The sequence below is a fragment of the Serratia sp. CC22-02 genome, from assembly GCF_900182895.1.
Lineage (GTDB): Bacteria > Pseudomonadota > Gammaproteobacteria > Enterobacterales > Enterobacteriaceae > Serratia > Serratia nevei.
In genome coordinates, this window is record NZ_FXUD01000002.1 from 507402 (window position 1) to 562676 (window position 55275).

Here is a 55275-nt window from a genome sequence, read left to right on the forward strand (position 1 = left end):
GCCACCGTGCCTTGCTGTTTCACTTTGGCGATGGCGGCATCCAGTTTTTTCTTCAGCGCCTCATCCCCTTTACGCAGGCCGAAGGCGATACCTTCACCGAGGATTTTGTCGTCGCGCACCGCCTCGCCGACGAAGGCGAAGCCTTTGCCGTCCGGCTGCGACAGGAAGCCGCTTTGCCCCGACGGCGCCATCACCAGCGTGGCGTCGAGCCGACCGGCCGCCAGATCGAGGTAAACCTGATTCTGATCCTGATAAGACACCACGTCCACGCCCGCCGGCGCCCAATGGGTTTTGGCGTAAATCTCCTGAATCGATCCTTGCAGCACGCCCACGTGTTTGCCCGCCAGCGATTTGGCGTCCGGCAGCAGGCCGCTGTCGGCCTTGGCGATCAGGCGGTTCGGCACCTGATAGATGGCGTCGGTAAAGGCGATCGCCTGACGCCGCTGTTCGGTCACGTTCATCGCCGAGTTGATGGCGTCGAACTTGCGCGCCTGCAATGCCGGGATCAGGCTGTCGAACGAGGTTTCCACCCAGCTGCATTTCAACTGCGCGGCGGCGCATACCGCGTCGCCCAGTTCGATGTCGAACCCTTCCAGTTTGCCGCTGGCGGATTTGGATTCGAACGGCGGATACAGCGCTTCCAGGCCGAAGCGCAGGCTGTTTTCCGCCGCCAGCGAAGTGCCGGCGGCCAGCAGGCATCCGGCGGCGAACAGCGTTTTCAGTGCTTTCATAGGCAGTGCCCCTTTCCCATGGTCGGACAAAAAATTACGCCTGGCTCAGGCGGCGCGCGCCTTCCAGCAGGGTCTCGTTATCTTTGGAAAAACTCAGCCGGATTAGGCCGGTATTGGTGCCGTCGCTGTAGAACGCCGACAGCGGGATCGTCGCCACCTTCGCTTCGCGGATCAAGCGTACGGCGAAATCATTGTCGCTTTCGTGACTGAAGCCGCTAAAACGGGCCAGCATGAAGAAGCTGCCGTGGCTGGGCAGCAGCTCAAAGCGAGAATCCTGCAAGGCGCTGGCCAGCAGATCGCGCTTTTGTTGGTAAAACGCCGCCAGCCCCAGGTAGCTCTGCGGGTTGGCGAGCGCGGCGGCGAAGGCGTGTTGCATCGGCGTATCGGCGGAGAACACCATAAACTGGTGCACCTTGCGGATCTCGTCCATCAGCGCCGCCGGCGCCAGGCAGTAGCCGACGCGCCAGCCGGTGACGTGGTAGGTTTTACCGAACGACGACACGATCACGCTGCGTTCCGCCAGCTGCGGATAGCGCGCCATGCTGTGGTGAATTTCGCCGTCGAACACCACGTGTTCGTAGACCTCGTCGGACAGGATCACGATGTCGGTGTCGCGGGTCAGGGCGGTCAGGCGTTCGATGTCGTGCTCGTCAAACACCGCGCCGGTCGGGTTGTGCGGCGTGTTGATGATGATCATGCGCGTTTTGCCGTTGATGGCGGCGGCCACTTCGTCCCAGTCGACGCGAAAATCCTGCAGCGACAGTTTGATCGCCACCGGCGTGGCGCCCTGCAGGCGCACGATCGGCGCATAGCTGTCGAACGCCGGTTCGAAATAGATCACCTCGTCGCCGGGATGCACCAGCGCGCTGATCGCCGAGTACAGCCCTTCGCTGGCGCTGGCGATCACCGTGATTTCTTCGTCGGCGTCATAGCGTGCGCCATACAATCGTTCAGCTTTTTCCGCCAGAGCAGCACGTAACGCCGCCACGCCGCTCATCGGCGCGTATTGGTTATGACCTGTGCGCATGGCTTGCGCCGTAGCCTCGATCAGCTGCGGGTCGCCGGCGAAGTTGGGCGCGCCCTGCGACAGATTGAGGGCCTGATGTTCTGCGCTGAGTTGGCCAATGACGGTGAAAATGGTGGTGCCGACGTCCGGCAGCTTCGAGCGGGATGAACAGGCGCTCTGCATGATGGGCTCCAGGCAAACAGGGAAGTGTTGAGCGATTAAGCATTAGCCGGCGTAGGCGGACAAGGGAAAGTTTGTCATACTTGCCATGCACTACGATCATACCTAATCGAGGCCCGCTATGCCGATATCCCTGCCGTCGCTCGACGTGTTGAAAACCTTCGTGGTGGTGGCGCAACGCCTCAACTTTACCCATGCCGCCCGGGAGCTGCACCTGACGCAGGGGGCGGTCAGCCGGCAAATTCTCGGGCTGGAGCAGCGCCTGGGTTATCCGCTGTTCAGCCGCCAGGCGCGCGGTTTGGCGCTGACGCCGCAGGGCGCGCAGCTGCTGGCGCCGGTGCAGCAGGCGCTGGGGCAGCTGGACGAGGCGCTGACGCGGGCCGCCGCCCCGCCGGGGGCGCTGCGCATCAAATGCCCGACCTGCGCGATGCGCTGGGTGCTGCCGCGCGTGATTCGCCTGCAGAATGAACGGCCGGACATGCATATCGAGCTGACCGCCTCGGTGTCGCACGGCCTGGATTTCAGCACCGAGCAGTTTGACGCCGCGGTGGTATTCGGCCGGCCGCCGGGTAAAAAGCTGGCCGCGCACCTGCTGTTCGACGAAATCCTCACGCCGGTCTGCACGCCGACGTTTCTGCCGCCGGCGCCCCGGCTGGCGGATTTGACGGACAAAACCCTGCTGCACCCGACGCGCGATCGGCGCGACTGGCTGCGCTGGCTGAAGGCGGCGGGGGCCGATGCGCTGCCGTCCGGCAAGGCTCAGCATTTCGATACTCTCGATCTGGCGATGAGCGCCGCGCTGCAGGGGTTCGGCATCGCCATCGGCGATCTGTGTCTGCTGGAGGAGGATATTCAGGCGCGGCGCGTCGTCACGCCTTTCCCGCTCTGCGTCAGCAGCGGCGCGGCCTATTATCTGGTCTATCCTGAACGCGGGGCGCCGCCGCCGGCGTTGGCGCCGCTGATCGATTTTCTGACGGCGGAGGCCGCCGACAGCCGCGCCCGGCTGCAGAATTACCTGCCGATAACCTGTAATGCTTTGTAAACATTACCGATGCGAATTCCCTTGGCGATGAAACAGAGTGTGGCAAACTGTTTCTTCACTCCGATTAAACCTCGCGGCTTTGGCTGCGGAAACACGCCTGAGATAAAACAAGATGAAATGGCTTTGTGTGGTGAGTATGTTGTCCGGTCTGGCCCTCAGCCCGGCTTTTGCGCAGGAAACGCCGATAACGCAGGGCATTCACACCCAGCAGCGCGACGCCTTCGTGTCCCATTTGATGAAACAGATGACGCTGGAAGAGAAGATCGGCCAGCTGCGGCTGATCAGCGTCGGGCCGGATAACCCGAAAGAAGCGATCCGCGAGGGCATCCGCAAAGGGCAGATCGGCGCCATCTTCAATACCGTCACCCGCCCGGACATTCGGGTGATGCAGGATCAGGCGATGCAGCTCAGTCGCCTCAAAATTCCGTTGTTCTTCGCCTATGACGTGGTGCACGGCCAGCGCACCGTGTTCCCGATCAGCCTGGGGCTGGCGGCCAGCTTCGATCTGGAAGCCATTGCGCTCAGCGCCCGCGTGGCGGCGCAGGAGGCCAGCGATGACGGTCTGAACATGACCTTCGCGCCGATGGTCGATATCACCCGCGATCCGCGCTGGGGCCGGGTCTCCGAAGGCTTCGGCGAAGACACCTGGCTGGTGTCGAAAATCGCCAAAGTGATGGTCGACGGTTATCAAAACGGCGACCCGGCCAAGCCCGGTTCGGTGATGGCCAGCGTTAAGCACTTTGCGTTGTACGGCGCCGTCGAAGGCGGCCGCGATTACAACACCGTCGACATGAGCCCGCTGCGCATGTATCAGGACTATCTGCCGCCTTACAAAGCGGCGGTGGATGCCGGCAGCGGCGGGGTGATGGTGTCGCTTAACTCGGTGAACGGCGTGCCGGCCACCGCCAACCCGTGGCTGCTGAAAGACCTGCTGCGCGACCAGTGGGGCTTTAAAGGCATCACAATCAGCGACCATGGCGCAATTAAAGAGCTGATTAAACACGGCGTGGCCGCTGACGCGCGCGACGCGGTACGCCTGGCAATCACCTCCGGCGTCGACATGAGCATGAGCGACGAGTTTTACGACAAATACCTGCCGGGTCTGGTGAAAGACGGGCTGGTGCCTGAAAGCGATATCGATCGCGCCTGCCGCGACGTGCTGAACACCAAGTACGACATGGGGCTGTTCACCGATCCGTATGTGCATCTGGGCCCGGCGGGTTCCGACCCGCAGGACACCAACGCCGAAAGCCGTCTGCACCGCGCCGAGGCGCGGGTGGTGGCACGCAAAACGATGGTGTTGCTGAAGAACGATAAGCAGACGCTGCCGCTGAGCAAGCAGGCGACCATCGCGCTGGTCGGGCCGATGGCCGACAGCCAGCGCGACGTGATGGGCAGCTGGTCGGCCGCCGGAGTGGTCAAGCAGTCGGTGACCCTGCGTGAAGGGCTGGAGCAGGCGGTGGGCGACAAGGCGCGCATTCTTTACGCCAAGGGCGCCAACGTCACGCAGGATAAGGGCATCATCGACTACCTGAACGAGTATGAGCCGGCGGTGGCGTTCGATACCCGTTCGCCGCAGCAGATGATCGACGAAGCGGTACAGGCGGCGAACAAGGCCGACGTGGTCGTGGCGGTGGTGGGGGAATCGCAGGGTATGGCGCACGAGGCCTCCAGCCGCGCCGATATCACGATCCCGCAGAGCCAGCGCGATCTGATCGCCGCGCTGAAAGCCACCGGCAAGCCGCTGGTGCTGGTGCTGATGAACGGCCGGCCGCTGGCGCTGAGCTGGGAGAGCGAGCAGGCGGACGCGATGCTGGAAACCTGGTACAGCGGCACCGAGGGCGGCAACGCGGTGGCGGACGTGCTGTTCGGCGACTACAACCCGTCGGGCAAGCTGCCGATGACCTTCCCGCGCTCGGTCGGCCAGATCCCGATGTACTACAACCACCTGAACACCGGCCGCCCGTTCGGCAAGGAGAATCCGGGCAAGTACACCTCGCGCTACTTCGATTCGCCGAACGGCCCGCTGTATCCGTTCGGTTACGGCCTGAGCTACACCACCTTCAGCCTGTCGGATCTGAAACTGTCCAGCCCGACGATGGCGCGCAACGGCAAGCTAACCGCCAGCGTCACGCTGAAAAATACCGGCAAGTACGACGGTGCCACGGTGGTGCAGCTGTATCTGCAGGACGTGACCGCCTCGGTCAGCCGGCCGGTAAAAGAGCTGCGCAACTTCAAGAAAGTGACGCTGAAGGCCGGCCAGTCGCAGCAGGTTGAGCTGCCGATTAGCGAAGACGATCTGAAGTTCTACAACGCCAGCTTGAAATGGGGGGCGGAGCCGGGCAAATTCAACGTGTTCGTCGGCCTGGACTCCGACAACGTGCAGGCGCAAAGTTTTACGCTGAAGTAACCCTGTCCCCCTCGTTCGCCGCGCTGAGCGAGGGGGCATCCATTCCCGCTAACGTCATCGGAGCTTGCCTCATGAAACGCTATCTGGACTGCAGCGCCAGCGATCTGGCCGATATCGGCAAAGCCGACCTGCTCTATGCCATCCGCGCCAGCGAAGGGCGCATTTTGGTCAGCGAAACCATCGCGGTCACTCAGCCGCTGCTCAATAACGTCACCAACGCCGAGCTGGCGGCCAGCCAGGGCGCCGACCTGCTGCTGCTGAACCTGTTCGACGTCGACCAGCCGCACATCGCGGGCCTGCCCGCCGACGTGCCGCCGCAGGAGGCGCTGCGCACGCTGCAGCGCCTGACCGGGCGGGTGATCGGCGTGAACCTGGAGGCCGTCGATCCGGCCTTCGCCACCGAACATAACGATTTCTGGCAGATGACGGCGGGGCGCGCCGCCACCGCCGAGAATGCCCGCAAGCTGTATCAGCTCGGCGCGCGCATGCTGGTGCTGACCGGCAACCCGAACAACGGCGTCAGCAATCAGGCGATCGCCGCCGCGCTGAAAGCGATTCGCGATGAAGTGGGCGACGAGATGGTGCTGGTGACCGGCAAGATGCACGGGGCCGGTATCGTGCGCGAAAGCGGCAGCCAGCTGATCGGTGAGCAGGATATCGCGCTGTTCGTGGAGAACGGTGCGGACATCGTGCTGTTGCCGGCGCCGGGCACCATTCCCGGCATGTCGCAGGAGAAAGTGGCGGCGCTGATCGCCTTTGCTCAGCGGCAGGGCGCGCTGGCGATGACGGCGATCGGCACCTCGCAAGAGGGCGCCGACGTGCAGACCGTGCGGCAGATTGCGCTGATGAGCAAAATGGCCGGGGCGGACCTGCACCATATCGGCGATACCGGCTATCTGGGGCTGGCGCTGCCGGAAAACATCTTCGCTTACAGCGTGGCGATTCGCGGCGTGCGCCACACCTACAGCCGCATGGCGCGCTCGGTGAACCGCTAAGCCTGGAGCTTTTGCGCCGTCACGATGCTGAAATAGCCGAGCGACGGCAGCACCTGAGCAGGCCCGAAGCCGACGTCGCGCAGCAGGTCGCCGATTTCCCTGCCGGAGTATTGGCGGCCCTGCGTCCATCCCATCATCATCAGGCTGTACCCCGCGGCGGCAGGCGGCCCGTCGCCGTCATCGTTGTACAGCACTTCGTGGATCACGATCCTCCCCCCGGGCGGGAGGGCCGCATAGCTCTTTTGCGCCAGGAAGCGGTTCTTGTCCATCGGCCAGTCGTGGAAAATATTGGAGTACAGGTGCAGATCCGCCGCCGGGTAGGGATCGCGCCACATATCGCCGCTGTGGGTGCCGATGCGCTGGCTGAGACCGTAATGGCGCGCGTAGTCGGCGGCGAGCGGGCACACCTCCGGCAGATCGAACACGGTGCAGGTCAACGTCGGCCAGTGGGCCGCCAGGCTGATGGCATGGGCGCCGGAGGCGCCGCCGATATCCAGCGCCGCGCGGCAGGCACCGAGGGGCAACAGCGCCGGCCAAACGCTGGCCGAGCCCATGCTCAGGCTGTGCATGGCGTGGGTAAACCGCCGCATTCTGTCGGCGTCGAGCGTATGGGTTTCAAACAGCTCCTGCTCGCCGTACACCTGCGAGGTATTTTTTCTGATGGCGCTTTCCAGGTTTTTCAGCGAGAAAATTTCGCTATTTTCAACCATCAAATCCCAGAAGTAGCCGAAATAAAGCGGGTTGTTTTTTAACAAAAAGGTTTCCGCTTCCGGCGTGAGAGAGAATGTTTCACCGTCTCTGTCTATCAATTTCAATGCCAATAACGCCATGACCAACGTTTCCGCCGGGCGTCTTTCCACATTGGCCTGAGCGCATATATCGGTCAGGTTGCGGGGGTGCAAAGCAATAAATTCAAAGATGCCCAGGCGATGCGCGATAAGTACCGCCGGATAGAGATATAAATTCATCGTGATATCGAGAATGGTTTTGTCGTCGCATTGCGGCGGCCGGACGGAATAGTTCATGTGAATCCCCTCCCACTAGGCATGGCGCGTCTTAACAGGCTATGTCACGCCTATGATTTTAGCAAAGGGCGGGAGCACGATTGACCACAGGCCAACACTTCCGTTGCAAATAATTCCTGGGTGAGATTATTTTTAATATGAATTGAGCGCGGCCAATATCGAGCATGAAAAAATGATACCGGGCGAGGGTCATTACCCTATCGTGCGTTTTTATTTTATTGGGGGTTAACTTAATCACAGTTATTAACGCGTTAGGGTTGTGCTAATCTAGGCCGCCGTTATACCGTAGCGGTGTTCGCATTCTTTTTGTGAATAATTAAAACTTAACTATTTCATTATTAAAACGAGTTAACAATGAAAAAAAGCATTCTGACCGGCATGATTGCCGCGACTCTGGGCCTGTTCAACACCGCTAACGCTGAAGGGATGGATCCTGCCGCATTGAAAAACGTTTATGACATCACGCGCAATACCGCCGGGCTGATGTCTTACTGCGTCGATAAAGGCTTCCTGAAAGCCGACAGCATCGACAACGCCAAGAAAATGGTGGCCTACGTGGCGGCTATTCCCGGCGGCGTCGACACCCGCGATGGCGACAAGCGCGAAGCGATGGGCCGTGAAGGCAATGTGCTGAACGACGACGGCAAAGTGGTTGCGTTGGAAAAAGAAGCGCCGCAGGGGCTGCAGACATGGTGCCAGCAGGCTGACGAAGGGATCCGCCAGGGTCTGACGTCTATCGGTCAATAAGTCTTCTTCACGCGCCCTTACAGGGCCGATGGGATCCGTCGCCGCACCGGCGGATCCGCTTCCAGGATCGCATTCACGCCTCGTTTTACCTCCCGAGTACCCGCATCCGGTTTGATCCCGCTGATTGTTTCGCCATGCTCATCGCTATATTATTTGCTATACAACGATAATCAACCGGTCACTGCCATGTTTAACTTTCTCCCGCGCCTGCTGTTGGCGCTTGTTTTGTTTTCCACCGCCGCCCAGGCGGATCGCCAGGTCACCGATCAACTCAACCGCCAGGTGACGTTGCCCGATCGCATCACCCGCGCGGTGGTGCTGCAACACCAGACGCTGAACCTGTTGGTGCAGCTTGATGCGATGCCGCAGGTGGTCGGCGTGCTCAGCAGTTGGAAAAAGCAGCTGGGGCCAAACTACCTGCGGCTGGCGCCGACGTTGGCAACCCTGCCGATGCCGGGCGATCTGACTTCGGTGAACATCGAGAGCCTGCTCGGCCTGCATCCGCAGGTGGTATTCGTGGCCAACTACGCGCCGCCGGAGATGATTGCGCAGATCGAACGGGCGGGCATTCCGGTGGTGGCGGTCTCGCTGCGCCGCGAGGCAGCCGATCAGGCGGGCAAAATGAACCCCCAGCTGAGCGATGAAGATCGGGCCTATACGCTGGGGATGCAGGACGGCATTCGCCTGATCGGCGAAGTGATGTCGCGTCAGCCTCAGGCCGAAGCCCTGATTAAGGACGTCATTCAGCAGCGCACGCTGGTCGCCGAACGGCTGCGCGATCTGCCGGAAGATCGGCGGGTGCGGGTGTATATGGCCAACCCCGATCTCACCACCTACGGCGCCGGCAAGTATACCGGGTTGATGATGCGGCACGCCGGGGCGCTCAACGTGGCGGCGAAGGAAATTCAGGGGTTTAAACAGGTTTCTATCGAGGATGTCCTGAAGTGGGATCCGGCGGTGATTTTCGTGCAGGAGCGCTACCCGGACGTGGTGAAACAGATCCTGACGTCACCGCAGTGGCAGCCGATCGACGCGGTGAAGAATAAGCGGGTCTACCTGATGCCGGAGTACGCCAAGGCCTGGGGATATCCGATGCCGGAGGCGATGGCGCTGGGTGAGTTGTGGATGGCGAAAAAACTTTACCCGCAGCGCTTTGCCGATATCAATCTGCAGCAGCGGGTCGACGCTTACTATCAACGTTATTACCGCGCCACCTGCTGCCAGAGCGGGCAATGAGGCTGGGCTGGCTGGCGTTGTTGACGCTGTGCTGCGCGCTGTTTTCGCTCGGCGTTGGCCGCTTTCAGGTGCCGATGACGCACAGCCTGATGATTTTGCTGGAGCCGTTCACCGGGCAACATTATGCAGGCATCGATGCTATCCAACGCCAGGTGATCCTGGGTGTGCGCGTGCCGCGAGTGCTGTTGGCGATGGGCGCCGGCGCGGCGCTGGCCCTGTGTGGCGCGGCTTTGCAAGGCGTCTTTCGCAACCCGCTGGTCGATCCGCATATTATCGGCGTGTCTTCCGGCGCGGCGTTTGGCGGCACGCTGGCTATCCTGCTCAGCCTGCCGTTGGCGGCGCTGCTGCTGTCGGCTTTTGTTTTCGGCATGGCGGCGCTGCTGCTGATTTTCACTCTCACCAGCGCCATTGCGCGGCGCAATATTCTCTCTTTGGTACTGGCGGGGGTGATCCTCAGCGGCTTTTTCTCCGCCTGCGTCAGCCTGATGCAATATCTGGCGGATACCGAAGAGAAACTGCCGAGCATCGTGTTTTGGCTGCTCGGCAGCTTTGCCACCGCCGATCGGCAAAAGCTGCTGATGCTGTTTGTGCCTTTGCTGTTGGCCGGCGGCTTGCTGTTGGCGCTGCGCTGGCGCATCAATCTGCTGTCGTTGGGCGATGAGGATGCCGGTGCATTGGGCATCAACGTTGAGCGCACCCGCTGGCTGATTTTGACGCTGTGCGCCGCCATCGTGGCCGCCCAGGTGGCGGTCAGCGGCAGCATCGGCTGGGTCGGCTTGGTGATCCCGCACGTGGCGAGGCGGCTGGTGGGGCCGGATCACCGGCGCCTGCTGCCGGCTTCGCTTTGCCTGGGGGCCCTGTACATGCTGTTGATTGACGATTTGGCGCGCACGCTGAGCAGCAGCGAAATCCCGCTGGGCATTCTGACCGCGCTGATTGGCGCGCCGCTGTTCGCGCTGCTGTTGCGCCGCGCGCAAGTGAGAGGCTGGCATGACTGACACCTTATTGGCCGCCAGGGGCGTGAGTTTCGCCTGGCCGGGCGGGGCACCGCTGTTCCAGCATCTGGACATTCAGCTGCGGCGCGGCGAAGTGCTGGCGGTATTGGGCCCGAATGGGCGTGGCAAGAGCACGCTGCTGCAGCTGTTGTTAGGCAGCCTGACGCCGCAATCCGGCGAGATTGAGCGCCACGGTGAGATGGGCTTTGTCCCGCAGCACTTTGCGCCGCCGTTCGCCTATCGGGTGCTGGATATCGTATTGATGGGGCGGGCGCGCCATGTCGGCCTGTTCCGTTCACCGTCAGCCGAGGACCATCGGCTGGCGAGAGAAGCGTTGCAGTCGTTGGATTTGCAGCACCTGGCAGAGCGTGAGTTTGGCAGCCTATCCGGCGGCCAACGTCAATTAGTGATGATCGCTCGCGCGTTGGCGATGCGCTGCGAGGTGTTGATTCTGGATGAACCGACTTCGGCGCTGGATCTGCATTACCAGGATCGGGTATTGAGCCTGATGGCCCGCCTGGCGCGGGAGCAGCGGTTGGCGGTGGTGTTCTCCACGCATCAGCCCAACCATGCTCACGCGGTGGCCGATCGAGCTTTGCTGCTGGGCAAGGAAGGGCGCAGCCGGCTCGGGGCCTGCCGCGAGGTGTTAACGGCGCAATCCCTGTCGCCCCTGTTCGAGCTGGCGATCGAACGGGTGCCGCTGACGGTGGCGGGCCGCCGTTACGCGACGCTGGTGCCGCTGTATCGCAGCCAACTGGAGCGACATGATGAGTGATATCCTGCTGTTTGCCGCCGGCAGCCTGCGGCTGGCGTTTGCGCCGCTGCTGTCGGCATTTCAGCGGCACGCCGGGCAAAAAGTCACGGCGGAATTCGGCCCGGCGGGGTTGTTGCGCCAACGGATAGAGAATGGTGAGCGGCCACAGCTGTTCGCTTCGGCCAACCTGGCGCACCCGCAAAGGCTGGCGGATCTCAGTATCGCGGGGGCGGTGCAGATTTTTGCGCGCAATCGGCTCTGCGTGACGGTTCGCAACGTGCCGGCATTAACCGAACGTCCGCTGCCGGAGGTGCTGTTCGATCCGCACTGGCGCCTTGCCACCTCGACACCGGGGGCAGATCCTTCCGGCGATTATGCGCAGCAGCTTTTCGAACGCTGTGAGCAATGCTGGCCGGGGCAAGGGGAAGCGTTGCGCCGCCGGGCGCTGCCGTTGGTTGGCGGTATGGATTCCGCCCCGGTACCGGCGGGCCGGCTGGCGGCGGAATATCTGATAGGCGGCGGGCAGGCGGATATTTTTCTCGGCTACGCCAGCTATGCTCCGGCTTTAGCCGCCTACCCGACGTTGGCGGTGCGGCCGTTGGCGCCGCCGCTGGACATTGAGGCGGATTACGGTTTATGCCTGTTGGATGACGGCGCACAGCGGTTGGCCGCATTTATCTTGAGCGAACAGGGGCAGGAAATCCTGAGCCGACACGGGTTTATGCGGCGCGCGGAATGACTCGCCGGGCCAGGCGGCCCGGGGAATCTTACCAGAACAGCGGGGTAGTGTTTTCAGCCAGAAACGCCAGCAGGGTTTCGTTGACCGCCGCCGGGTTTTCCTTGTTGCTGATATGCCCGGCGTTGGGGATCAGCACGTGCCGACAGCCGAGAAGATCGGCCATGCGCTGGCCTTCCGCCGGCGGGCGCGGTTTATCCTGCGCGCCGGTGATGACGATGCTGGCGGCGGTGATGTTTTTCAGCAGCGGCAGCTTGTCGGGGCGACCGAAGATCATCCGGCCCAGCGGGACGATGCTCTCGCGCAGGCGATCGGCGGGCAGGCTCTGCAGATGGGCCAGCAATGGCTGCGACAACGCATCGGGTACTTCGTCGGAATAAAACTGCGCGGCGATGTATTCCAGCAGCGGCGAAGTGATGGCGCCGGCCTGTTCAACGGCTGCCAGCATGCCCATATAGCGCTGCCGCGCCTCCGGCGTTTCGTCGCCCAGATAGCTGTCCATCAGCGCCAGCACCTTGACCCGCTCCGGCGCCAGCGCCGCGAGTTCGGCGCCCCACATGCCGCCGACGGACAGGCCGACGATGCCGAACTCTTCAATATCCAAATGATCCATCAGCGCCAAATGATCGGCGGCGATATCCGACAGGCTGTTTCGCCCGGCCGGCAGCGCCGGTGAGTCGCCGTGGCCCCAGAGATCCGGCACGATCAGGCGGTAGCGTTTCGCCAGCGCTTCGAACTGCGGTGCCCACATGTTCAGATCGAACAGATAGCTGTGGCCCAGCAGCAACGGAAAGCCTGAGCCCACGTCGAGATAATGCAGGGATTTGCCCATCGTTGGCATCTTATCGGTTCCTTATATAAAGAGAGTCCGGCTGCTTATATCACACTCATATTCAACCTGCGGTATTAATTTACCTTAAATTACTTAGGTAAACCCTTATTTTTAATTTCTCTTGATAACAAGACGTCAATGAAAGGTGACGCTAAGGATAATATTCTGGTGACGATAAGAGCCTTGGTTTATGCTGGCGCTCCTTTCAAGATGGAATAGGTAAACAGGGAGTCACGATGAAAAGACTTTTCAGACTATTAATTATTTTGCTTGTCATTTTGCTGCTGGCGGCGGTGCTGTGGTGGTTCTTCGGGCGTGGTAATCCGAATGCGCTGTGGCAAATCGTCAGCCAACAGTGCGTGCCCAATCAGCAGCAGAACAACGATCCGGCGCCCTGCTTAAAGGTTGATTTAACCGAGGGTTATGTGCTGTTTAAGGACAGCAAAGGCCCCTATCACGATCTGGTAATGCCAACCGAAAAAGTCAGCGGCATCGAGAGCCCGGCATTGCAGACGGAGCACGCGCCGCCTTATTTCGCCCAGGCCTGGAATAACCGGGAACATATATCCGGCGAGCTGGGTAAACCGTTAAAAGATGCGTGGCTTTCTCTGGCGGTCAATTCGAAATATGGCCGCTCTCAGAATCAGCTGCATATTCACGTTGCCTGCCTGCGTCAGGATGTCTATAACGCGCTGGGGCAGCAGGCGGAACAATTAGATCAACAGTGGCGCCCGCTGGCGGTGAAATTGGTCGGCCACCAATATCTGGCTAGAAAATTGACGGGCACCGATTTAACCCAGGAAGATCCTTTCCGGTTACTGCAGAACTATGTGGTCGAGCAGGGTGACAGCATCGGCAATTATGGCCTGGCGCTGGCGGTCAGCCCACAGGGCGAGATGCTGCTGTTGGCGAACCGTTTGAAGTTGACCGACCTGAACCTGGGCTCGGCCGGCGAAATTCAGGACTACCAATGCGCGGTGGCGGGGAACTGAAGGTGATGACAACCCGCCGGCTGTGGCTCGCCGGCGGCTGTAGTGCGTTCAAAGCTTCTTCAGCAGTTCCAGCAGCTGCGCTTCGCTTTTCTCCGCCAGCCCGTCGATGGCCAGCTTGATGATGTCGGAGCGGGTGATACGCACGATGCCGCTGCGCGCCGCCTGCACGATCACTTCATCGATGGCTTCAATGTGGTTGTCCGTCAGGCTGACGGAGATCGCCTTGTAGGTGCGCTTGCGGCCGGCCGGTTTGGCTTCCGGCGCGGGCGCAGTGACCGGCAGCGTGTGCGAGGTGGCGCTGTTGATGAATTCGTCTTCCGACATGCGGTGGGTGGGGGTGCGTTTCTTCACAGGATCACCTCTTTCACCAGGCATTCAATTTCGCTCTGCGCCTTTTCGTTGTTCGCCTCATGCACGGTGATGGCTTCGCCCCAGGCGTCGCGGTAAATCTTGCGGTCGCACAGGCGGTGGCTCACCAGCGTGAACTCCGGGTATTCGCTCAGCACCTGCGCCGCTTCGTTGGCTTCATTGATGAAGATGTTGGTCGGGCACATGTTCAGCACGATGTAGCCTTTGACCTTCTCGTTGTATTCCTGCGCGGTGGAGAACATCTCCGACAGATAGCCGACGGTGTCGAGATCCATCTGCGAAGGGCGCAGCGGCGAGAGGAACAGATCGGCGGCCAGCAGCCCGGAACGCAGCTCGGCGCTGTCGCGGCCGGCGGTGTCGACGATCACGTAGTCGTAATGGCGATCCAGCTCCAGCAGCGTTTCCTTGATTTTGCCCGACGCGGCCACCACCGGAATGTGCGGCAATCCCTCAACGTTCTGACGGTCGTTGTACCAGGTCATGATCGATTTCTGGTCGTCGGCATCGACGATGATCGCCGTCTTGCCTTGCTTAAGAATCAGATACCCGGCGATATTCACCGCTTTCGTCGACTTGCCGACGCCGCCTTTTTGCGAGCCAATCAGGACAATCATGCTGCCATCTCTCAAGTTATTAAGCTGATAACTTATTAAGTTAATGCGCTTATTAGGTTGATAATCAAACAGGTTAACAAGAACAACTCGCGAACAATATGCACCAACTGCGGCGGCTTGCCAAGCCAGTATGTCGTTAACTGCGCAGCTTATTTTGCGCTGGATAGCCCGGATGGGTAAGTAGGAATTCTCTGGGAAGTGGCGATGCGGAGGCGGGTTTTGTTAATTTAACAGCTTAATAAGTTAGTGGCCCATTAAGCTGTTGTCGACATTATTTCTTCATCATCGCCTTCAGGTTGGCGAACGGGTTGTGGGTGGCGACGCCGACATCTTTCTGCGCGTCTTCACCGGCCACCACCGTCGAACCGTATTGATCGGCTTCGGTGTATTTCGAGTGCTCGTGGTCGTGGCAATACAGGCACAGCATTTCCCAGTTGCTGCCGTCTTCGGGGTTGTTGCTGTGATCGTGATCGATGTGGTGCACCGTCAGTTCGCGCAGGTTGGAATAAACGAACTCGCGCGAGCAGCGCCCGCATACCCAGGGGAACAGTTTCAGCGCTTTTTCGCGGTAGCCGGTTTCCAGCTTCGCATAGTTTTTGGGGATATAGGCCATGGTGGTCGTCCGTCGTGAATCACTATGCGACAAATAATACCACACTGCGTGCGGTTACAACGTGCGGCTCATCACCGTGACGGCTTCGCCGGCGATCTGGCGTTGCTCCAGCGAGCGCCAGCCGAGTTTCTGATACAGCGCCTGCTGATCGGGCGTGTACAAATAGAGTTCGTCTATGCCCTGGGTCCGGCCGTGTTCGACGCAGCGTGCAATCAGGCGACGGGCAATGCCTTGGCCGCGGTGCTGCGGGTGAGTGAAGACTTCGCTCAGCCAGTATTGGCGCTCCGGTTTATCCGCCAGTTCATACAACGTCAGGCTGGCGGTACCGAGAATCTGTTGTTGCGGCGACAGCGCCAACAGCACGACGCCCCGCTGCCCGGGCGCGCAACGTTCGGCCAGACGCTGGCTGATGGTGTCACGGCTGCTCCATTGCGCAAAGGCGCCCCATTCCTGATGCAGTAACTCGGCCAGTTCGTCAATACGCCGGCGATGTGCCGGCAGAGGTTCGATACGCATGGTGCGACCATTTCGTTGCCCGGAAGATAAGCCACTATAGCCGGCGAGAGCGGTTAATGAAACGTCTCCACCGCCCAGTCGATAAACGCCCGCAGCTTGCCGCTGAGGTGGCGGTTGGACGGGTAGACCACGTACATCTGCTCCGGCGGCGGCTGCCAGTCGTGCAGCAGGCTGACCAGCTCACTGCTGTCGAGGTGCGGCTGCGCCATAAAGCGATAGGTCTGGATGATGCCCAACCCGGCCAGGCTCGCCGCCAGCAGCGCGTTGCCTTCGTTGATGCTGACCGGATAGCGTTGCTGGATGGCGATCTCTTTGCCGCGCTCGACATAGCGTTGCGGATGGATGCGGTCGTTGACCGGATGGCGATAGTGCACCATCGGGAAACCCTGCTCCAGATCGCACGGGTGGCGCGGCGTGCCGTGGCGCGCCAGGTAGGCCGGGGTGGCGCAGCTCACCCAGTCCAGATCGAACAGGCGGCGGGCGATCAGGCTGGAATCGGCCAGCGGGCCGCTGCGGATCACGCAGTCGGTGCTGTCGCTAATGAGATCGATAACGCGGTCGCCGACGCTCAGATCGATCTGTATCTGCGGGTAGCGCGCCAGAAAATCGGGCAGGGCGGGCAACAGCAGCCGGCGCGCGGTGCCGCCGCCGGTGTCGATGCGCAGCACGCCTTGCGGAGAGCTTTGCGATTCGGTCAGGCAGCCTTCCATCTGCTCCAAATCCGCCAGCCATTTCACCGTATTCTGGTAATAGCATTCGCCTTCGCGGGTGACCGACACGCTGCGGGTGGTGCGCTGAAACAGCTTGGTCTGCAGGTGATCTTCCAGGCTCTGGATCAGCTTGGTCACCGTGGCTTTCGGCATGCCCAGCGAATCGGCGGCGCGGGTAAAGCCGCCGGTTTCCACCACGCGGTTAAACACCCGGATGGCGAGTAGATGATGGTCCATAGGCTCTCAGCGCAACGCCCCGGCGGCGGCCGGGGCGCGTTTCTGCGGATAAATAAGGATTAACACTGTTTAGCGCCTATCACGCCGGAGCGCAAGCTGAGGCCGAACACCAACGCGGCGGAGAGGATCAGTGCGCCGCCGAACAGCATGGCGCTGCTGACGCCCTGCCAGTCCACCACCTCGCCGCCCAGCAGTGCGCCGGAGGCCAGCGCGATCTGCACCACGCATACCAGCAGCGCCTGGCCGGCTTCCGGCGCCTGCGGCACCGCGGCGAACATCCAGTTGGTGGCGCATACCGGCACCGCGCCGAAGGCCAGTCCCCAGACCATCACCATCAGCGTGGCGCCGCCAAGGCCGCTGAGCAGCGGCGAGACGATGAGGATGGCTGCCAGCATGGCGGCGATCAGGATGAAGGTGGCGCGCAGGCTGTATTCCCCCAGACGCTCGCCGAGGAAGGTGCCCAGCAGGCCGATGGCGCCATAGGCCAACAGCTGCAGCGAGATTGCCGACGGGCTGAGGACGAACACCTGTTGCAGCAGGGGCCGCAGATAGGTGTAGGCGGCGAAGTGGCCGATGAACAACAGCACGATGGCGATCAGGCCGATGCGCGCCATCGGCAGGCGCAGCGGCAGCACCAGATCGCGCGGCGTGACCGGCCGGGAAGGCGGCACCGAGGTCAGCAAACGCAGCTGCGCCAGCAGTACGCCGACCGCCAATGCCGCACCGCCGAAGAAGGCGGCGCGCCAGCCGAACAGATCGCCGATCAGCGCCCCCGCCGGCACGCCGCACACCGCGCCGACCGAGATGCCGCTGAGGATCAGCGCGGTGGCGCGGCCCTGGCTGGCTTCCGGCACCAGATGGCGGCCGTAGTTGGCGGCGAACGACCAGAAGCCGCCGACGCAGATGCCCAGCAGCACGCGGCCCAGCAGCATCATCGGGAAGTTGACGGCCAGCGCCGCCACCAGGTTGGAGACGATCAGCAGCAGCGACAGCCCCAGCATCAGTAAACGCCGGTCCAGGCGGCCGGAAATCAGGCTTAATGCGGGGGCGGCCACCGCCGCCACGATGCCGGGCATGGTGACCATCAGCCCGGCGGTGCCGGTGCTGACGCCGAGCGAAGGGGCGATATTGGTCAGCAGGCCGATCGGCAGAAACTCGGTGGTGACCATGACAAAACAGGCGACCGTCAGCGAGAAGATCGCCGGCCACGGGGATGATGCAGGTTTATCTTTATTATTCAGCATAATGCCGCTCGTCTTGGGTGAATGCGCAGGCCGCGCTCGGGGCGCGGTGTGACCGAAGTCACAATCTACGGCAGGCCGAAGCCGCGGATAAATCCGTTTGCGGTGGTTACACTGTTTCTGAGGGGAAACAATCGCCGGCGGCGAGTGAAAACGCGGCTTGCGCCGCGCTGAGGGGAAAGGAATAAAACGGCATAAGGTTATGACCGAATGCCGCGTGGCGTTTACAGCCCCGGCGCTTTCCACAGCGAAGTGGTCAGGCCGTTATCCACCAGCGTCAGCTGATCGGCGTAAACCTGCCGCCAGGTTTCTTTCTGTTCCTGATACAGCGCGTGGTGGGTCATGTCCGGCTGATGCTCGCGCTCCCAACGCACCAGGCGCTCGCCGGTTTCGGCCAGCGACTCGTACAGCCCGGCGCCGACGCCGGCGGCGATCGCACAGCCCAGCGCGGTGGCCTCTTTCACCACCGGCACCCGTACCGTCAACCCGGTGACGTCGCTGAGGATCTGGCTCCACAGCTTACCCTTGGCCCCGCCGCCGGCGAACACCAGCGAGCGCGCCTGCACGCCGGAGAAGGCGGCGATCTGCTCCAGGTTGCAGGCGGAGACGATGGCGGCGTTCTCCTCCAGCGCGCGGAACAGCGTCTGTTTGTTGCAGCGCTCCGGGTCGATCGACATATTGATGAACGACGGCGCCGCGTGGTACCAGGTTTTGAAATGCATGGCGTCGGAAAAGATTGGCATCACGCCGTAGGCGCCCGGCGGCACCCTGGCCGCCATCTCTTCCAGCAGGCTGTAGGCATCGACCCCCAGCCGCTCCGCCAGCAATTTTTCCTCCGCGCAGAAAGCGTCGCGGAACCAGCGCATGGTCAGGCCGGTAAAGAAGCTGATGGATTCCGCCTGCGCCATGCCGGGAATGACGTGGGGGTTGATGCGGATGTTCATCTCCGGATCGATGGCCGGCTCCGGCAGATTGACGATCTGCTGCCAGAAGGTGCCGCCGAGCACCGCCGTCTGCCCGGCGCGCACGATGCCGAGCCCCAGGCTGCCGAGCTGCACGTCGCCGCCGCCCATCACCACCGGGGTGCCGCGCAGCAGCCCGCTCTCCTGCGCCGCCTGTTCGGTGACGCGCCCCAGCACGCTGCCGGTCTCTTTCACCGGCGACAGAATATCGGCGCGCAGCCCGGCCATGTCGAGCAGCGCCGGGCGCCAGTCGCGGCTGGTCAGATCCAGCATGCCGGTGGTGCCGGCGTTGGAAGGATCGACCGCCAGCTCGCCGCTGAGCATGTTGGCCAGCCAGTCGCTGATCATGGTCAGCGTCGCCGCCTGGCGGTAGATGTCCGGCCGATGGTGCGCCAGCCACAGCAGGCGCGGCATGGCGCTCAGCGCCAGCGTCTGGCCGGAGTATTGATACACTTCGCGTTCGAAGCCGTGGTTGTGCAGCTCTTTCAGCTCGCTGACTTCGCGGCTGGCGCGCGCATCGACGTTGGCGCAGGCCCAGATCGGCACACCGTTGCGGTCGTACAGCACGATGCCTTCACGCATCGAACAGCAGGCCACCGCGCGTATCGCCTGCGCCGTCAGCCCGGCGCGCTGCAAGGCCTGGCGAATGCACTGGCAGGCCAGCTGCCAGTTGCGGCTGAGGTCAAACTCCATCGAGCCGGGCACGCCCGGCACCGCCAGGTGTTGCCACTCCGCCTGGCCGTGCGCGATCTGGTTGCCCGCCACATCGAAGATCACCGCGCGAATGCTGCCCGTTCCTGCGTCCAGCGCCATCAAGTAGTTGTCCATAGCCTATGCTCTCAGGGGGAGGAGTGTTAACTATAGATGCCGCCGCCTTACCCCGCCGGGGGAGGAGTGGGCGTCGCTGATGCGATTTGTGAGCCAGGCGGCAAAATTGCCGTTGCGGCGGGCAATCGACGGGAATAAACCTATGGTTGGAAAGAGTCATTTTGCGGTACGCCGTTTAAACAAGGAGTTGCCATGCACGTCACATTGGTTGAGATCAACGTTAAACAAGACAAAATCGACGAATTTATCGATGTTTTCCGCGCCAATCATCGGGGGGCAATCGAAGAGCCGGGCAACCTGCGCTTCGACGTGCTGCAGGACGAACAGATTCCGACGCGGTTTTACATCTACGAAGCCTATCGCGACGAGCAGGCGGTGGCGGCGCACAAGCAGACCCCGCACTACCTGCAGTGCGTGGAGAAGCTGGAAGCGCTGATGACCGGCCCGCGCAAGAAGACCACCTTTATCGGCCTGATGCCTGAATAATCGCCGGCGTTTGTCGGTGTCCATGCGCCCGGTTTGGTTGTAACCTGCAAGCTAAAGCGAATTTTCAATGGGATAAGCGGGGCGAGGATGATATTGCGCGATCGGCTGTTGGCGCTGTTGGTGGTGGTGATCTGGGGCGTGAATTTCGTCGTGATCAAGTTCGGTTTACAGGGCATGCCGCCGTTTCTGCTGGCCGGAATGCGTTTCTTGCTGGTGGCGTTGCCGGCGATCTTCTTTATCCCGCGCCCGACGATCCCGTGGAAATGGCTGCTGCTGTACGGCATGACCATGAGCTTCGCGCAGTTTGCGTTTCTGTTCGTCGCTATCAAGGTGGGGATGCCGGCGGGGCTGGCTTCGCTGGTGTTGCAGGCGCAGGTGTTCTTCACCCTGCTGTTGGGTGTCGTGCTGATGGGTGAAAAGCTGCGCGTCAACCATTTTGTCGGCATCGCTATCGCCAGCGGCGGCATGCTGGTGCTGGCGCAGGCCAGCCTGCATAAGCCGGGCAGCGGCGCGGTCCCCCTGGCGGGCCTGCTGCTGACGCTGGCGGCGGCGTTTTCCTGGGCGCTGGGCAACCTGACCAACAAGAAGATTCTGGCCGGTTTCCCGCAGCGTAATATTTTATCGCTGGTGGTGTGGAGCGCGCCGATCCCGGTCGTGCCGTTCCTGGCCTGCAGCTGGCTGTTCGACGGCCCGCAGGCGGTGCTGAGCAGCCTGAGCCATGTGCAGGCCGGCACCTGGCTGGCGGTTGCCTACCTGGCGTTCGCCGCCACGCTGTTCGGTTATTCGGTGTGGGGCAGCCTGCTGGGGCGCTATGAAACCTGGCGGGTTGCGCCGCTGACGCTGCTGGTGCCGCTGGTCGGGCTGTTCGCCGCCTGGCTGCTGCTGGACGAAGCGCTGTCGCCGGCGCAGTTCGGCGGCGCATTGCTGGTGCTGGCCGGCATGGCGGTCAACACCTTCGGGCTGCCGCGCCGCCGGCCGGCGATCGCGCGTTAAACCGAACAGGGCAATTCTGTTCAATACGTTGTCGGCGGCGGTCGGCATTCTGGCGCCTGTGAATTCTTTCTCAGGTGCCCATCATGAATATCTACCTTTCCATGGCCGCGTTTGCGCTGGCGGCCTCCATCACCCCCGGCCCGGTCAACATCGTCGCATTAAGCGCCGGGGCGCAATTCGGCTTTGGCGCGACCCAGCGTCACGTGTTCGGCGCCACGCTGGGGTTTACCCTGTTGCTGGTGCTGCTGGGATTGGGCATGCACCAGTTGCTGATCCTGTGGCCGGCGCTGACCCGCTTGATTCAGTGGGCCGGCGTGGCCTTCCTGCTGTTTATGGCCTACCGGCTGGCGTTTGACGACGGCAGATTGGGCAACGGCGCGGCGCGGGCGCCTTCCTGTTGGTACGGCGCACTGATGCAATGGCTGAACCCCAAGGCGTGGCTGGCGTCGGTGGCCAGCCTCGGCGCCTTTGTCGGCGACGGCGATATCCGGCTGCTGTGGCAGTTCGCCGGGCTCTACTTCGTGATTTGCTATGTCTCGGTGGCCTGCTGGGCCTATGTCGGCGCGATGCTGCGCGGCCTCCTCAGGCAGGCGCGCAACGTGCGGCGTTTCAACCGCGCGATGGCGCTGCTGTTGGCGGTCAGCGCCTGCTATCTGCTGGCGGACGGTTTTTGATACTGGCCGGGCGTGGCGGCCAGCAGCTGCTTGAAGGTGCGCTGAAAGTGCGCCTGATCGGCAAAGCCGCTTTCGCTGGCGGCCGCGGCGATCGGCAGGCCGCTCTTCAACAGCCGATGGCCGTGCTGCACGCGGCGGTTGACCAGATAGGCGTGCGGCGTCATGCCGTAGCGCTGGCGGAAGGCGCGGATCAGGTAAGAAGGGGACAGCGCGGCGGCGTGGCAAATGTCGTCCAGCGTCAGCGGCCGGGTGCAGTGCGCGTCGATAAACGCCGCCGCCGCTTCCAGTCGGGTATGCGGCGGTGTCTCCGGCTGGCGGACAGCGCCCAGCCCGAGCTGCAGGGCGCTGAAATACTCCACCATGGCGATCTGTTTTTCCAGCGCGCAGCACAGCGGATCCGTCAGCAGCGCATAAAGCCGGTTCAGGCCGTGGAACAGCGCCGGATCGCGGCTGAGCGGCTGGCTGAACGGAACAAAACGGTCACCGTCGCCGCCGAGCAGCTCCTGCTGCAGCGCGCCGAGCCAGGCGAGATCGAGATAGAACATGATGTACGACCAACGGCGATCGGCAATGGGATTGCAGGCATGCGCCTGCTGCGGGTTGATGACAACCAGATCGCCGGCGCTGACCTGCATGCGCCGCTCGCCGTTGACATAGGTGCTGACGCCGCCGGTGATGGCGCCGATGGAAAAGAATTCGTGGCTGTGCAGGCTGTAGCACACCTGGCGGCCATCCGCGATGGCGCGGGCTTCGACGAACGGCAACTGCGGATCGCGCCAGAACTGCGGCGTTTTTTCACTCATACGCTTTCCTTTTCACTGCGGCGGCATCACAGTGTTATAGCCTGAAAGCGACGAGGGGGGGAATGGCGGATGATGATTTTTAACGTGTTCGGCCGTCTGCTGGGCGTGAAGCGCATTGGGGACGAATGGCGGCTGTTCCGCGTGACGCTGCCGGAGCGCAAATATGCCCCCAGCTACGATATCGTGCTGCCGGCCGATCTGCGCGAAGAGGAGATCGCCGGCTATCTGGGGGATATCTATCACGAGGCGGCGACGCCGCAGCGGCCGGACGTGTTTCGCGTCGAATAGCGCGGCGCGTTACTCTTCCGCGTTGCGTGCCATCATGCGGCGTTGATGTTCCTCGCCAGCGGCCTGGATCTCTTCCAGCACCGAGCCGACGTCGGCGCGTTTCAGGGTTTCGCTGAACCGGCCGCTGAGGACGCTGTCCGGCGTCAGGTTGCCTTCCTGATACAGCGCCCAAATCTCTTTGGCGTATTGGCTGTCGCGCAGTTCCGGCGCGAACTGGCCGTAATACTCGGCCAGATTACCGATATCGCGCTCGAACATGCTTTTGGCGTGGTTGTTGGCGGCGGCGTCCACCACCTGCGGCAGATCGATGATCACCGGCCCGTCTTTATCCATCAGCACGTTGAATTCCGACAGGTCGCCGTGCACCAGCCCGGCGCACAGCATGCGCACCGCGTAGTTCATCATCAGGGCGTGATCGGCGCGCGCCTGTTCCGGCGTCAGGATGACATCGCTCAGGCGTGGCGCCACCAGGCCTTCTTCGTCGGTGATCAGCTCCATCAGCAGCACGCCGTCCAGGCAGATGTCCGGCTGCGGCACCCGCACCCCGGCCTTGGCCAGCAGATACAGCGCGTCCACTTCGGTGTTTTGCCAGGCTTCTTCCTGCTGCTGACGGCCGAATTTGGAGCCTTTGCTCATGGCGCGCGCGTCGCGGCTGTTGCGCACCTTGCGTCCTTCCTGATAGTGAACGGCCTGCTTGAAGTTGCGCTTCTCGGCCTCTTTGTACACTTTGGCGCAGCGGATCTCATCGCCGCAGCGCACGATAAACACGTCGGCTTCTTTGCCGCTTTTCAACCGGCGGATGACGTCGTCGATTAACCCGTCATCAACCAGCGGCTGGAGTCGTTTTGGAATTTTCATGCAGCCTTGTACCCTATTTAGGCTCCGGTGTGAATGGCTTGCGCAGTTGATAGCGTAAGTTAGACCCGAAAGGCAAACATTAGTTTTGCCGCCGCGTCATCATTACGCGGCGGCGGGCGCTCACAGGCTGGCGGCCGGCACCCAGACGCTGACGCTGCCGGCGTTGACCGGGAAATGGGCGCTGCCCTGGTCGTCGGTGGTGATCTCCTCCTGACGGTTGCCGAGGAAATCGCGCCAGGCGGTGTGCGCCAAATCGGCGCCCAGCGCGACGGTCTTGCCGCTCTCGCCGCCGTTGGTCAGCACCACTACGCAGCCGGGGGCCTCGGCGGTGCCGGCGCGGCTGAAGGCCACGCAGTGGCTGTCGTCGAAGTAGTCGGCTTGCGGGCCGTTGGCGAAACGCTGGCGGGCGGCGATCAGCTTCTCCAGCTCCGGGATCGCCGGCATGTCAATCTGGTACTCGCCGCCGTCGCGCCCCTTGTCGCGGTAGCTGGCGCCATACAGGTCGGGGTAAAACACGCAGGGCACGCCCTGTTCGCGCAGCAGGATCAGCGCGTAGGCCAGCGGTTTGAACCAGGGTTCCACCGGCGCTTCCAGCGATTGCAACGGCTGGGTGTCGTGGTTGGCGACCAGCGTTACCGCGTGGGCCGGATCGGCGGCGGTCAGGGTATCGGTGAAGATCTGCGCCATGTCGAAGCCGTCGCCCTGTTTCGACGCCTGATGAAACTTCAGGTGCAGCGCCACGTCGAACAGCATCACCTTGCCGTCCACCAGCTCGATGTATTGTTGCAGCGCACTCAGATCGTGCGACCAGTATTCGGCGACGATAAACAGGTCGCGCTGTGCGCTGCCGCGCACGTGATCCGCCCACTCTTTGAAGAACCAGGCGGGAATGTGCTTGGCGGCGTCCAGGCGGAAGCCGTCGCACGGCAGGCTTTCCAACAGCCAGCGCGCCCAGTATTTGAGCTCCTCCGTCACGGCGGCATTGCGGAACTCCACGTCGGCCCCCATCAGATAGTCGTAGTTGCCTTTTTCGTCGTCAACCTGATCGTTCCAGCCGTCGTCGCCATAGTCGTTGGCGATTTTGAACACCCCTTTGTCGTCCGGCTGTTCAACGTAATCGACGCCGCTGAAGCATGTGTAATCCCAGATAAACTCGGAATGCACGCCCTGGCGGCCGGGAAAGGTGAAGCGGGTGTAGGCCAGCGCGTCGAAGCCCTGGTCGTCGATGTCGTTGCGGTTGTTGGCGTCCACTTTGAACACGTGTACCTGTTCTTTCTCGTCCGCGCCAAGCTTGTGGTTGAACACCACGTCGTAGAGTACCCCCACGCCGTGTTCGCGCAGCGTAGTGGCGGCGTGTTCGAGCGCCGCCTTGTCGCCGTATTTGGTGGCTACGCTGCCTTTCTGGTCAAATTCGCCGAGATCGAACAGATCGTAAGTATCGTAGCCGACGGAGTAGCCGCCGGAAGCGCCCTTGTAGGCAGGCGGCAGCCACAGGTCGGTGATGCCTAGTTCGGCCAGGTGCGGGGCGCGCTCGGCGGCCTCCTGCCACAGTTTGCCGCCGTCGGGGTAGTACCAGTGGAAGAATTGCAGCAGGGTGGTTTTTTTCGTCATGAGCCAGCGTCCCGGTTAGCCAGAAGGAGAGGAGCAGTTAAAGCATGGGCTACTTTTGGCAAAAGGGACAAGTTTGGTATAGGCGGCCCGAGAAGGCCGCCCGAGAGATGGCTTAACGCTGGCTGGCGTAATGAGGTGAGCGTGGGCCATAAAGAATGGCGCCGTTCTGACCTGTCGCCGATAACAGACGGGTGTTGGCGATGGCGCCAACATCAAATCCTTTGTCGCTGATGGTATCGGCGATTTGTGAAATCGCGGCGCTGATCACCATGCCCAGCAGGCCTCCGGAGTTGTTGTTGCCTTCGTTGCTGGATGCGGTGGCGGTGCCGGCCCACAGCTGTTTGCCGTTGCGCAAATCGACCAGGCGAGCGGCTACGGTAACGCGGGTTTCGCTGCTGATCACCATGTAGCTGGTGCCGTATTGCGTGACATCCAGATACAGCACGGTGTCGGCGCCGAAAATCTGGTGCAGTTTTTTCGGACTGACGACGCGAATGTCGTTGGCGTTGGTTAGACCGTTTTGCAGGAAGGTTTCCTCCACTACAGCGACCGGCAGCACATAGTAACCGGCCTCGGCCAACGGCAGGGTGGCGCTGGCGAGTACGCTGTGGCTGGCTTTGATATCCGGCGACTGGTTAACCGGCGGCAAGACCAGAATCGACTTCGGCTTGCTCTCATGGAACGCCGCATAATCATAAGGCGTCTGCTTGGCGCAGCCGCTTAGCAACAGGGTGGCGGCAACGCCGAGTAAAGTGAGTACACGCTTCATTTAAAACTCCCCTTATCCCTGGCCATCAGGAAATTCATAAACGGCGCCGATTCCGGGAACAGCGTTTTTTCCGTGTTGAATTCACTCATTGCTTGTCCGTCGTTGCCGGTTTTGCTGTACAGCAGCCCCAGTTGCGCATGCAGACCTGGTGGTACGGCTTTATCCTTGGCGCGGGATTTCTCGACGATCTCTTTCAGCGTGGCGATCTGCTGCTCAGGGCTTTGCCCCTCCTGCTGGTAGTATTGATAGAGAGAAGTTTGGTAGCCATCCCAATTGTAAAGCGTTTTCGGCGCGGCGCAGCCGGCCAGCAGGGTCGCTGCAAACAGCGCCCCGCCCATTTTTTTAGTTATCATCTTTCTGCTTCTATTCCGTTAGTTAGCAGGGCGCCATGCGCCATTTTCGATACCGGTGACCAGGTTATTGACGGCTTCACGCACGGCCAGGTCCAGCACCTTGCCGTTAAGGGTGGAGTCGTAGCTGGCGGTGCCCCCGAAACCGATGATTTCGCGATTGGACAGTTCGTATTCACCGGCGCCCTGAGAGGAAAAGACGACTTCTGAGGTCTGTACGTTTACGACGTTCAGATTGACTTTGGCGTAAGCGACTTGTGATTTACCCCGGCCCAAGATCCCCCACAGCTGATGATCGCCGACTTCTTTACGGCCGAATTCGGTGACATCGCCGGTAATCACATAATTGGCGCCTTTCAGCGTTTGTGCCTTCCCTTTAATGCCGGCTTCAGTTTTCAGCTCTTCCATGTTGGCGCGATCCAGCACGTTGAAACGGCCAGTCTGTTGCAAATGCGTGATCAGGATAGTCTTGGACTGATTGCCCAGTCGATCGACGCCATCGGAGAAGATGCCGTTCATGTAGCTGGAGCGGTTGTCGAATTTACCGACGGCGATAGGGCTGCGTGGGCCCTGATAAGTGGTGTTGTAGGAAGCGACTTTCGGCACTTCCAAAGTGCGAGAAGATTCGGTCGCGCAGCCCGCCAGCAAGGTGACGGAAAGGGCGACGGAACAGACGGCGAGTGATTTTTTCATTGGCGTGCAATCTCTCCATGAGCATAAAACAGCGCGGGAGCAACCCGCGCCCGACGTTGATATAACGAGCGTTGTCGCCGTTATAGAAACGCCGCGATCCTGCCATGAATATGTAACAAATTACAACAATATATCGGCATTAATGCCGCTATTAACATTGTTGTAACCCGTTGGAATGCAATGGATTAGTCTCGATTTTCTCTCTTCATTACAGTGTTTTTCACGATTGTGTATTTTTTGTCTGGGTTATTGTCTTTTTAATCTTAAATACATGGCCATTAATCCTGAAATATTTTAACTAACCAGTTTTTTGTATTGATTAATGTTACGTTTTGCATCAGCTCCTGTGTTATGCCGGGGTTCATGACGGCTTGATGATCCGTTAAGGTAGTGAAAATTAGGTAACACTATCAACCAAGTGTCATTTTTTATCGGTAGCTAATCGGGGATATCAATTGTGAACATCAGGGATTTCAGAGCATTGGCGCGCAGTTTGGTCAGAGAATTCGGCATGTTGAACAAGCAGAGCAACGGCTCGCGCTTTTCGCCGCTGCAGATCCATCTGATGATTGAAGTCAGCGAGCAGCCGCTGGGCGTCACCGAGCTGGCGGCCCGGCTTTGCATCGACAAAGCCAGCGCCAGCCGGGCGCTGCGCAGCCTGGTTGCCGCCGGTGTGATAGAAACGGTGGATCATCCGGATGACAAGCGGCACAACCTGCACCGGCTGAGTAAAAAGGGCGGCAAGGCGCTGGCCGGCATCGAGAGCGACGCCGACGGTTTTATGCAGGCGGCGCTGGCGCAGTTGGACGACGATGAGCTGGCGAGTACCACCGCGGCGATGAAAAAGATGACCGCGGCGCTGCGCAGCGCGCGCAAACAGCGCGACGCCAACCTGCGGGTGCGGCCGATTGCCGCGCGCGACGATGCGGCGATGGCGGCGATCATTCGCGATGTGTTTCGCGAGTACGGCATGGACAAGATGGAAGGCGTCAGCCTGCACGATCCGGATCTCGATCGTCTGACCGGTCTGTATCGCGACAACGGCGGCCATTACTGGGTGCTGGAGCGGGACGGGCAGGTGGTGGGGGGCGTCGGCATGGCGCCGCTGGCGGGCGAAGAGCCCGGCTATTGCGAGCTGCAAAAGCTGTTCTTCAAACCCGGCGCGCGTGGGCTGGGCATGGCGCGCTATATGGTGGTACAGGCGCTGAAGGCGGCGCGGGCGGCGGGGTATCGCTACTGCTACCTGGAAACCACCGAACAGTTGAAAGAGGCGATCGGGTTGTACTACGCGCTGGGATTCACGCTGCTGACGGAACGGCGCGGCAACACCGGCCATCACGGCTGTAACGTGTGCATGCTGAAAAATCTGAAGAACGACGATATGTGAGCGGTTTCAAGGTTAGCGCCCGCGCCTTGTGCCACCCTGTTAACCGTTTGATAACAATCACAACGTTTTATCAGGGAGGAAACTATGTTGGGGGATCCGATGGCGCTGTCCGCGCTGGTCACGCTGGTGGTCATCGCGCTATGGGCCAGCGCCCGCTTGCCGGAGTATTTGGTCGCGCTGCTGTTCTTCGCGGCGGTGATGGTGTTGCAGCTGGCGCCCGCCGCGGTGACCTTTTCCGGTTTCGCGTCTTCCGCATTCTGGCTGGTGCTTAGCGGTTTCGTGCTGGGCACCGCCATCCGCAGCACCGGTTTGGCGGATCGCCTGGCCAACCGGCTCTTGCCGCACCTGGCCGGCTCCTGGCCCCGCCTGGTGGGCGGGGTGGTGGCGATAAGCTACGCGCTGGCGTTTGTCATGCCTTCCAACATGGGGCGCATTACGCTGCTGATGCCGATCGTCATGGCGTTGGCCGATCGCGCCGGTCTGGCTGAGGGCTCGCGCGGCCGCATCGGTTTGGCGCTGGCGGTGGGGTTCGGCACTTTCCAGCTCTCCGCCAGCATCCTGCCGGCCAACGTGCCCAATCTGGTGATGAGCGGCGCGGCGGAAAGCGCCTACGGCAGCCACTTCGCCTATCTTTCTTACCTGCTGTTGCACGCCCCGGTGCTCGGGTTCGCCAAAGGCGCGCTGCTGACGCTGTGCATCTGCGGCCTGTTCCGTGCGCGGCCGCAGCCGGTGACGGCCGAGGCGGCGCAAACCCCGCTCAGCGCCGCCGAATGGCGGCTGATCGCGCTGTTGGGCGCCACGGTGTTGCTGTGGATGACCGACAGCTGGCATGGCATCGCTCCCGCCTGGATCGGGTTGGTGGCGGCCTGCGTTTGCCTGTTGCCGCGCATCGGATTTCTCAACGGCGAGCAGTTCGCCGCCGGGGTTAACGTGCGCACCTGCATCTACGTGGCGGGGATCCTGGGGCTGACCGCGCTGGTCAGCCACTCGGGGCTTGGCGATCGGCTGGGCGGTGCGCTGTTGGCGATGATGCCGGATCTGCACGGCAAACCGTTCACCGCATTCGGTTCGCTGGTGGGGATCACCGCATTGCTGAATTTTGTGGTGACCGCCAACGGCGTGCCGGCGCTGTTTACCCCGCTGGCGCAGGCGTTGTCTGCGGGCAGCGGCTTGCCGCTGCTGACGGTGCTGATGACCCAGGTGATCGGTTACGCCACGCCGCTGCTGCCGTATCAGGCTTCGCCGATCGTGGTGGCGATGGGGATGGGCAAAGTGCCGGCGCGTGAAGGGTTGAAGCTGTGCCTGCTGTTGGCCGCGCTCAGCTTTGCGCTGCTGGTGCCGCTGGATTATCTGTGGTTCAGACTGCTGGGGTGGATCCCGTAAACCGACCGGCGCGTTGGTGGGCAGATAAAACAAAAGGCGGCCTGAGCCGCCCTTTTGCGCGATTGCCGGTGTGGCAATTAATTGTAGATGATCGCGGTACCGTGCAGTTTGTTGTCGCCGGTGGTTGCGATGATCTGGAAGGATTTGGCGCCGGCTGCGTCGGCTTTGGCCGCCAGTTTGTTTTCCAGGCTGCTCAGGTCGGACGCACCGCTGACGGTGACGACGCCGGCTTTTTGCAGATCGGCCGGTTGAGCGTTGACCAGTTCGGCGGCGAAGCTGCCGAAGGAGACGGAAGCCAGTGCGATGGCGGCGATGGTCATTTTCAGGTTTTTCATAGTCTTATTTCCTATCTGTGTTCTTTACAATATTTGTTTGGTAAGGTCGCTAAATTAATTAACGATCGATAATTTAATGTTAGATGCCGGTTTGACAGATTGCAAGTATTTTTTTAATGCTCGTTAATTAATTTTTTTTACGCCCTGGCGTTGTGAGCAAAAGAACAGGCAATCTGTTGGCTTAATGCGTTGTTATTGATAGATTTCTGCAGTGCCGTGCAGCTGGTTGTTACCGCCGGCGCCGATGATGCGGAAGGATTTTGCACCGGCCTGATCGGCTTTGGCTGCCAGGCTGCTTTCCAGCGAGGTCAGATCGGATGCGCCGCTGACGGTGATGACGCCCACTTTCTGCTGGTCAGCCGGTTGGCTCTGGACTAAATCGGCGGCGAAGCTGCCGAAGGAAACGCTGGCCAGAGTGAGAGCTGCTAAGGTTAATTTTAAGTTTTTCATGATGTTATTTCCTTTCCGATAACGGTGAATAGAGGGTTTTAATCCGCTTCGCTAATTTATCTTAACGATCGATAACTAAATGCTAATAGGTTCTCGACGAGGGCGCAATATTTTTTTATAATGATCGTTAAGTTATTTGTGCTAACCCTGCTGTGGAGCGGGATAGGAGAGGAACGATGAGCATCAATGAAACGGTCTGCGGCAAAAAAAGCCGTGGCAGACCGAAACAATTTGATCGCGACCGGGCGCTGGAAAGCGCGCTCGATCTGTTCTGGCGGCACGGTTATGAAGCTACCTCGCTGGCCGATCTGGTGGAAGTGACCGGCGCCAAGGCGCCAACGCTGTATGCGGAATTCGGCAACAAAGAAGGGATGTTCCGCGCGGCGGTGGAGCGCTATCTGCAGAAATATACGGTTTGCGCCAACCAAATGCTGGAGCAGGATCTGCCGGTGGCCGAGATCGTCGAAGCCTACGTGCGTTCTTCCGCCGAGGTGTTTACCGACCCTGACACGCCGTCAGGTTGCTTTATGGTGTGCGCCTCCGCCGCGCTGTCGTCGGCGTCCGATGACGTCGCCCAGATGCTGCGCAGGAAGCATCATGCGCAGGAAGCGGCGCTGAAGGCCTGCTTCGATCGCAAGGTGCAGCAGGGCGAACTGCTGGCGAAAACCGACACCGCGCTGCTGGCGAAATACGTGATTTGCACCATTGAAGGCATGTCGGTGCAGGCGCGTGAAGGGGCAAGCCGGAGCGATCTGCTGCGGTTGCTGGAGGCGTTGATGCTGGTGTGGCCGCGGCTCAGCCAGATTGGCAATAAGGTGTAACAACCGGCCCGGCTTTTACCGGGCCGTGTAACCCATTACTGATTGACCGGGATCACCGCACCCTGGTATTTCTCGCGGATAAAGTCCTGAATCGGTTTGGAGTGCAGTACCTTGACCAGCGCCACGATCTCCGGTTTGTTCACGTCGGCCTTGTGCACGGTGATGATGTTGGCGTACGGGTTGTTTTCGCCGCTTTCGACCGCGATCGGATCTTTGGTCGGATTCAGCCCGGCGTCGATGGCGTAGTTGGCGTTGATCACCACCGCGTCGCCTTCGTCGTTGTTGTACATTTGCGGCAGCAGCGCGCCCTCAACGTTGGCCTGGAACTTCAGGTGTTTCGGGTTTTCCACCACGTCGCTGATGCGCGCGTCCACTTTGCTCACCCCCGGCTTCAGCTTGATCACGCCTTCCCGTTCAAAAATAGACAGGATGCGGCCTTCTTCCGCCACCGCGTCGCGCATGATGATTTTGCCATTTTCCGGCAGATCTTTCAGGCTCTTGTACTTCTTCGAGTAGATGCCGATAGGCTCAATATGGATCGCGCCGGCGCTGACGAAGTCGTAGCTCTTGTCGTCGGCGTGGTCTTTCAGCACCGAGTTCAGGTAAGGCACGTGCTGGAAGTAGTTGGCGTCGATGTCGTGGCTGGCCAGCGCGGTGTTCGGCAGGATGTAGTCCTGGAAGCGCTTGATCTGCAGATCGATGCCTTCCTTCGCCAGTATCGGCTTGGCCTGTTCGAGGATCTCGGCGTGCGGCACGTTGGAGGCGCCGACCACCAGCTTGGTCGCTGCCGTGGCGCCAAAAGAGGCGAGGGTGGCGACGGAGGCGAAAGCCAACATCAGTAGGTGCTTTTTCATCATCGTTTTCCTTGGTTAATTAACGTTTATCGAGCGTTCTTGTCAGGGTGTCGCCGATGAACTGAATGACGAAAACGATCAGCAGAATCGTCAGCGTCGCCACCAGCGTCACGTCACTGTGGTTGCGTTGGAACCCTTCCAGATAGGCCAGGTTGCCCAGGCCACCGGCGCCGATCACCCCGGCCATCGCGGTGTAGCTCACCAGCGCGATCAGGGTGACGGTGATGCCGGAAACCAGCGCCGGCGAGCTCTCCGGCAGCAATACGCGGAAAATCAGGGTGCGGTTTTTGGCGCCCATCGAGCGCGCCGCCTCGATCACCCCTTTGTCGACCTCGCGTAGCGCGATCTCCACCAGCCGGGCGTAGAACGGCGCTGCGCCGACGATCAGCGCCGGCAGGGCCGCGTCCGCGCCGAGAATGGTGCCGATCAGCGATTTGGTGAACGGGATCAGCAGCACGATCAGAATGATGAACGGAATGGAGCGGAAGACGTTGACCAACACGGAGATCAGCGAGTAGACCGCCCGGTTCTGCCACAGCTGGCCCTTCGAAGTTAAAAACAGCAGCACGCCGAGCACGATGCCCAGCACCAACGTGGCCAAACCGGCGATGCCGGTCATGTACAGCGTTTCCCAAGTGGCGTCCCACAGTTGATCCAGACGCAGGTGGGGGAACAGGGATTCAATCATGTTGGATAACCTCGACGGCGATGTCTCTTTCGTGCAGCAGGCTGAGCATGTCGGCGACTTGTTGTTCGTTGCCTTCGGCGTGGATGTACAGTTCGCCGAACGAACCGTTGAGGGTGTGGCTGATCTTGCCGTGCAGAATGTTGATGGTCAGGGCGTAGCGCCGGATCACTTCAGAGATCACCGCCTGATGGGTTTGCACGCCCACGAAGGTCAGCTTGAAAATCGCCCCCGGCAGATGGGCGGTGAGCAGCGGGTTGAAGCTCTCTTCGGTATCCGCATACTGCGACACCTGTTTGACGAACTGCCGGGTGATCGGTTGCTGTGGTCGGGTGAACACGTCGAGCACCGGGCCTTCTTCGACGATGCGGCCGTTTTCCATCACCGCCACGCGGTGGCAGATTTTGCGCACCACGTGCATCTCGTGGGTGATCAGCACGATGGTCAATTTCAGCTGGCGGTTGATGTCCAGCAGCAGGTCGAGGATGGCGTCGGTGGTCTGCGGATCGAGCGCCGAGGTGGCCTCGTCGCACAGCAGCACGCTCGGGTTATTGGCCAGCGCGCGGGCTATGCCGACGCGCTGTTTCTGGCCGCCGCTGAGCTGCGACGGGTAGGCGTCTTCGCGCCCCTGCAGGCCGACCAGCGCGATCAGTTCCGCCACGCGCGGCGCAATCTGCGCCTTGGGCACGCCGGCGATCTGCATGGAAAAAGCGATGTTTTGGCTGACGGTGCGCGACCACAGCAGGTTGAAGTGCTGAAACACCATGCTGATTTTCAGGCGCGCCTGGCGCAGGTGGCTGCCTTTGGCGCGGGCGATGTCGAAGCCGCCTACGTCAATGCGGCCGCTGGTGGGGGTCTCCAGGCCGTTAAGCAGGCGGATGAGCGTGCTTTTGCCGGCGCCGCTGTAGCCGATGATGCCGTAAATTTGCCCGGCCTCTACCGCCAGGCTGACGTTGTCTACCGCCACGACGCGGCCCTGTGTGCTGTCAAAAGTTTTGCAAACGTTCGAAAGAACGATCATAGCGAAGCGGATCCTTATCGATACTTCACAGCATTCCGTCCAGAGCGCGGTGCGCCGGACAGGGATCGTTCGGCTTTTCTGCGGGGCACAACCCGGCGGGGAGTGGCGGACGGAACCTCTGTTGCGGGTGAATACCGGGCAATCCTACCGAGGGTTTATAGTGACAGGAAGAATGTAAATTCTATTACTTATTCTGATTTGATATATAAAACGGCGGGTGAAACAGGGGGGAGAAAACCGGCCGCAGGGCGGCCGGCGGGAGGGCTAGCGTTTGTCCAGCTTCATGTGCAGCAGCGGGAACGGGTTGCCCTGGCCATCGAGCGGCGAGCGGCCGGTGATGACAAACCCGTAGTGGCGGTAGAAGCCGCTGGCCTGCGGATTTTGCTCGTTCACGTCCAGCTGCAGTTCATCGTGCAGCGTTTCCGCGTGGGTCAGCAGCGCTTTGCCCACCCCTTTGCCGCGCTGATCGGCGTCGATAAACAGCATCTCCACCTTGTTGCCGTTCAGGCCGATAAAACCGCAGGGATGCCCCGGCCGCTCTTCAGCCACCCAGACGTTAACCGCCGGCAGGTAGTCGTTCAGCACCAGCGGGAACAGCTGTGCGATGTTGTCTTCGGTTAAAAAATGGTGAGTGGCGCGCACCGAACGCAGCCAGATATCTGCCAATTGCGCGTTGTCTTCCGCCGCGCGTGCTCTGATGGTAATCATCGAACTCTCTGCTATCTAAGTTGAAGGAAAAAAACTAGATAGAGGTTTTGTGGGGTTAGTGCCGAATTAACGTGGGTTAACGCCCTGCAAAGCGCCTCTGCAGTGGATCGAATAGGCCCGCCTTTCTGCCAGCGGTATAACAACTGTAATTCAGTAAGTTAATGCTTTCAACCGCCGCAGGGCGCAATGGGGCGCCCGCCGCGTGATACACTGGCCGCTGAATGAGCGAGAGGGCAGCAGGATGGAAGCGGTACGCGCAGCGATAGAAAAACAGGTGCTCAGCCTGACCGGGCTGGCGCTCGGCGGCGTCGATTTTGAGAACCCACCGGGCGATCCGGGCTTGTTCGGCCCGCAGTCGGTCATCTGGCAGGTTCATCGCGATTTCACCCCGATGCTGTGCGGCGGCGTCAGCGCCTTGCTGCTGCAGATGCTGCACCCGCTGGCGCTGGCCGGGGTGTGGGATCACTCCAACTTCCGCGAAGATATGATTGGCCGCCTGCGCCGCACCAGCCAGTTCGTGTCGGTCACCACCTTCGGCCCGACCGCCGAGGCGGAGCGGCTGATCGCCAAAGTCAAAGCCATCCATCTGCGGGTGACCGGCGTCGGCAGCGACGGCACGCCTTATGCTGCCAGCGATCCGGCGCTGCTGACCTGGGTACACGTCGCGGAGAGCAGCCGTTTTCTGGCCAGCCACCTGCGCTACCGCAACCCGCATCTTTCCCGCGAGTTACAGGATCAATACTACCGCGAAGCGGCGCGCGTGGCCGCCGCGCTGGGGGCGACCGCAATTCCTCAGTCCTGCGCGGAGGTCGAAGAGTACCTGCAGGCGATGCGGCCGCAGCTGGTCTGCGATGAACGCACGCAAGAGGTGGCGCGCATTCTGCTGAAGGCGCCGGCGCCGAGCGCATTGGCGCGCCCGCTCGGCGGGGTGGTGATGCAGGCGGGCATCGATCTGTTACCCGAGTGGGCGCAGCGGCAGTTCGGTTTTCATCCGGGCGCGCTGCGGCGGCGGCTGGTGCGAACGGGCGCCGCAGGCCTCGGCAAGGTGCTGGGCGCGTCGATGCGCAATGGCTCCTATCAGCGCGCGGTGCGGCGCATCACTCAGCCGTCATGAGCCACAGCCGCTATAATTAACCTTTGTTTATCTTCGTTTACGGACGCTTTTGAGACTTTTACGGGTGATCCGGCCAGTAATGCGTTTTACACTTGGGGGCAAAGCCACATTCCATTTTTGGCGCGCAGCCGATTCTGCCGCGCCCTGACCCTATTGAGGTGATATGAACGAGTCATACGTACTTGCTGAAGTCAGCAATGAGAACCAGACGCTGGTTGCGGTGGTTCAGCAAGATCACCGGGCAGCCTATTTTTATATCTATCCCGCCGAAGCCTACAGCGATCGCTATCAGGTGCGCGCCTGCTGGCTGCGCAACCTGGCCGCCGCGCCGCTGCAGGAAGATCGCGCCGCGCTAGAACAAGGGCAGCCGCCGATGCTGGCGGCGGAGTATTGCCGCAACCTGGAAGGCGAAGCGCCGCTGAACCCGGAAGGGCTGATGGTGGTGTGGAGCGAAAGCGACGACGGCGCGGCCCTGTGGTATTACGGCCAACTGCTGGCGGTGATCCCCGGCTGGAGTCTGTATATCGACCATTCGGTGTGCTATTCCGCCAGCTGCATCAAGGAGAGCCCGTTGGCTTATCCGCTCGGCTCGGCCTCTACCAACACCCAGTATGCGCAGGCGGAGAGCACCCGCCAGTTCTGGCGCAGCTGGCAGCGTGAAGAGGGCAATCCGTGGCCGAAGATGCAGCGCGATTTTCAGGCGCGCTATGAGCCGCATTTTGGCCCTTCGGTGAAGTACTACGCCATCGATCAGGGCAAGTGGCCACCGATGGCCATCACCCAGCACGAGCGCGACGGCATCTATTACTTCCTCACCATGGGGGTGAGCATCCGGCCGATGCCGTGGGTGGAGATCCTGTTCAACGACGAGGCTTCGCGCTATCGCCGCATGGAGATGGCGATCGCCATCGACAGCCAATACATGACCGAAGACAACGCGGTGCAGATGGCCAGTGCGCTGGCCGGTTTCGCGCACGCGCCGTGGGCGCGGCTGACCTGGATCGGCGAAGGGCATACGCTGGAGTCGGACGTGGCGCCGCTGGGCTACGAGGGTTATATTTTATCGTCGTCCTTCTATCCGCATAGTGCGCACCTGGCTCTGCCGCAGCAGTACGGCGATCCGGTGAACCTGTTCTGGGCCAGCCCGGTGTTTACCGCCGAGCGGCAGCTGGCGCACGCCACGCCGAACGGCGGGCACGATCTGGTGAATCGGCTGCGGGAGCAGGGCGTCGACCATATTTTCCGCCCGCGCCAGCCGGTGTGCTGACGCCACTTATCTTCTCTTCGGGAGCCGCCATGACCACCGCGCTGTTGATTATCGATGTGCAGGAAGGATTGTTTACGCCGCCGCCGGCGGATGCTGCGGGCACCGTTGCGCGCATCAATCAGCTGAGCGAGCGCGCCCGCCGGGCGGGCGTGCCGGTTGTCGTCATTCAGCACCACACGCCGGACGACGAGTTGCGGCACGGCAGCGCCGCCTGGCAAGTGCTCGCGGCGCTGAAGGTGGCGCCGGGCGATCATCGGGTGGATAAAACCACGCCGGACTCGTTCCTGCGCACCTCACTGGGCGCGTTACTGATCGCCAACGGTGTATCGCAGCTGGTGGTTTGTGGCTACTCCACGCCGTTTTGCATCGACACCACGGTGCGCAGCGCGGCGGCGCACGGTTATCCGGTGACGCTGGCGGCGGATGCCCACACCTGCCACGACAAACCCTATGCCGACGGTTTGCTGATCCGCACCCACCATAACGAGACGCTGTCGAATATCGAAAGCTTCGGCGTGCCGATCCGCGCCGTTCCCGCGGCGGACATCGTGTTCTGAGAACGGAAAAACGGGGGCCGAGGCCCCCGTTCGTTATTTCAGGCCCGCCCGCCGCGCCGCTACCTTGGCCAGCGCGGCCCAGTCCAGATCCGCATCCCCCTGCGCCATCGCGTCGAGGAAGTTGTCTTTCAGCACCCCGGCGAACGGCATCGGCGTATGGCTGTCGGCCCCGGCGGCCAGCGCCAGCCCGACGTCCTTCAGCCCCAGCGCCAGCCGGAATCCGGCGGGGGAATACTTCTCGGCGGCGATCAGCGCGCCATAGCCCTGATAGGCCGGGGCGGCGAAGACGGTGCTACTCAGCATCTGCAGGTAGTCGGCGCCGGACACGCCGTAGTTGCGCACCAGCGCGCTGCCTTCCGCCATCGCTTCAATGGCGCTGGCCAGCGTAAAGTTGGTGGCGATCTTGACGACGTTGGCCTGCGCCGGATCGGCGCCGAAGTGCCAGGTTTTCTGGCCGAGGGCATCGAACAGCGGCTGCGCTTGCTTCAGTAGCTCGCTATCGCCGGCCGCCAGAATATTCAGCTTGCCGGCGGCGGCCACGTCGACCCGTCCCAGCACCGGCGCGGCGAGATAGCCGATGCCGTGTTCCGCATGCAGCGCCGTCAAACGCTGGGCGAGTTCGACCGAGATGGTCGCCATGTTGATATGCAGCGCGCCCGGTTTCATCCGTTGCAGCAACCCGCTGTCGACCACCACCTGTTGCGTGGCGGCATCGTCGGCCAGCATGGTGATCAGCACGTCGGCATCGGCCAGCTGCTCCGGCCGTTCGGCCTGCTGCGCGCCGGCGCTCACCAGCGGCTGCGCCGCCTGCGGCGAGCGGTTCCATACCGTTAAGGCGAAGCCCGCCTGCAACAGGTTGGCCGCCATGGCGCTGCCCATCCCACCCAGTCCGGCAAATCCGATCTTCATCATGCGCTCCTTTTTCAGGTTGAAGGTTTTACCCTAGCGCGCCAGGCCAGGAACGCAAATGCCGGAGTGTAACGCCGTCTTACGCGCCGGCGGCGGGCTATTGACGCGCTGCCGCTGCGGGTATACCTTGATGGCATGAATATATCGATGCACTCCACCCACAATCAGTCATGGTGGCGCCTCTTCTGAGGCGGCACGAGTATTCACATCTCTTTTTAATGCCGCCGGTTTGGCGGCATTATTTTTTGTGGCGTTGATCCGGCGGTCTACAGACCTTCAGGAGCACTGTCATGAGCTACACCATTCTTACCGGCGATCGCGCCACCGGCCCACTGCATTTAGGCCACTTCGTCGGCTCGCTGCGCCAGCGCGTCGAACTGCAGCACCAGCATAACCAAACGGTGATGGTGGCGGATCTGCAGGGCCTGACCGACAACGGCAACAACCCGCAAAAAATCAGCGCCAACGTGCTCAACGTCGTGGCCGACTATCTGGCGGTGGGCATTGATCCGCACAAGACCACGATCTGCCTGCAGTCGGCGCTGCCGGCGTTGGCCGAGCTGACGATGTACTACCTTAATCTGGTCAGCGTGGCGCGGCTGGAGCGCAACCCGACGGTGAAAAACGAAATCGCCGAGAAGGATTTCGCCCGCAGCCTGCCGGCCGGTTTTTTGATTTATCCGGTCAGCCAGGCGGCGGACATCACCGCCTTTGGCGCCACCCACGTGCCGGTCGGCGAGGATCAGCTGCCGATGCTGGAGCAAACCAATGAGATCGTGCGGCGTTTCAACCACATCGTCGGCCAACCGATATTAACGGAGTGCCAGCCGCTGTTGAGCAACGTCGGGCGTCTGCCGGGGCTGGACGGGCAGGGCAAGATGTCGAAATCGCGCGGCAACGCTATTCAGCTTGGCGCCGGCGCCGACGAGGTGCATAAGGCGGTGATGAGCATGTTCACCGACCCCGGCCATCTCAACGTCAGCGATCCCGGTCGGGTGGAAGGCAACATGGTGTTCACCTACCTGGACGCCTTCTGCGAAGACGCCGCACTGGTGGCGGATCTGAAGGCGCACTATCGGCGCGGCGGGTTGGGGGACGTGAAAATCAAACGGCTGCTGGAGGATTGCCTGCAGAGCTTGCTTGAGCCGATCCGCACCCGTCGCGCCGAATTCATCGCCGATAAAGGCGAGCTGACGCGCATCCTGCAGCATGGCACCCGCCGCGCGCATCAGGTCAGCCAGCAGACGCTGCAGCAGGTCAAGACGGCGCTGGGGCTGGACTTCTTCACCCTGGCGTGAGGCGAACGCCGGGGCGGCACGCGTCACGCCCCGGCCATAAAACGATCATCCCACTGTCATAAACTTATCCGTTAATAGGTGCCCATAATGATTAGCCACTGAAACCAGAGAAATCATATGGCTCAGGCACTGTTAAAATTGGCACAGCACGACTTTCCAGGGCAGCACGCCGCCGCATCCCGCAAAGTATTATCGGTAAAGGGACTCGGCAAGGCCTACAAAGCGCAGCAGCGCGTGCTGGATGACATCAATTTCGATCTGCACGCCGGCGAATTCGTGGCGGTGATCGGCCGTTCCGGCGCGGGCAAGTCCACGCTGCTGCACACCCTGAACGGCACCATTCCTTCCAGCTGCGGCGAGATGCTGCACTTCGAAGACGATGGTGCGGCGCAGGATATCGCCCAGCTGGCCGGCCGCCAGATGCGCCAGTGGCGCGCGCGCTGCGGCATGATCTTCCAGGACTTCTGCCTGGTGCCGCGGCTGGACGTGATGACCAACGTGCTGCTGGGCCGTCTGAGCCATACGTCCACATTGAAATCCTTCTTCAAACTGTTCGATGACGCCGACCGCGCTCGCGCCATCGAGCTGTTGCAGTGGCTCAATATGCTGCCGCACGCGCTGCAGCGCGCCGAGAACCTCTCCGGCGGCCAAATGCAGCGCGTCGCCATCTGCCGCGCGCTGATGCAAAACCCGCAAATCCTGCTGGCCGATGAGCCGGTCGCGTCGCTCGATCCGAAAAACACCCGCCGCATCATGGACGCGCTGCAGAAAATCAGCGAAGACGGCATCGCGGTGATGGTGAACCTGCACTCGGTCGAACTGGTGAAAGAGTATTGCTCGCGGGTGATCGGCATCGCCCACGGGAAGATCGTGTTTGACGGGCATCCTTCGCAACTGAACGAACGGATCCTGCACCAGCTGTATGGCGAAGAAGCCAATCAGATCCATTGAAGCACTTTTGACCTTTACCCTTTACACACAAGGCACACCTAATGAAAAAAGTATTGAGTCTGACCACCCTGATGGCCGGCGCGATGATGGTATTTAATGCTGCCGCAGCGGATGCGCCGAAAGAGCTGAACCTGGGCATTCTCGGCGGCCAGAACGCCACCCAGCAGATCGGCGATAACCAGTGCGTGAAGCAGTTTCTGGATAAAGAGCTGAACGTCGATACCAAGCTGCGCAACTCGTCCGACTATTCCGGCGTGATCCAGGGCCTGCTGGGCGGCAAGATTGACCTGGTGCTGAGCATGTCGCCGTCGTCGTTCGCTTCGGTCTACATCAAGGATCCGAAAGCGGTGGACATCGTCGGCATCGCGGTCGACGACGTCGACCAGTCGCGCGGCTACCACTCGGTGGTGGTGGTGAAGGCCGGTAGCCCGTACCAGAAACTGGAAGACCTGAAAGGCAAGGCCATCGGCTTCGCCGATCCGGATTCCACCTCCGGCTTCCTGATCCCGAACCAGGCGTTTAAAAAGCTGTTCGGCGGCACGGTCGACAACAAATACAACAACACTTTCTCCAGCGTCACCTTCTCCGGCGGCCACGAGCAGGACATTCTCGGCGTGTTGAACGGCCAGTTCGAAGGCGCGGTGACCTGGGCGTCGATGATCGGCGACTACAACACCGGCTACACCAGCGGCGCGTTCACCCGCATGATCCGCATGGATCACCCTGACCTGATGAAACAGATCCGCATCATCTGGCAGTCGCCGCTGATCCCGAACGGCCCGATCCTGGTGAGCAACTCGCTGCCGGCCGACTTCAAGGCCAAAGTGGTCACCGCGATCAAGAAGCTGGATAAAGACGATCACCAGTGCTTTATCAAAGCGATGGGCGGCAAACAGCACATCGGCGACACCACCCTGGCGGAATACCAGAACATCATCGATATGAAGCGCGAGCTGACCAAAGGCGACCGTTAATTCCCGGCTGCCTCGGCCGTCCGAATGAAGGGGTTCAGCGTGCTGAACCCCTTGTTCCATAAAGATGGAAGACCTCTTTTGAATACCGATTTCGCACACTATTACCAACGGATCCGCAGCAAGCAAAAGCGCGAAGCGCTGCTGTGGTCGCTCGGGCTGGTGGTGCTGTACCTGGGCGCCGGCAACCTCGCCGAGTTCAACCTGCACACCGTCTGGGTGTCTATTCCGCACTTCTTCGACTACCTGGCCGAAACCATTCCGACGCTGCATTGGCATTTGCTGTTCGCCGACGGGCGCACCGAGGGCTCGCTGGCCTACTGGGGTTACCGCCTGAATATCCAGCTGCCGCTGATCTGGGAGACCCTGCAGTTGGCGCTGGCGGCGACCATTTTCTCTGTGCTGGTGGCGACCGTGCTGGCGTTTCTGGCGGCCGGCAACACCTATACCCCGGCCTCGGTGCGGCTGGCGATCCGCACGCTGGTGGCGTTTTTGCGCACCATGCCGGAGCTGGCGTGGGCGGTGATGTTCGTGATGGCGTTCGGCATCGGCGCCATTCCCGGCTTCCTGGCGCTGGCGCTGCACACCATCGGCAGCCTGACCAAGCTGTTCTACGAATCGATAGAAACCGCCTCCAACAAACCGGTGCGCGGGCTGGCGGCCTGCGGCGCCACGCCGCTGCAGCGCATGCGCTTCGGCCTGTGGCCGCAGGTGAAGCCGGTGTTTCTCTCCTACAGCTTCATGCGGCTGGAGATCAACTTCCGTCAGTCGACCATTTTGGGGCTGGTGGGCGCGGGCGGCATCGGCCAGGAGCTGATGACCAACATTAAACTCGACCGCTACGATCAGGTCAGCATGACGCTGCTGTTGATCATCGTGGTGGTTTCCGTGCTCGACTACGTGTCGGGCGAGCTGCGTAAGCGCGTGGTGGAGGGGGCAAAATGATAGCGGGCACTCCGGCGTCGGCGGAAACGCTGCGCCAGTTGAAACAACAGCATCCGGCGATCTTCGCGCAGCAGGGGCGCTACCTGCGCACCGTCGGCCTGATCGCGCTGGCGATCGTGCTGTACTATGTGTTCTTCTTCCTGGTCTTCGGCATTACCTGGCCGCAGTTTATCAACGGCTGCCAGCAGCTGGGGCGCTATTTCCTGCGCATGTTCGTCTGGCACGACTTCGTCAACTGGCCGTTCATGTACTACTTCCAGCAGATCGGCATCACCATCGCCATCGTGTTCGCCGGCACCATCACCGCGTCGCTGATCGCGCTGCCGCTGTCGTTCTTCGCCGCGCGCAACGTGATGTCGACGCCGCTGCTGCGGCCGATCTCCGTGCTGGTGCGCCGCTTGCTGGACGTGCTGCGCGGTATCGACATGGCGATCTGGGGGCTGATCTTCGTGCGCGCTGTCGGCATGGGGCCGCTGGCCGGGGTGTTGGCGATCGTGATGCAGGACGTCGGGCTGCTGGGCAAACTGTACGCCGAAGGGCACGAGGCGGTGGACAAGTCCCCCAGCCGCGGCCTGACGGCGGTGGGCGCCAACGGGTTGCAGAAGCACCGCTACGGCATCTTCACCCAATCGTTCCCCACCTTCCTGGCGCTCAGCCTGTACCAGATCGAGTCCAACACCCGCTCTGCGGCGGTACTGGGCTTCGTCGGCGCCGGCGGTATCGGCCTGGTGTACGCGGAAAACATGCGGCTGTGGAACTGGGACGTGGTGATGTTCATCACCCTGATTCTGGTGGTGGTGGTGATGATCATGGATAAGGTCTCGTCGATGCTGCGCAACAAGTACATCATCGGCGAAGACATCCCGCTGTATCAGCAAAAAAGCCAAATCGATTGAGAAACCCCTTGCCGATCCCTATACTGCCGCACATTCAAGGTGTGTGGCAGTCATTTCGTTTCGCAATGTGCGCACGTCCCCGTTAGACAAGTAAAGGCAATGCAATCCCATGATGAACAACGACGTGCTGCGCAGCGTGCGCTATATGCTGAGCATTAACAACGCCAAAATGGTCGAGATTATCAAACTGGACGATTTCGAGGTGGCGGTGTCGGCGATGGACGCTTACGTGATCAAAGAAGGCGAGCCGGGCTACGAGAAGTGCCCGGACGAAGTGATGGCGCACTTCCTCAACGGCCTGGTGTTCTTCAAGCGCGGCAAGGACGACAAGTTCCCGGCGCCGGCGGTTGAGCTGCCGATCACCAATAACCTGGTGCTGAAAAAGCTGCGCGTGGCGTTCGAGCTGAAAGACACCGACATGCACCAGATCTTCACCGCGGTGGACTTCCGCATCTCCAAGCCGGAGCTGAGCGCGCTGTTCCGCAAAGAAGGCACCAAGAACTACCGCCCATGCGGCGATCAGATGCTGCGCTACTTCCTCAAGGGGCTGGCGCAACGCGTTCGCGGCGAGTAACGCGCAGCGTTCACCGAGCCTCAGGCGCAATCGCAAGGTTGCGCCTTTTTTATTGCCGCTCTCCCGCCCGCCGTTGTTGTACAGGCCCTCAGCCATCCGCCATCGATGGTGGGCGGGCCGCCCCCCGGTTACTTTCTCATGGTCAATTCAATCACCCAAACCATGAGGAAAGCAGGATGCCAACCATCACGAAAACCCAATCACTTTACACGTTGACCCGGCCGGTCTGGCTGGATGCGGCAGGCATGAGCAAAGGTATCGATCACGATCGCCAGCACCTGGGCATCATTCTCGCCGCCGGGCAGGTGCTGCGAGTGCGGCAGACCAACGCGGCGTTTACCGGCAAGCTCACGCTGCGCTTGCTGAATGACGACAGCAAAACGGAGGCTGAATTCAGCGTCGGCGCGAGCTGGGTCGAGGCCCAGGTCAATGCCGTCTCGGTGCCGTTTATCGATACGCCGTACGGGCAGGGCGAACCGGCGCTGGAGTTCGAGTATCCGGACACGGCGAAAGCGCTGCCGGTTTATCGCCGCGGCGAAAACGAAGCCGCATTCTTCGCCCGCTGGGACGATCGGGACGCCGAGTTTGCGCTGGTCGATGCGGAATACGCGGTATTGCTGGTGCCGAAAATCAGTAAACCGGCGCTGAAGTCGCTGGGCGAAGCGAAAAACATCGACGGGCTGATCGCCTACTATGACCGCATTTTCACCTTCTACAATGCGCTGACCGGCGTCTCGTTCGAGGCTGAACACGAATCCGATCGCAATATTCGCAACCGCTACTTTATGAAGGCCGATAAACACGGCGCTGGCGCCGCGTATTACGGCGGCCGCTGGACGGCGGAAACCAGCAGCTCGGTCAGCAGCTTCTGGCTGACGCCGAAAGACAGCAACTGGGGCAGCCTGCATGAGATCGCGCACGGCTATCAGGGGCACTTTATGGGCGACAAATATTTCTCCACCGGTGAGATGTGGAACAATATTTACGCCGCTTGCTATCAGGACGTGATGCTGGGAGAGCGCAAATACCAGGAAGGGTGGCTGTATAACTACGGCAACGCGGCTGGCGTCGAGAAGAAAATTGTCGATCTGATCGCTCAGGGTACGCCGCTCAACCAGTGGGATCTGCGCTCCAAGCTGTTCTTCGCGATGCTGATGGTCGACAAGGCAGGCAAGAACGCCTTCACGCACTTTAACCAGCAGTATCGCCAAAGCTGCAATACGCCGGGCTTCGTGCCGTCCGAACATGCCTTGCTGGACCTGCTGTCGGCAAGCTTCGCCGCGGCCGGCGAGCAAATCGACGTGACGCCGTTCGTCGAGCTGACCGGCGGCGTGATCACCCAAACGCAGCGCGATCTCAACGCGTACAGCCACGCCAAGGCGGTATACCCGCTGTATCAACTGGTGGATGCGCAGAGTTTGCCGGCGGTGCAGGCACAGCTGAAGCTGGATTCCTCCCTGCGCCTGGTCGATTCCTCTCAGCTCAAGGCGAGCGGCCTGAAAGGCGATGTCGCCCTGAGTCTGGATATCGATGACTTTGCGCAGATCTACGGTGAGGATCTTGTCCTGATGGAAGGGGCGCGCTATGCCCACAAGGTCCGTATCGACGCGCCGACCCTGGCCCTGGCTGGGTTGCCGATCGGCGTGTACACCCTGCGGTTGCCGACCGGTAAAGATCGCAAATACCGGCCGACGGCGGGTTACCTGACGGTGAAACAGGGGAAAAACGCGGTGACGCTTCGCTTCGAGCGCAAAGCCGCTTCGCCGATCGTGTCGCAGGAGATCAATCTGTTGGGCCTGAGCGATGCGGTCTTCGCCACCGTGGTCGTCGATCGCGCCAAAGGGGCGGTGGTGGTTGACGTGACCAGCACCACGCCGCACGCCTACTTCCCGGGTGAAACCTATGCCCGGGTGACGCTGCGCGATCGGCAGGGTGCGGTGCGGTTCAGCAAAGAGGTTCAGGGCACTCAGGCTACGTTAAGTCATGACGAGCTGCCGTTTGCCGAGGGTGATGACATCGAGATTTATCATGTGGAGCCGAGCCGGGTGCGTTTGAATCCGGCGGCGGCCGGCGTCATCGATAACAAAAACAAAACCAATGTGCTGCGTATCGAAACCAGCGGGCTGAAAAACCCGGCGTTGCCCGGCGATCCCGAGCAGGCGCTGCTGACGCGCCTGGAACAGGCAGCGCAGCGTTTGCGTCGGCTGCTGCCGGCCTACTACGCGCCATCGTCGTCGTTCAAGGACGATATTTATCTGGCGATCGGCGCCTTTGCCGAGCCGCAGCGCGAGCCGCTGTTGGCGACCTATCGGGATTGCCTGCCGGCCGACAATACGCCGCCGGGCGCTAACGTCGGCAATGCGTTTACCGTGGCCGGCAAAGGGATTGGCGATCGCCAGTTTCTGACCTGCGCCGTCGATCTGGTGAAGAAAACCGTGACCGTGACGCTGGCGGCGGGGATTGCTCACCACTACTTTGCCGACAGCTACGCCTTCCTCAGCGTGACGGATGCGGACGGTAATACCTTGCTCAGCTACGACGTCATCGGCAGCCAAAATCAACAGGCTAAAACCTGGGTGCTGCCGCTGTCAGGCTACGGCGGTGAGGTGATCCATCTGCGGCATGAAGAGCCGGACAACCGTCTGACGATCGTCAACGAGATGCAGCATGTGCGGCTGGCGGAGAAGGGCAAGCAACAGACCTACTGCATTACGCCGGTTGGTTTGAAACGCATCAAGGATTGATCCCCATCGGCCTCCCGGGGCGGCGAGTATCGTCGCCCCGATTTTCCTCTGCATCATCCCCTTATTGCACTCTTTTTGTTCTCCGCTGCGCGCCGCTGGTGCAGGCCGTTCACCCTCGCCGTCATAAGTTTTAATTATAATTTATTGAAATCATGAGATTAAAAATTGGCACGCCGGTTGCTCTGTTGAATCCCATCTTGTGTACCAGATGGAATTCAGCCGATGAGCGACCCTGTTGAAGCGTGCGGTTTTACCCTCAGTGAATGGCAACACCATTATCAAACTCGTCCGGCGGGCGAGCGCCTCGCCTGCGTCAGCGCGACGATCGAAACGCTGATCGCCGGGCTGAACCCGGACGATAACGCCTGGCTGTATCTCGCCACGCCGGCGCAGCGCGAGCAGCAGTATCGGCAGCTGGCGCAGTTGCTGGCGGCGGTCGACGGCGATCTCAGCCGCCTGCCGCTGTTCGGCGTGCCCTTCGCCATCAAAGACAATATCGACGTCGGTGGCTGGCCGACCAGCGCCGCCTGCCCGGCGTTCACCTATCAGGCCGCGGCGGACGCCACCGTGGTCGCGAACCTGCGCGCCGCCGGGGCGATCGCCCTCGGTAAAACCAACCTCGACCAGTTCGCTACCGGGTTGGTGGGCACCCGCTCACCTTATGGCGCGGTGGTCAACAGCTTCGACAGCCGCTACGTCAGCGGCGGTTCCAGCTCCGGCTCCGCCTCGGTGGTGGCGCGCGGCCTGGTGCCGTTCGCGCTGGGCACCGACACCGCCGGTTCGGGGCGCGTGCCCGCCGGGTTCAACAACATCGTCGGGCTGAAGCCGACCAAAGGGCGGTTGTCCAACCGCGGCGTGGTGCCGGCCTGTCGGTTGAACGATACGGTGTCGGTCTTCGCGCTGACGGTGGCCGATGCGGCGCAGGTGGCGGAACTGGCGAGTGGCTTTGACGCGGCAGATCCGTATTCCCGCCCCGATCCGCATACCGCGCCGGCGGATATTCCCGCCGCGCCGCGTTTCGCCATCCCCGCCCAGCTGGAGTTTTTCGGTGACGTTCAGGCCGAGCGGGCGTTTCACCGCACGCTGGCGCAGCTGCAGGCGGGCGGCGCCACGCTGGAACCCCTCGATTTCGCGCCGTTTCGCACCCTGGCGGAACAGCTGTATTACGGTCCCTGGGTGGCGGAGCGCACCGTGGCGATTGAGCAGGTGCTGGAAGCGAGCCCGCAGGCTATCGACCCGGTGGTGCGCGGCATCGTCGGCAACGGCCTGAGCTACAGCGCCTGCGACGCCTACAAGGCGGAATACCTGCGCGCCGAGCTGACGCGGCAAATTGCTCAGCGGCTGGCGCCGTTCGACGCGCTGGTGGTGCCGACCGCGCCCACTATCCGCACCCTGGCGGAGATGGCGCAGGAGCCGGTGCTGTTCAATTCGCAGTTCGGCACTTACACCAATTTCACCAACCTGGCCGATCTGAGCGCGCTGGCGCTGCCGGGGCCGCTGCGCGAAGACGGGCTGCCGGCGGGCATCACCCTGATTGCGCCCGCCTGGCATGACCGGGCGCTGGCGGCGTTTGGCCTGCGCTGGCAACGGCAAAGCGCCTTACCGCTCGGGGCTACCGGCCGGGCATTGCCGCCGCAGCCCGCGCCGGCGCCGTCCTCGGGACATGTGCGTCTGGCGGTAGTGGGCGCTCACCTCAGCGGTATGCCGCTCAACGTCCAGCTGACGCAGCGCGACGCGGTGCGGGTGGAGCAAACCGTCACCGCCCCCTGTTACCGCCTCTACGCGCTGGCCGATACCGAGCCGCCGAAGCCGGGGCTGGCGCGCGTGGCGCAGGGAGCGGCGATCCGTCTTGAGCTGTGGGACATCCCGCTGGCCCGTTTCGGCGAGTTTGTGGCGGAAATCCCGGCGCCCTTGGGCATCGGCACGCTGCTGCTGGCGGACGGCCGGCGGGTGAAGGGGTTTATCTGCGAAGCCTGGGCGCTGGAAGGCGCCACGGATATCACTGAGTTTGGCGGCTGGCGCGACTATCTCGCCAGCCTTAAGGGGCACGAACATGTTTAATACTGTACTGATCGCTAACCGCGGCGAAATCGCCTGCCGCGCCATTCGCACCCTGAAACGCCTGGGCGTCACCAGCGTGGCGGTTTATTCCGACGCTGACCGCAATGCGCCGCACGTCACCGAAGCCGACAAGGCAGTGGCGCTCGGCGGCGACAAGGCCGCCGACAGCTACCTGCGCATCGACAAGATCCTTGCGGCCGCCGCCGCCACCGGCGCGCAGGCGATTTACCCCGGCTACGGCTTTTTGTCCGAGAGCGCCGAGTTTGCCGAAGCCTGCGAGGCGGCGGGCATCGCCTTTATCGGCCCGACGGCGGCGCAGATCCGTGAGTTCGGCCTCAAGCACCGGGCGCGCGAGCTGGCGGCGTTGGCCGGAGTGCCGATGACGCCGGGCACCGGCTTGCTGGAGAGCGTTGAGCAGGCGGTTACCGCCGCCGCGCGCATCGGCTACCCGGTGATGCTGAAAAGCACCGCCGGCGGTGGCGGCATCGGCCTGACGCGCTGTGACGACGAGGCGGCGCTGCGCGACGCCTACGACAGCGTCAAACGGCTGGGAGAACAGTTCTTCCGCGACGCCGGCGCCTTTATCGAACGCTTCGTCGATCGCGCGCGCCACGTCGAGGTGCAGATTTTCGGCGACGGCCAGGGGCGGGTGGTAGCGCTCGGCGAGCGCGATTGCTCGCTGCAGCGCCGCAACCAAAAGGTGGTGGAAGAAACCCCGGCGCCACACTTGCCGGCGGCGACCCGCCAGGCGCTGCATCGGGCGGCGGTGGCGCTGGGCGAGTCGGTGAATTACCGCAGCGCCGGCACCGTAGAATTCATTTACGACGCCGCGCGCGACGAGTTTTACTTCCTGGAAGTGAACACCCGCTTACAGGTCGAGCACCCGATCACCGAGATGGTCACCGGCCTGGATCTGATCGAAGGCATGCTGCAGGTGGCGGCGGGCGACGCGCTGGATTGGGCGGCGCTGCAACGCGCGCCGCAGGGCGTGGCGATCGAAGTGCGCCTCTACGCCGAAGATCCGCTGAAAAACTTCCAGCCCAGCCCCGGTGTGCTGACCGAGGTGCATTTCCCCACCGACGTGCGCCTCGACGGTTGGGTGGCGACCGGCAGCGAAGTCTCGGCGTTTTACGACCCGATGATCGCCAAGCTGATCGTGCACGGCGCGGATCGGGCGCAGGCGCTGGAAAAACTGCGCGTGGCGCTGGCGGCGACCCGTTTGCACGGCATCGCCACCAACCTCGACTATCTGCGGCAGGTGATCGCCACGCCGCAATTTCAGCGCGGCGACGTTTGGACGCGCCTGCTGGACGAGGTGCGTTTCCAGCCGCACTGCCTCGAAGTGCTGCAACCCGGCACCTACAGCAGCGTGCAGGATTATCCCGGCCGCCTCGGCTATTGGGACATCGGCGTGCCGCCGTCCGGCCCGATGGACGACTTCGCGTTCCGGCTGGCCAACCGCATCGTCGGCAACCACCCGGCGGCCGCCGGGCTCGAGTTTACCCTGCAGGGGCCGACGCTGCGCTTTCACTGCGACGCCATCATCGCGCTGACGGGTGCCAGCTGCCCGGCCGATTTGGACGGCGAAGCGGTCGCTTACTGGCGGCCGATCGCGGTGCGGGCCGGGCAGGTGCTGACGCTGGGGCGCGCCACGCATGGCTGCCGCACCTATCTGGCGGTACGCAACGGCTTTGACGTGCCGGTGTATCTCGGCAGCCGTTCCACCTTTGCGCTGGGCCAGTTCGGCGGCCACGCCGGGCGCACCTTGCGCGTGGCGGACATGCTGGCGATCGCTCAACCGGCGCTGGCTGCCAGCACCACGCCGGCGCCGATCGCCGCGCCGCAGGCGATGGACGACAGCCTGATCCCGTACTACGGCGACCAGTGGCACATCGGCGTGCTGTACGGTCCGCACGGCGCGCCGGACTTTTTCACCGCTGAATCAATAGAGGCCTTCTTCGCCGCCGACTGGCAGGTGCATTACAACTCCAACCGCCTCGGCGTGCGCCTGGCGGGGCCGAAGCCCGAATGGGCGCGGGAGGACGGCGGCGAAGCCGGTTTGCATCCTTCCAACGTGCACGACTGCGAGTACGCCATCGGTGCAATCAACTTCACCGGCGATTTCCCGGTGATCCTGACCCGCGACGGGCCCAGCCTCGGCGGCTTCGTCTGCCCGGTGACCATCGCCAAGGCCGAGCTGTGGAAAGTGGGGCAGGTGAAGCCGGGCGACCGCATCCGGTTCCATCCGATCGGCTTTCGCCAGGCGCAGTCGCTGGAGCAGGCGCAGCTTGGCAGCATCGAAGCGCTGGCGGCGGTGAAGGCCATCACCCTGCCGCCGCCGGATCTGGCCCCGGCGGAGACCGTTTCCGCCGCGGTGCTGGCGGCGCTGCCGGCGGCGGAAGGGCGCCCGGCGGTGGCGTATCGCCAGGCGGGGGACGGTTACATTCTGATGGAGTACGGCGACAACGTGCTCGATCTGGCGCTGCGGCTGCGCATCCATCTGCTGATGCAGTCGCTGCGAGAGGAGGCGATACCGGGCGTGGCAGAGCTGGCGCCGGGCGTGCGTTCGCTGCAGATCCGCTACGACAGCCGACAGATTAGCCAGGTCGACCTGCTGCAGCGCCTGCTGGCGCGCGAACGGGCGCTGGGGGACGTCAGCCGCCTGAAGGTGCCGACGCGCACCGTCTGGCTGCCGATGGCGTTCGAGGATTCGGCCACGCTGGGCGCGGTGGATCGCTATCAGCAGACGGTGCGCGCTTCGGCGCCCTGGCTGCCGAACAACGTCGATTTTATCCAGCGCATCAACGGCCTGAGCCGACGCGAACAGGTACGCGACATTCTGTTCGACGCCAGCTACCTGATCCTCGGTCTGGGAGACGTTTACCTCGGCGCGCCCTGCGCGGTGCCGCTCGATCCGCGCCATCGCCTGCTGAGCTCCAAATACAACCCGGCGCGCACCCACACCGCCGAAGGAACGGTCGGCATCGGCGGCATGTACATGTGCATCTACGGCATGGACTCGCCGGGCGGTTACCAACTGGTGGGGCGCACGCTGCCGATCTGGAACAAATTCCTCAAAAACCCGCAGTTCACCGCCGGTGAGCCTTGGCTGCTGCGCTTCTTCGATCAGGTGCGCTTCTACCCGGTCAGCGAGCAAGAACTGGACGAGCAGCGCGAAGCGTTCCGCGAAGGGCGCATGCAGGTGCGCATCGAAGAGAGCGAATTCGACTTCGCCGCCTACACCGATTTCCTGGCCGACAACGCCGAGGCGATCGCCGACTTCCAGCATCGCCAGCAGCAGGCGTTCAGCGCCGAAGTGGCGCGCTGGCGCAGCGATGACGACGAGGCCGAGGCGCAGCTGTTGCCGCCGGTTGAAGATGACGCGATCGATGGCGATCTGGTCAGCGCCGATCTGAACGGCAGCGTGTGGAAGATCCTGGTGGAGCCGGGGCAGGCGGTGGCGGCCGGTCAGCCGCTGATCGTGGTCGAGGCGATGAAGATGGAGCTGGCGGTCACCGCGCCGCGCGCCGGGATCGTCAAACGCATCAGCTGCCGGCAGGGGCGGCCGGTCGGGCCGGGCGACGCCCTGCTGTGGCTGGAAAAAGCGGTCTGAACGGAGGGGCGATGATGCAAATCACCAACGGGGAGCACAAGGCGCGGCCTGAGGGGCTGGCGGAGCGCATTTATCTGCAGCTCAAGGCCGACATCTTCGAGTTTCGCCTGCTGCCGGGCGATCGCTTCAGCGAAAGCGACGTGGCGCAGCGCATGGCGGCCAGCCGCACGCCGGTGCGTCAGGCGCTGTTTCGGCTCGAGCGCGAAGGCTATGTCGAGGTGCTGTTTCGCAGCGGCTGGCAAGTGCGGCCGTTCGACTTCGCCTACTTCGAAGAGCTGTACGACCTGCGCATCGTGCTGGAACAAGAGGCGGTGAAACGGCTGTGTGAATGGCCGGCCGGGGAAACGCCGGCCGCGCTGGCGGCGCTGAACCGTTTTTGGACCGAAGCGCCGCGTCTGGCGGACGGCCAGGCGGTGTCGCAGCACGATGAGCAGTTTCATCAGGCGTTGGTGGCCGCGGCGGGCAACGGCGAGATGGCGCGCATTCACCGCGAACTGACCGAAAAGATCCGCATCATTCGCCGGCTGGATTTCACCCAGCAGGCGCGGGTGGACGCTACCTACCGCGAACACGCCGCCATTTTGCAGGCGATCCTGCAGCGGCAAAGCGGGGCGGCGCAAGCGCTGCTCGGCGAGCATATCGCCGTCAGCAAGGCAGAGGTACGAAAAATAACGCTGCACATGTTGCATCAGGCGCGGGCCCAGCAGCCCGCGCGCTCGGCGCAACGATTTTGATTTCACACACATCAGGAGTTTGAACTATGCAACGTCGTCGTTTTATCAAAGCTTTTGCGCTGTCCGCCGCCGCGATCGGCCTGGGCCTGGCCTGGAGCGCGCAGGCCGCCGACACCATCAAGGTCGGCATTCTGAGTTCGCTCTCCGGCACCATGGCGATTTCCGAGACGCCGCTGAAGGATGTGGCGCTGATGACCATCGACGAGATCAACGCCAAAGGCGGGGTGCTCGGTAAAAAGCTGGAGCCGGTGGTGGTGGATCCGGCCTCCAACTGGCCGCTGTTCGCCGAGAAGGCGCGTCAGCTGCTGAGCCAGGACAAGGTGGCGGCGGTGTTCGGCTGCTGGACCTCGGTGTCGCGCAAGTCGGTGCTGCCGGTGTTTGAGGAGCTGAACGGGCTGCTGTTCTACCCGGTGCAATACGAAGGCGAAGAGATGTCGCCGAACGTGTTCTATACCGGCGCGGCGCCGAATCAGCAGGCGATCCCGGCGGTGGAATACCTGCTGAGCGAGGACGGCGGCGGCGCCAAGCGCTTCTTCCTGCTGGGCACCGATTACGTCTATCCGCGCACCACCAACAAGATCCTGCGCGCCTTCCTGCACAGCAAAGGCGTGCAGGACAAGGATATCGAAGAGGTCTATACGCCGTTCGGCTACAGCGATTACCAGACCATCGTCGCCAACATCAAGAAGTTTGCCGCCGGCGGCAACACGGCGGTGATCTCCACCATCAACGGCGACTCCAACGTACCGTTCTACAAAGAGCTGGCCAACCAGGGCGTCAAGGCCACCGACGTGCCGGTGATCGCCTTCTCGGTCGGCGAGGAAGAGCTGCGCGGCATCGATACCCAACCGCTGGTGGGCAACCTGGCGGCCTGGAACTACTTCGAATCGCTGGATAACCCGACCAACAAGCAGTTTGTCAGCCAGTGGAAAGCCTACGCCAAGGCGCACAACCTGCCGAATTACGCCACCGCGGTCACCAACGATCCGATGGAGGCCACCTACGTCGGCCTCCACATGTGGGCGCAGGCGGTGGAAAAGGCCGGCACCACCGACGTCGATAAGGTGCGCGCGGCGATGGCCGGGCAAACCTTCGCCGCGCCGTCGGGCTTCACGTTGACCATGGACCAGACCAACCACCATCTGCACAAGCCGGTGATGATCGGCGAGATCGAGGGCAACGGCCAGTTCAACGTGGTGTGGCAGACCGAAGCGCCGGTGCGCGCGCAGCCGTGGAGCCCGTATATCGCCGGCAACGACAAGAAGCCGGATTACCCGGTGAAAGGCGGCAAGTAACGTCACTCAGCGCCGGCGCGGCCCAACGCCCGCCGGCCCAACAGAAGAGGCAGCTGATGCAATCTCCGTTTTTATCCTCTCTGCGCGTCGGGCTATGGCTGCTGTGCGCCTGGCCCCTGCTGGCGCAGGCCGGGCCGGCCGATGAGTTTGCGGCGGCCAACCGTGCGCAGCAGGCCAAGTTGTTGCAGGCATGGGCGGCCGAGCCGGACGCCGCGCGCCTGCCGCTGCTGCAGGGGCTGCAGCAGGAAACCGTGGCGATCGACGGGGCGAAGCGCGCCTTTATCCGCCAGGGCGATCGCTATCTGCCGCTCGAGGGCGAGGCGGCCCCGGTTGGCGAACCGAAGAAGGTGTGGCTGAACAACCGGCTGCGCATTCTGATCGCCAATGCGCTGTCGGCGCAGCGGTT

Annotated in this window: 55 protein-coding genes (2 of these 55 running past the window's edge); 31 read left to right on the forward strand and 24 right to left on the reverse strand. The window is 62.1% G+C overall.

Features of this window, described 5'->3' with window-relative positions:
* A protein-coding gene (locus QOL81_RS09280) for an ABC transporter substrate-binding protein (RefSeq protein WP_060421038.1) crosses the window boundary here: on the reverse strand, window positions 1–731 show its 5' portion. The gene continues 49 nt to the left of window position 1, outside the view; only the first 731 of its 780 coding nucleotides appear in the window; its start codon is at window positions 729–731; its stop codon lies beyond the left edge, outside the window.
* 34 nt (window positions 732–765) lie between these two features.
* A complete protein-coding gene (locus QOL81_RS09285; RefSeq protein WP_060421041.1) occupies window positions 766–1920 on the reverse strand; it encodes a pyridoxal phosphate-dependent aminotransferase in 1155 nt (384 codons plus the stop codon).
* A 118-nt stretch (window positions 1921–2038) separates the two neighbouring features.
* Between QOL81_RS09285 and QOL81_RS09290 the strand changes: the two genes are divergently transcribed.
* From QOL81_RS09290 to QOL81_RS09300, 3 genes are all read left to right on the forward strand, one after another.
* The gene (locus QOL81_RS09290) at window positions 2039–2959 is read left to right on the forward strand and encodes a LysR substrate-binding domain-containing protein (protein ID WP_049272239.1); all 921 of its coding nucleotides are present in this window, start codon (window positions 2039–2041) and stop codon (window positions 2957–2959) included.
* Window positions 2960–3071: 112 nt separating this feature from the next.
* Window positions 3072–5369, forward strand: coding sequence for a beta-glucosidase BglX (gene bglX, locus QOL81_RS09295; RefSeq protein ID WP_197658344.1), 2298 nt, complete (start codon window positions 3072–3074; stop codon window positions 5367–5369).
* Between the two features lie 71 nt (window positions 5370–5440).
* Entirely contained in the window at window positions 5441–6364 is a 924-nt protein-coding gene (locus tag QOL81_RS09300) for a DUF7916 family protein (RefSeq protein ID WP_193145937.1), read from the forward strand.
* Here the strand turns inward: QOL81_RS09300 and QOL81_RS09305 are convergent.
* Window positions 6361–7389: a methyltransferase gene (locus QOL81_RS09305; protein ID WP_197658345.1), complete on the reverse strand. Its 1029-nt coding sequence runs from the start codon at window positions 7387–7389 to the stop codon at window positions 6361–6363. The genes QOL81_RS09300 and QOL81_RS09305 overlap by 4 nt on opposite strands.
* 354 nt (window positions 7390–7743) lie before the next feature.
* On the opposite strand from QOL81_RS09305, the gene QOL81_RS09310 reads away from it, so the two are divergent.
* The 5 genes from QOL81_RS09310 to QOL81_RS09330 all read left to right on the forward strand — a co-directional run bounded on the left by QOL81_RS09310 (window position 7744) and on the right by QOL81_RS09330 (window position 11860).
* A complete protein-coding gene (locus tag QOL81_RS09310; protein ID WP_060421050.1) occupies window positions 7744–8136 on the forward strand; it encodes a hypothetical protein in 393 nt (130 codons plus the stop codon).
* 186 nt (window positions 8137–8322) lie between these two features.
* The gene (locus tag QOL81_RS09315) at window positions 8323–9372 is read left to right on the forward strand and encodes an ABC transporter substrate-binding protein (protein ID WP_060421052.1); all 1050 of its coding nucleotides are present in this window, start codon (window positions 8323–8325) and stop codon (window positions 9370–9372) included.
* On the forward strand, window positions 9369–10370 hold the full coding sequence (locus QOL81_RS09320; RefSeq protein ID WP_049201062.1) for a FecCD family ABC transporter permease: 1002 nt from the start codon (window positions 9369–9371) through the stop codon (window positions 10368–10370). The genes QOL81_RS09315 and QOL81_RS09320 overlap by 4 nt, the downstream gene beginning before the upstream one ends.
* Window positions 10363–11142: an ABC transporter ATP-binding protein gene (locus QOL81_RS09325; protein WP_060421054.1), complete on the forward strand. Its 780-nt coding sequence runs from the start codon at window positions 10363–10365 to the stop codon at window positions 11140–11142. Before QOL81_RS09320 ends, QOL81_RS09325 begins: the two co-directional genes overlap by 8 nt.
* A complete protein-coding gene (locus tag QOL81_RS09330) occupies window positions 11135–11860 on the forward strand; it encodes a substrate-binding domain-containing protein (RefSeq protein ID WP_080432950.1) in 726 nt (241 codons plus the stop codon). Before QOL81_RS09325 ends, QOL81_RS09330 begins: the two co-directional genes overlap by 8 nt.
* Before the next feature lie 28 nt (window positions 11861–11888).
* Here QOL81_RS09330 and QOL81_RS09335 read toward each other — a convergent pair whose 3' ends face one another.
* Window positions 11889–12689 (reverse strand): alpha/beta fold hydrolase, encoded by an 801-nt coding sequence (locus tag QOL81_RS09335; RefSeq protein ID WP_080432949.1) that lies wholly within the window; start codon window positions 12687–12689, stop codon window positions 11889–11891.
* Between the two features lie 236 nt (window positions 12690–12925).
* Between QOL81_RS09335 and QOL81_RS09340 the strand changes: the two genes are divergently transcribed.
* Entirely contained in the window at window positions 12926–13681 is a 756-nt protein-coding gene (locus QOL81_RS09340) for a CDP-diacylglycerol diphosphatase (RefSeq protein ID WP_180548253.1), read from the forward strand.
* A 48-nt stretch (window positions 13682–13729) separates the two neighbouring features.
* On the opposite strand, the gene QOL81_RS09345 is transcribed toward QOL81_RS09340, so the two are convergent.
* The 7 genes from QOL81_RS09345 to lsrK all read right to left on the reverse strand — a co-directional run bounded on the left by QOL81_RS09345 (window position 13730) and on the right by lsrK (window position 19771).
* On the reverse strand, window positions 13730–14032 hold the full coding sequence (locus tag QOL81_RS09345) for a hypothetical protein (protein ID WP_084826618.1): 303 nt from the start codon (window positions 14030–14032) through the stop codon (window positions 13730–13732).
* Window positions 14029–14664: a division plane positioning ATPase MipZ gene (locus tag QOL81_RS09350; RefSeq protein WP_038879975.1), complete on the reverse strand. Its 636-nt coding sequence runs from the start codon at window positions 14662–14664 to the stop codon at window positions 14029–14031. Before QOL81_RS09350 ends, QOL81_RS09345 begins: the two co-directional genes overlap by 4 nt.
* A 271-nt stretch (window positions 14665–14935) precedes the next feature.
* Window positions 14936–15277, reverse strand: a complete 342-nt coding sequence (yajD, locus tag QOL81_RS09355; RefSeq protein ID WP_016928619.1) for an HNH nuclease YajD — start codon at window positions 15275–15277, stop codon at window positions 14936–14938.
* Window positions 15278–15331: 54 nt separating this feature from the next.
* Entirely contained in the window at window positions 15332–15793 is a 462-nt protein-coding gene (locus QOL81_RS09360) for a GNAT family N-acetyltransferase (RefSeq protein WP_060421064.1), read from the reverse strand.
* A gap of 53 nt (window positions 15794–15846) precedes the next feature.
* A complete protein-coding gene (locus QOL81_RS09365; protein WP_060421066.1) occupies window positions 15847–16740 on the reverse strand; it encodes a LysR family transcriptional regulator in 894 nt (297 codons plus the stop codon).
* Window positions 16741–16799: 59 nt separating this feature from the next.
* Entirely contained in the window at window positions 16800–17984 is a 1185-nt protein-coding gene (locus tag QOL81_RS09370; protein WP_048233016.1) for an MFS transporter, read from the reverse strand.
* A 221-nt stretch (window positions 17985–18205) separates the two neighbouring features.
* Window positions 18206–19771 carry an autoinducer-2 kinase gene (gene lsrK, locus QOL81_RS09375; protein WP_060421069.1) on the reverse strand — a complete coding sequence of 522 codons (1566 nt, stop codon included), beginning with the start codon at window positions 19769–19771 and terminating at the stop codon, window positions 18206–18208.
* A gap of 192 nt (window positions 19772–19963) precedes the next feature.
* Between lsrK and lsrG the strand changes: the two genes are divergently transcribed.
* The 3 genes from lsrG to QOL81_RS09390 all read left to right on the forward strand — a co-directional run bounded on the left by lsrG (window position 19964) and on the right by QOL81_RS09390 (window position 21924).
* Window positions 19964–20257, forward strand: coding sequence for a (4S)-4-hydroxy-5-phosphonooxypentane-2,3-dione isomerase (gene lsrG, locus QOL81_RS09380; RefSeq protein WP_043146917.1), 294 nt, complete (start codon window positions 19964–19966; stop codon window positions 20255–20257).
* Window positions 20258–20344: 87 nt separating this feature from the next.
* A complete protein-coding gene (locus QOL81_RS09385; RefSeq protein ID WP_197658347.1) occupies window positions 20345–21250 on the forward strand; it encodes an EamA family transporter in 906 nt (301 codons plus the stop codon).
* A gap of 83 nt (window positions 21251–21333) precedes the next feature.
* On the forward strand, window positions 21334–21924 hold the full coding sequence (locus tag QOL81_RS09390; protein WP_142109475.1) for a LysE family translocator: 591 nt from the start codon (window positions 21334–21336) through the stop codon (window positions 21922–21924).
* Here QOL81_RS09390 and QOL81_RS09395 read toward each other — a convergent pair.
* Window positions 21900–22727: an AraC family transcriptional regulator gene (locus tag QOL81_RS09395; protein WP_169318152.1), complete on the reverse strand. Its 828-nt coding sequence runs from the start codon at window positions 22725–22727 to the stop codon at window positions 21900–21902. The genes QOL81_RS09390 and QOL81_RS09395 overlap by 25 nt on opposite strands.
* A 69-nt stretch (window positions 22728–22796) precedes the next feature.
* On the opposite strand from QOL81_RS09395, the gene QOL81_RS09400 reads away from it, so the two are divergent.
* On the forward strand, window positions 22797–23015 hold the full coding sequence (locus tag QOL81_RS09400) for a DUF7661 family protein (protein WP_038879994.1): 219 nt from the start codon (window positions 22797–22799) through the stop codon (window positions 23013–23015).
* Between the two features lie 9 nt (window positions 23016–23024).
* Here the strand turns inward: QOL81_RS09400 and QOL81_RS09405 are convergent, their stop codons facing one another.
* The 5 genes from QOL81_RS09405 to QOL81_RS09425 all read right to left on the reverse strand — a co-directional run bounded on the left by QOL81_RS09405 (window position 23025) and on the right by QOL81_RS09425 (window position 27296).
* Window positions 23025–23873: a PA4780 family RIO1-like protein kinase gene (locus QOL81_RS09405; protein WP_033637570.1), complete on the reverse strand. Its 849-nt coding sequence runs from the start codon at window positions 23871–23873 to the stop codon at window positions 23025–23027.
* 120 nt (window positions 23874–23993) lie between these two features.
* A complete protein-coding gene (amyA, locus tag QOL81_RS09410; RefSeq protein ID WP_197658349.1) occupies window positions 23994–25484 on the reverse strand; it encodes an alpha-amylase in 1491 nt (496 codons plus the stop codon).
* A gap of 112 nt (window positions 25485–25596) precedes the next feature.
* Complete coding sequence (locus QOL81_RS09415; RefSeq protein WP_197658350.1) at window positions 25597–26253, reverse strand: DUF799 domain-containing protein; 657 nt, start codon at window positions 26251–26253, stop codon at window positions 25597–25599.
* The gene (locus tag QOL81_RS09420; protein WP_060421091.1) at window positions 26250–26606 is read right to left on the reverse strand and encodes a DUF4810 domain-containing protein; all 357 of its coding nucleotides are present in this window, start codon (window positions 26604–26606) and stop codon (window positions 26250–26252) included. The genes QOL81_RS09415 and QOL81_RS09420 overlap by 4 nt, the downstream gene beginning before the upstream one ends.
* A gap of 18 nt (window positions 26607–26624) precedes the next feature.
* Window positions 26625–27296 (reverse strand): CsgG/HfaB family protein, encoded by a 672-nt coding sequence (locus tag QOL81_RS09425; protein ID WP_004939528.1) that lies wholly within the window; start codon window positions 27294–27296, stop codon window positions 26625–26627.
* A gap of 481 nt (window positions 27297–27777) precedes the next feature.
* Here QOL81_RS09425 and QOL81_RS09430 point away from each other — a divergent pair, with 481 nt between their 5' ends.
* Entirely contained in the window at window positions 27778–28683 is a 906-nt protein-coding gene (locus QOL81_RS09430) for a bifunctional helix-turn-helix transcriptional regulator/GNAT family N-acetyltransferase (protein ID WP_080347957.1), read from the forward strand.
* Between the two features lie 84 nt (window positions 28684–28767).
* Window positions 28768–30066 carry an SLC13 family permease gene (locus QOL81_RS09435; RefSeq protein ID WP_070914046.1) on the forward strand — a complete coding sequence of 433 codons (1299 nt, stop codon included), beginning with the start codon at window positions 28768–28770 and terminating at the stop codon, window positions 30064–30066.
* 77 nt (window positions 30067–30143) lie between these two features.
* On the opposite strand, the gene bhsA (QOL81_RS09440) is transcribed toward QOL81_RS09435, so the two are convergent.
* Both bhsA (QOL81_RS09440) and bhsA (QOL81_RS09445) read right to left on the reverse strand, forming a co-directional pair.
* A complete protein-coding gene (bhsA, locus tag QOL81_RS09440) occupies window positions 30144–30401 on the reverse strand; it encodes a multiple stress resistance protein BhsA (protein WP_004939517.1) in 258 nt (85 codons plus the stop codon).
* Between the two features lie 192 nt (window positions 30402–30593).
* Window positions 30594–30851 carry a multiple stress resistance protein BhsA gene (gene bhsA, locus QOL81_RS09445; RefSeq protein WP_060421097.1) on the reverse strand — a complete coding sequence of 86 codons (258 nt, stop codon included), beginning with the start codon at window positions 30849–30851 and terminating at the stop codon, window positions 30594–30596.
* A gap of 176 nt (window positions 30852–31027) precedes the next feature.
* On the opposite strand from bhsA (QOL81_RS09445), the gene QOL81_RS09450 reads away from it, so the two are divergent.
* The gene (locus tag QOL81_RS09450; RefSeq protein ID WP_049201030.1) at window positions 31028–31672 is read left to right on the forward strand and encodes a TetR/AcrR family transcriptional regulator; all 645 of its coding nucleotides are present in this window, start codon (window positions 31028–31030) and stop codon (window positions 31670–31672) included.
* A 35-nt stretch (window positions 31673–31707) separates the two neighbouring features.
* Here QOL81_RS09450 and QOL81_RS09455 read toward each other — a convergent pair whose 3' ends face one another.
* The 4 genes from QOL81_RS09455 to QOL81_RS09470 all read right to left on the reverse strand — a co-directional run bounded on the left by QOL81_RS09455 (window position 31708) and on the right by QOL81_RS09470 (window position 34940).
* Window positions 31708–32526: a MetQ/NlpA family ABC transporter substrate-binding protein gene (locus QOL81_RS09455; protein WP_038880058.1), complete on the reverse strand. Its 819-nt coding sequence runs from the start codon at window positions 32524–32526 to the stop codon at window positions 31708–31710.
* Between the two features lie 19 nt (window positions 32527–32545).
* The gene (locus tag QOL81_RS09460) at window positions 32546–33214 is read right to left on the reverse strand and encodes a methionine ABC transporter permease (protein ID WP_033637581.1); all 669 of its coding nucleotides are present in this window, start codon (window positions 33212–33214) and stop codon (window positions 32546–32548) included.
* Window positions 33207–34232, reverse strand: a complete 1026-nt coding sequence (locus tag QOL81_RS09465) for a methionine ABC transporter ATP-binding protein (RefSeq protein ID WP_033647004.1) — start codon at window positions 34230–34232, stop codon at window positions 33207–33209. Before QOL81_RS09465 ends, QOL81_RS09460 begins: the two co-directional genes overlap by 8 nt.
* A 264-nt stretch (window positions 34233–34496) precedes the next feature.
* A complete protein-coding gene (locus QOL81_RS09470) occupies window positions 34497–34940 on the reverse strand; it encodes an acetyltransferase (protein ID WP_015377088.1) in 444 nt (147 codons plus the stop codon).
* A 241-nt stretch (window positions 34941–35181) separates the two neighbouring features.
* Between QOL81_RS09470 and QOL81_RS09475 the strand changes: the two genes are divergently transcribed.
* From QOL81_RS09475 to QOL81_RS09485, 3 genes are all read left to right on the forward strand, one after another.
* Window positions 35182–36054 carry an oxygenase MpaB family protein gene (locus QOL81_RS09475; RefSeq protein ID WP_070914045.1) on the forward strand — a complete coding sequence of 291 codons (873 nt, stop codon included), beginning with the start codon at window positions 35182–35184 and terminating at the stop codon, window positions 36052–36054.
* Window positions 36055–36217: 163 nt separating this feature from the next.
* Window positions 36218–37321 (forward strand): suppressor of fused domain protein, encoded by a 1104-nt coding sequence (locus QOL81_RS09480; RefSeq protein ID WP_038880072.1) that lies wholly within the window; start codon window positions 36218–36220, stop codon window positions 37319–37321.
* A gap of 29 nt (window positions 37322–37350) precedes the next feature.
* On the forward strand, window positions 37351–37878 hold the full coding sequence (locus QOL81_RS09485; RefSeq protein WP_049201024.1) for a cysteine hydrolase family protein: 528 nt from the start codon (window positions 37351–37353) through the stop codon (window positions 37876–37878).
* Between the two features lie 33 nt (window positions 37879–37911).
* Here QOL81_RS09485 and QOL81_RS09490 read toward each other — a convergent pair whose 3' ends face one another.
* On the reverse strand, window positions 37912–38787 hold the full coding sequence (locus QOL81_RS09490; RefSeq protein ID WP_060421117.1) for an NAD(P)-dependent oxidoreductase: 876 nt from the start codon (window positions 38785–38787) through the stop codon (window positions 37912–37914).
* A gap of 290 nt (window positions 38788–39077) precedes the next feature.
* On the opposite strand from QOL81_RS09490, the gene trpS reads away from it, so the two are divergent.
* The 12 genes from trpS to urtB form a co-directional block, all read left to right on the forward strand.
* Window positions 39078–40085, forward strand: a complete 1008-nt coding sequence (gene trpS, locus QOL81_RS09495) for a tryptophan--tRNA ligase (RefSeq protein WP_046686640.1) — start codon at window positions 39078–39080, stop codon at window positions 40083–40085.
* A 117-nt stretch (window positions 40086–40202) separates the two neighbouring features.
* A complete protein-coding gene (phnC, locus tag QOL81_RS09500; protein WP_038880081.1) occupies window positions 40203–41036 on the forward strand; it encodes a phosphonate ABC transporter ATP-binding protein in 834 nt (277 codons plus the stop codon).
* 41 nt (window positions 41037–41077) lie between these two features.
* Window positions 41078–42010, forward strand: coding sequence for a phosphonate ABC transporter substrate-binding protein (gene phnD / locus QOL81_RS09505; RefSeq protein ID WP_019454696.1), 933 nt, complete (start codon window positions 41078–41080; stop codon window positions 42008–42010).
* A 78-nt stretch (window positions 42011–42088) separates the two neighbouring features.
* Entirely contained in the window at window positions 42089–42952 is an 864-nt protein-coding gene (phnE, locus tag QOL81_RS09510; RefSeq protein ID WP_019454695.1) for a phosphonate ABC transporter, permease protein PhnE, read from the forward strand.
* A complete protein-coding gene (gene phnE / locus QOL81_RS09515) occupies window positions 42949–43848 on the forward strand; it encodes a phosphonate ABC transporter, permease protein PhnE (protein WP_033637591.1) in 900 nt (299 codons plus the stop codon). Before phnE (QOL81_RS09510) ends, phnE (QOL81_RS09515) begins: the two co-directional genes overlap by 4 nt.
* Before the next feature lie 109 nt (window positions 43849–43957).
* Window positions 43958–44422, forward strand: coding sequence for a YehS family protein (locus QOL81_RS09520; protein WP_004939471.1), 465 nt, complete (start codon window positions 43958–43960; stop codon window positions 44420–44422).
* Between the two features lie 176 nt (window positions 44423–44598).
* Entirely contained in the window at window positions 44599–47166 is a 2568-nt protein-coding gene (locus QOL81_RS09525; RefSeq protein ID WP_197757735.1) for a putative mucin/carbohydrate-binding domain-containing protein, read from the forward strand.
* A gap of 222 nt (window positions 47167–47388) precedes the next feature.
* Window positions 47389–49227, forward strand: coding sequence for an allophanate hydrolase (gene atzF / locus QOL81_RS09530; protein WP_197757734.1), 1839 nt, complete (start codon window positions 47389–47391; stop codon window positions 49225–49227).
* Window positions 49220–52840: an urea carboxylase gene (gene uca, locus QOL81_RS09535; RefSeq protein WP_197757733.1), complete on the forward strand. Its 3621-nt coding sequence runs from the start codon at window positions 49220–49222 to the stop codon at window positions 52838–52840. The genes atzF and uca overlap by 8 nt, the downstream gene beginning before the upstream one ends.
* Before the next feature lie 14 nt (window positions 52841–52854).
* A complete protein-coding gene (locus QOL81_RS09540; protein ID WP_038880441.1) occupies window positions 52855–53574 on the forward strand; it encodes a GntR family transcriptional regulator in 720 nt (239 codons plus the stop codon).
* A 26-nt stretch (window positions 53575–53600) separates the two neighbouring features.
* Window positions 53601–54869, forward strand: coding sequence for an urea ABC transporter substrate-binding protein (gene urtA, locus QOL81_RS09545; RefSeq protein ID WP_038880098.1), 1269 nt, complete (start codon window positions 53601–53603; stop codon window positions 54867–54869).
* Between the two features lie 56 nt (window positions 54870–54925).
* Window positions 54926–55275: the 5' portion of an urea ABC transporter permease subunit UrtB gene (gene urtB, locus QOL81_RS09550; protein ID WP_100396117.1), read on the forward strand. The gene runs 1231 nt beyond the window's last position; 350 of the gene's 1581 nt are visible here — the first part of the coding sequence; it begins with the start codon at window positions 54926–54928; the stop codon falls past the right edge of the window.

What these genes read in the sequence shown, in the direction of transcription:
- QOL81_RS09425 (WP_004939528.1), bottom strand. Translation starts at nt 27,296, where the DNA reads ATGAAAAAATCACTCGCCGTCTGTTCCGTCGCCCTTTCCGTCACCTTG.
- QOL81_RS09335 (WP_080432949.1), bottom strand. Translation starts at nt 12,689, where the DNA reads ATGGGCAAATCCCTGCATTATCTCGACGTGGGCTCAGGCTTTCCGTTG.
- QOL81_RS09475 (WP_070914045.1), top strand. Translation starts at nt 35,182, where the DNA reads ATGGAAGCGGTACGCGCAGCGATAGAAAAACAGGTGCTCAGCCTGACC.
- QOL81_RS09285 (WP_060421041.1), bottom strand. Translation starts at nt 1,920, where the DNA reads ATGCAGAGCGCCTGTTCATCCCGCTCGAAGCTGCCGGACGTCGGCACC.
- atzF (WP_197757734.1), top strand. Translation starts at nt 47,389, where the DNA reads ATGAGCGACCCTGTTGAAGCGTGCGGTTTTACCCTCAGTGAATGGCAA.
- lsrG (WP_043146917.1), top strand. Translation starts at nt 19,964, where the DNA reads ATGCACGTCACATTGGTTGAGATCAACGTTAAACAAGACAAAATCGAC.
- QOL81_RS09350 (WP_038879975.1), bottom strand. Translation starts at nt 14,664, where the DNA reads ATGATTGTCCTGATTGGCTCGCAAAAAGGCGGCGTCGGCAAGTCGACG.
- QOL81_RS09395 (WP_169318152.1), bottom strand. Translation starts at nt 22,727, where the DNA reads ATGAGTGAAAAAACGCCGCAGTTCTGGCGCGATCCGCAGTTGCCGTTC.
- lsrK (WP_060421069.1), bottom strand. Translation starts at nt 19,771, where the DNA reads ATGGACAACTACTTGATGGCGCTGGACGCAGGAACGGGCAGCATTCGC.
- QOL81_RS09305 (WP_197658345.1), bottom strand. Translation starts at nt 7,389, where the DNA reads ATGAACTATTCCGTCCGGCCGCCGCAATGCGACGACAAAACCATTCTC.
- QOL81_RS09320 (WP_049201062.1), top strand. Translation starts at nt 9,369, where the DNA reads ATGAGGCTGGGCTGGCTGGCGTTGTTGACGCTGTGCTGCGCGCTGTTT.
- QOL81_RS09480 (WP_038880072.1), top strand. Translation starts at nt 36,218, where the DNA reads ATGAACGAGTCATACGTACTTGCTGAAGTCAGCAATGAGAACCAGACG.
- QOL81_RS09450 (WP_049201030.1), top strand. Translation starts at nt 31,028, where the DNA reads ATGAGCATCAATGAAACGGTCTGCGGCAAAAAAAGCCGTGGCAGACCG.
- QOL81_RS09490 (WP_060421117.1), bottom strand. Translation starts at nt 38,787, where the DNA reads ATGAAGATCGGATTTGCCGGACTGGGTGGGATGGGCAGCGCCATGGCG.
- QOL81_RS09325 (WP_060421054.1), top strand. Translation starts at nt 10,363, where the DNA reads ATGACTGACACCTTATTGGCCGCCAGGGGCGTGAGTTTCGCCTGGCCG.
- QOL81_RS09390 (WP_142109475.1), top strand. Translation starts at nt 21,334, where the DNA reads ATGAATATCTACCTTTCCATGGCCGCGTTTGCGCTGGCGGCCTCCATC.
- QOL81_RS09485 (WP_049201024.1), top strand. Translation starts at nt 37,351, where the DNA reads ATGACCACCGCGCTGTTGATTATCGATGTGCAGGAAGGATTGTTTACG.
- QOL81_RS09470 (WP_015377088.1), bottom strand. Translation starts at nt 34,940, where the DNA reads ATGATTACCATCAGAGCACGCGCGGCGGAAGACAACGCGCAATTGGCA.
- phnC (WP_038880081.1), top strand. Translation starts at nt 40,203, where the DNA reads ATGGCTCAGGCACTGTTAAAATTGGCACAGCACGACTTTCCAGGGCAG.
- QOL81_RS09385 (WP_197658347.1), top strand. Translation starts at nt 20,345, where the DNA reads ATGATATTGCGCGATCGGCTGTTGGCGCTGTTGGTGGTGGTGATCTGG.
- QOL81_RS09465 (WP_033647004.1), bottom strand. Translation starts at nt 34,232, where the DNA reads ATGATCGTTCTTTCGAACGTTTGCAAAACTTTTGACAGCACACAGGGC.
- bglX (WP_197658344.1), top strand. Translation starts at nt 3,072, where the DNA reads ATGAAATGGCTTTGTGTGGTGAGTATGTTGTCCGGTCTGGCCCTCAGC.
- QOL81_RS09300 (WP_193145937.1), top strand. Translation starts at nt 5,441, where the DNA reads ATGAAACGCTATCTGGACTGCAGCGCCAGCGATCTGGCCGATATCGGC.
- QOL81_RS09540 (WP_038880441.1), top strand. Translation starts at nt 52,855, where the DNA reads ATGCAAATCACCAACGGGGAGCACAAGGCGCGGCCTGAGGGGCTGGCG.
- phnD (WP_019454696.1), top strand. Translation starts at nt 41,078, where the DNA reads ATGAAAAAAGTATTGAGTCTGACCACCCTGATGGCCGGCGCGATGATG.
- QOL81_RS09360 (WP_060421064.1), bottom strand. Translation starts at nt 15,793, where the DNA reads ATGCGTATCGAACCTCTGCCGGCACATCGCCGGCGTATTGACGAACTG.
- QOL81_RS09315 (WP_060421052.1), top strand. Translation starts at nt 8,323, where the DNA reads ATGTTTAACTTTCTCCCGCGCCTGCTGTTGGCGCTTGTTTTGTTTTCC.
- QOL81_RS09435 (WP_070914046.1), top strand. Translation starts at nt 28,768, where the DNA reads ATGTTGGGGGATCCGATGGCGCTGTCCGCGCTGGTCACGCTGGTGGTC.
- bhsA (WP_004939517.1), bottom strand. Translation starts at nt 30,401, where the DNA reads ATGAAAAACCTGAAAATGACCATCGCCGCCATCGCACTGGCTTCCGTC.
- urtA (WP_038880098.1), top strand. Translation starts at nt 53,601, where the DNA reads ATGCAACGTCGTCGTTTTATCAAAGCTTTTGCGCTGTCCGCCGCCGCG.
- QOL81_RS09340 (WP_180548253.1), top strand. Translation starts at nt 12,926, where the DNA reads ATGAAAAGACTTTTCAGACTATTAATTATTTTGCTTGTCATTTTGCTG.
- QOL81_RS09405 (WP_033637570.1), bottom strand. Translation starts at nt 23,873, where the DNA reads ATGAAAATTCCAAAACGACTCCAGCCGCTGGTTGATGACGGGTTAATC.
- amyA (WP_197658349.1), bottom strand. Translation starts at nt 25,484, where the DNA reads ATGACGAAAAAAACCACCCTGCTGCAATTCTTCCACTGGTACTACCCC.
- QOL81_RS09460 (WP_033637581.1), bottom strand. Translation starts at nt 33,214, where the DNA reads ATGATTGAATCCCTGTTCCCCCACCTGCGTCTGGATCAACTGTGGGAC.
- bhsA (WP_060421097.1), bottom strand. Translation starts at nt 30,851, where the DNA reads ATGAAAAACTTAAAATTAACCTTAGCAGCTCTCACTCTGGCCAGCGTT.
- trpS (WP_046686640.1), top strand. Translation starts at nt 39,078, where the DNA reads ATGAGCTACACCATTCTTACCGGCGATCGCGCCACCGGCCCACTGCAT.
- QOL81_RS09520 (WP_004939471.1), top strand. Translation starts at nt 43,958, where the DNA reads ATGATGAACAACGACGTGCTGCGCAGCGTGCGCTATATGCTGAGCATT.
- QOL81_RS09365 (WP_060421066.1), bottom strand. Translation starts at nt 16,740, where the DNA reads ATGGACCATCATCTACTCGCCATCCGGGTGTTTAACCGCGTGGTGGAA.
- QOL81_RS09415 (WP_197658350.1), bottom strand. Translation starts at nt 26,253, where the DNA reads ATGAAGCGTGTACTCACTTTACTCGGCGTTGCCGCCACCCTGTTGCTA.
- yajD (WP_016928619.1), bottom strand. Translation starts at nt 15,277, where the DNA reads ATGGCCTATATCCCCAAAAACTATGCGAAGCTGGAAACCGGCTACCGC.
- QOL81_RS09310 (WP_060421050.1), top strand. Translation starts at nt 7,744, where the DNA reads ATGAAAAAAAGCATTCTGACCGGCATGATTGCCGCGACTCTGGGCCTG.
- QOL81_RS09330 (WP_080432950.1), top strand. Translation starts at nt 11,135, where the DNA reads ATGAGTGATATCCTGCTGTTTGCCGCCGGCAGCCTGCGGCTGGCGTTT.
- uca (WP_197757733.1), top strand. Translation starts at nt 49,220, where the DNA reads ATGTTTAATACTGTACTGATCGCTAACCGCGGCGAAATCGCCTGCCGC.
- QOL81_RS09370 (WP_048233016.1), bottom strand. Translation starts at nt 17,984, where the DNA reads ATGCTGAATAATAAAGATAAACCTGCATCATCCCCGTGGCCGGCGATC.
- QOL81_RS09400 (WP_038879994.1), top strand. Translation starts at nt 22,797, where the DNA reads ATGATGATTTTTAACGTGTTCGGCCGTCTGCTGGGCGTGAAGCGCATT.
- phnE (WP_033637591.1), top strand. Translation starts at nt 42,949, where the DNA reads ATGATAGCGGGCACTCCGGCGTCGGCGGAAACGCTGCGCCAGTTGAAA.
- QOL81_RS09455 (WP_038880058.1), bottom strand. Translation starts at nt 32,526, where the DNA reads ATGAAAAAGCACCTACTGATGTTGGCTTTCGCCTCCGTCGCCACCCTC.
- QOL81_RS09525 (WP_197757735.1), top strand. Translation starts at nt 44,599, where the DNA reads ATGCCAACCATCACGAAAACCCAATCACTTTACACGTTGACCCGGCCG.
- QOL81_RS09420 (WP_060421091.1), bottom strand. Translation starts at nt 26,606, where the DNA reads ATGATAACTAAAAAAATGGGCGGGGCGCTGTTTGCAGCGACCCTGCTG.
- QOL81_RS09290 (WP_049272239.1), top strand. Translation starts at nt 2,039, where the DNA reads ATGCCGATATCCCTGCCGTCGCTCGACGTGTTGAAAACCTTCGTGGTG.